The organism is Streptomyces sp. NPDC085524, assembly GCF_044541755.1.
In the GTDB taxonomy this organism is placed as follows: Bacteria; Actinomycetota; Actinomycetes; order Streptomycetales; family Streptomycetaceae; genus Streptomyces.
Window position 1 is genome coordinate 1 of sequence record NZ_JBITTH010000043.1, and the last position, 56,291, is coordinate 56,291.

Annotated in this window: 53 protein-coding genes and 1 pseudogene (1 of these 54 running past the window's edge); 33 read left to right on the top strand and 21 right to left on the bottom strand. The window is 71.4% G+C overall.

The features are described from left to right. Positions 1-225: 225 nt before the first annotated feature. From ACIGFK_RS39845 to ACIGFK_RS39855, 3 genes are all read left to right on the top strand, one after another. On the top strand, positions 226-954 hold the full coding sequence (locus tag ACIGFK_RS39845; protein WP_376662009.1) for a DUF2625 domain-containing protein: 729 nt from the start codon (positions 226-228) through the stop codon (positions 952-954). 85 nt (positions 955-1,039) lie between these two features. Beyond that, positions 1,040-1,855: a class I SAM-dependent methyltransferase gene (locus ACIGFK_RS39850; RefSeq protein ID WP_400055797.1), complete on the top strand. Its 816-nt coding sequence runs from the start codon at positions 1,040-1,042 to the stop codon at positions 1,853-1,855. 68 nt (positions 1,856-1,923) lie between these two features. Further along, positions 1,924-2,472, top strand: a complete 549-nt coding sequence (locus ACIGFK_RS39855) for a hypothetical protein (RefSeq protein ID WP_376662007.1) — start codon at positions 1,924-1,926, stop codon at positions 2,470-2,472. 1 nt (position 2,473) lies between these two features. On the opposite strand, the gene ACIGFK_RS39860 is transcribed toward ACIGFK_RS39855, so the two are convergent. Next, positions 2,474-2,977, bottom strand: coding sequence for an FBP domain-containing protein (locus ACIGFK_RS39860; RefSeq protein WP_376662010.1), 504 nt, complete (start codon positions 2,975-2,977; stop codon positions 2,474-2,476). Between the two features lie 136 nt (positions 2,978-3,113). On the opposite strand from ACIGFK_RS39860, the gene ACIGFK_RS39865 reads away from it, so the two are divergent. Further along, complete coding sequence (locus ACIGFK_RS39865; protein WP_400055799.1) at positions 3,114-4,079, top strand: endonuclease/exonuclease/phosphatase family protein; 966 nt, start codon at positions 3,114-3,116, stop codon at positions 4,077-4,079. Here the strand turns inward: ACIGFK_RS39865 and ACIGFK_RS39870 are convergent. Then, positions 4,076-4,918, bottom strand: coding sequence for a thioredoxin domain-containing protein (locus tag ACIGFK_RS39870; protein WP_400055800.1), 843 nt, complete (start codon positions 4,916-4,918; stop codon positions 4,076-4,078). The two genes, ACIGFK_RS39865 and ACIGFK_RS39870, sit on opposite strands and share 4 nt — an antisense overlap. A 240-nt stretch (positions 4,919-5,158) precedes the next feature. On the opposite strand from ACIGFK_RS39870, the gene ACIGFK_RS39875 reads away from it, so the two are divergent. Then, entirely contained in the window at positions 5,159-6,850 is a 1,692-nt protein-coding gene (locus tag ACIGFK_RS39875; RefSeq protein WP_376662004.1) for a lytic murein transglycosylase, read from the top strand. Between the two features lie 201 nt (positions 6,851-7,051). Here the strand turns inward: ACIGFK_RS39875 and ACIGFK_RS39880 are convergent, their stop codons facing one another. Beyond that, the gene (locus ACIGFK_RS39880) at positions 7,052-7,255 is read right to left on the bottom strand and encodes a cold-shock protein (RefSeq protein ID WP_030012116.1); all 204 of its coding nucleotides are present in this window, start codon (positions 7,253-7,255) and stop codon (positions 7,052-7,054) included. Between the two features lie 237 nt (positions 7,256-7,492). Between ACIGFK_RS39880 and ACIGFK_RS39885 the strand changes: the two genes are divergently transcribed. Further along, on the top strand, positions 7,493-8,380 hold the full coding sequence (locus ACIGFK_RS39885) for a menaquinone biosynthetic enzyme MqnA/MqnD family protein (protein ID WP_376661452.1): 888 nt from the start codon (positions 7,493-7,495) through the stop codon (positions 8,378-8,380). Between the two features lie 85 nt (positions 8,381-8,465). Here the strand turns inward: ACIGFK_RS39885 and ACIGFK_RS39890 are convergent, their stop codons facing one another. Beyond that, on the bottom strand, positions 8,466-8,798 hold the full coding sequence (locus tag ACIGFK_RS39890) for a DUF4190 domain-containing protein (protein ID WP_376661451.1): 333 nt from the start codon (positions 8,796-8,798) through the stop codon (positions 8,466-8,468). 91 nt (positions 8,799-8,889) lie between these two features. On the opposite strand from ACIGFK_RS39890, the gene ACIGFK_RS39895 reads away from it, so the two are divergent. From ACIGFK_RS39895 to ACIGFK_RS39905, 3 genes are all read left to right on the top strand, one after another. Next, positions 8,890-10,617, top strand: a complete 1,728-nt coding sequence (locus tag ACIGFK_RS39895) for a serine/threonine-protein kinase (protein WP_376661453.1) — start codon at positions 8,890-8,892, stop codon at positions 10,615-10,617. 72 nt (positions 10,618-10,689) lie between these two features. Continuing rightward, positions 10,690-11,889 carry a cyclic dehypoxanthinyl futalosine synthase gene (mqnC, locus tag ACIGFK_RS39900; protein ID WP_376661450.1) on the top strand — a complete coding sequence of 400 codons (1,200 nt, stop codon included), beginning with the start codon at positions 10,690-10,692 and terminating at the stop codon, positions 11,887-11,889. Between the two features lie 11 nt (positions 11,890-11,900). Further along, complete coding sequence (locus ACIGFK_RS39905) at positions 11,901-12,545, top strand: imidazolonepropionase-like domain-containing protein (protein WP_376661449.1); 645 nt, start codon at positions 11,901-11,903, stop codon at positions 12,543-12,545. Here the strand turns inward: ACIGFK_RS39905 and ACIGFK_RS39910 are convergent. Both ACIGFK_RS39910 and ACIGFK_RS39915 read right to left on the bottom strand, forming a co-directional pair. Continuing rightward, positions 12,514-12,861 (bottom strand): response regulator transcription factor, encoded by a 348-nt coding sequence (locus ACIGFK_RS39910; RefSeq protein WP_376661448.1) that lies wholly within the window; start codon positions 12,859-12,861, stop codon positions 12,514-12,516. The two genes, ACIGFK_RS39905 and ACIGFK_RS39910, sit on opposite strands and share 32 nt — an antisense overlap. Positions 12,862-12,873: 12 nt before the next feature. Next, positions 12,874-13,791 carry a DUF3152 domain-containing protein gene (locus ACIGFK_RS39915; RefSeq protein ID WP_376661447.1) on the bottom strand — a complete coding sequence of 306 codons (918 nt, stop codon included), beginning with the start codon at positions 13,789-13,791 and terminating at the stop codon, positions 12,874-12,876. Between the two features lie 242 nt (positions 13,792-14,033). On the opposite strand from ACIGFK_RS39915, the gene ACIGFK_RS39920 reads away from it, so the two are divergent. Then, positions 14,034-14,726, top strand: a complete 693-nt coding sequence (locus ACIGFK_RS39920; protein WP_400055804.1) for a demethylmenaquinone methyltransferase — start codon at positions 14,034-14,036, stop codon at positions 14,724-14,726. Between the two features lie 6 nt (positions 14,727-14,732). Beyond that, a complete protein-coding gene (locus ACIGFK_RS39925; RefSeq protein WP_376661444.1) occupies positions 14,733-15,644 on the top strand; it encodes a glutaminase in 912 nt (303 codons plus the stop codon). 904 nt (positions 15,645-16,548) lie between these two features. Here the strand turns inward: ACIGFK_RS39925 and ACIGFK_RS39930 are convergent. Further along, positions 16,549-17,892 (bottom strand): hypothetical protein, encoded by a 1,344-nt coding sequence (locus ACIGFK_RS39930; protein ID WP_400055806.1) that lies wholly within the window; start codon positions 17,890-17,892, stop codon positions 16,549-16,551. A 145-nt stretch (positions 17,893-18,037) separates the two neighbouring features. Here ACIGFK_RS39930 and ACIGFK_RS39935 point away from each other — a divergent pair, with 145 nt between their 5' ends. Continuing rightward, positions 18,038-18,211 carry a hypothetical protein gene (locus ACIGFK_RS39935; RefSeq protein ID WP_400055808.1) on the top strand — a complete coding sequence of 58 codons (174 nt, stop codon included), beginning with the start codon at positions 18,038-18,040 and terminating at the stop codon, positions 18,209-18,211. An 881-nt stretch (positions 18,212-19,092) separates the two neighbouring features. On the opposite strand, the gene ACIGFK_RS39940 is transcribed toward ACIGFK_RS39935, so the two are convergent. Then, positions 19,093-19,623: a GNAT family N-acetyltransferase gene (locus tag ACIGFK_RS39940; protein ID WP_376658081.1), complete on the bottom strand. Its 531-nt coding sequence runs from the start codon at positions 19,621-19,623 to the stop codon at positions 19,093-19,095. A 102-nt stretch (positions 19,624-19,725) separates the two neighbouring features. On the opposite strand from ACIGFK_RS39940, the gene ACIGFK_RS39945 reads away from it, so the two are divergent. Further along, positions 19,726-21,009, top strand: a complete 1,284-nt coding sequence (locus ACIGFK_RS39945) for a geranylgeranyl reductase family protein (protein WP_376658080.1) — start codon at positions 19,726-19,728, stop codon at positions 21,007-21,009. 68 nt (positions 21,010-21,077) lie between these two features. Here ACIGFK_RS39945 and ACIGFK_RS39950 read toward each other — a convergent pair whose 3' ends face one another. The 7 genes from ACIGFK_RS39950 to ACIGFK_RS39980 all read right to left on the bottom strand — a co-directional run bounded on the left by ACIGFK_RS39950 (position 21,078) and on the right by ACIGFK_RS39980 (position 27,179). After that, the gene (locus ACIGFK_RS39950) at positions 21,078-21,347 is read right to left on the bottom strand and encodes a hypothetical protein (RefSeq protein ID WP_376658079.1); all 270 of its coding nucleotides are present in this window, start codon (positions 21,345-21,347) and stop codon (positions 21,078-21,080) included. Between the two features lie 43 nt (positions 21,348-21,390). Next, the gene (locus ACIGFK_RS39955; RefSeq protein WP_400055810.1) at positions 21,391-22,620 is read right to left on the bottom strand and encodes an ABC transporter permease; all 1,230 of its coding nucleotides are present in this window, start codon (positions 22,618-22,620) and stop codon (positions 21,391-21,393) included. Beyond that, positions 22,617-23,273: an ABC transporter ATP-binding protein gene (locus ACIGFK_RS39960; RefSeq protein ID WP_400055844.1), complete on the bottom strand. Its 657-nt coding sequence runs from the start codon at positions 23,271-23,273 to the stop codon at positions 22,617-22,619. Before ACIGFK_RS39960 ends, ACIGFK_RS39955 begins: the two co-directional genes overlap by 4 nt. A 137-nt stretch (positions 23,274-23,410) precedes the next feature. Beyond that, positions 23,411-25,282, bottom strand: coding sequence for a peptidoglycan-binding protein (locus tag ACIGFK_RS39965; protein ID WP_400055812.1), 1,872 nt, complete (start codon positions 25,280-25,282; stop codon positions 23,411-23,413). Beyond that, positions 25,279-25,770, bottom strand: coding sequence for a hypothetical protein (locus ACIGFK_RS39970; RefSeq protein WP_400055814.1), 492 nt, complete (start codon positions 25,768-25,770; stop codon positions 25,279-25,281). Before ACIGFK_RS39970 ends, ACIGFK_RS39965 begins: the two co-directional genes overlap by 4 nt. Positions 25,771-26,270: 500 nt before the next feature. Continuing rightward, positions 26,271-26,543, bottom strand: coding sequence for a hypothetical protein (locus tag ACIGFK_RS39975; protein WP_400055816.1), 273 nt, complete (start codon positions 26,541-26,543; stop codon positions 26,271-26,273). 174 nt (positions 26,544-26,717) lie between these two features. Further along, a complete protein-coding gene (locus ACIGFK_RS39980) occupies positions 26,718-27,179 on the bottom strand; it encodes a hypothetical protein (RefSeq protein WP_386472483.1) in 462 nt (153 codons plus the stop codon). Between the two features lie 208 nt (positions 27,180-27,387). On the opposite strand from ACIGFK_RS39980, the gene ACIGFK_RS39985 reads away from it, so the two are divergent. Continuing rightward, positions 27,388-27,798, top strand: coding sequence for a hypothetical protein (locus tag ACIGFK_RS39985; protein WP_376658073.1), 411 nt, complete (start codon positions 27,388-27,390; stop codon positions 27,796-27,798). Further along, positions 27,798-28,784, top strand: coding sequence for a hypothetical protein (locus ACIGFK_RS39990; RefSeq protein ID WP_400055818.1), 987 nt, complete (start codon positions 27,798-27,800; stop codon positions 28,782-28,784). Before ACIGFK_RS39985 ends, ACIGFK_RS39990 begins: the two co-directional genes overlap by 1 nt. A gap of 77 nt (positions 28,785-28,861) precedes the next feature. Here ACIGFK_RS39990 and ACIGFK_RS39995 read toward each other — a convergent pair whose 3' ends face one another. Further along, positions 28,862-29,701: a C40 family peptidase gene (locus ACIGFK_RS39995; RefSeq protein ID WP_400055820.1), complete on the bottom strand. Its 840-nt coding sequence runs from the start codon at positions 29,699-29,701 to the stop codon at positions 28,862-28,864. A gap of 1,036 nt (positions 29,702-30,737) precedes the next feature. Between ACIGFK_RS39995 and ACIGFK_RS40000 the strand changes: the two genes are divergently transcribed. From ACIGFK_RS40000 to nuoN, 14 genes are all read left to right on the top strand, one after another. Continuing rightward, complete coding sequence (locus tag ACIGFK_RS40000) at positions 30,738-31,097, top strand: NADH-quinone oxidoreductase subunit A (protein WP_030028256.1); 360 nt, start codon at positions 30,738-30,740, stop codon at positions 31,095-31,097. Between the two features lie 15 nt (positions 31,098-31,112). Beyond that, on the top strand, positions 31,113-31,667 hold the full coding sequence (locus ACIGFK_RS40005; protein ID WP_376658070.1) for a NuoB/complex I 20 kDa subunit family protein: 555 nt from the start codon (positions 31,113-31,115) through the stop codon (positions 31,665-31,667). Next, positions 31,664-32,398 carry an NADH-quinone oxidoreductase subunit C gene (locus tag ACIGFK_RS40010; RefSeq protein WP_400055823.1) on the top strand — a complete coding sequence of 245 codons (735 nt, stop codon included), beginning with the start codon at positions 31,664-31,666 and terminating at the stop codon, positions 32,396-32,398. Before ACIGFK_RS40005 ends, ACIGFK_RS40010 begins: the two co-directional genes overlap by 4 nt. Then, positions 32,398-33,726 (top strand): NADH-quinone oxidoreductase subunit D, encoded by a 1,329-nt coding sequence (locus ACIGFK_RS40015; RefSeq protein ID WP_376658068.1) that lies wholly within the window; start codon positions 32,398-32,400, stop codon positions 33,724-33,726. Before ACIGFK_RS40010 ends, ACIGFK_RS40015 begins: the two co-directional genes overlap by 1 nt. Continuing rightward, positions 33,723-34,472 carry an NADH-quinone oxidoreductase subunit NuoE gene (gene nuoE, locus ACIGFK_RS40020; protein ID WP_376658067.1) on the top strand — a complete coding sequence of 250 codons (750 nt, stop codon included), beginning with the start codon at positions 33,723-33,725 and terminating at the stop codon, positions 34,470-34,472. The genes ACIGFK_RS40015 and nuoE overlap by 4 nt, the downstream gene beginning before the upstream one ends. Next, entirely contained in the window at positions 34,472-35,860 is a 1,389-nt protein-coding gene (nuoF, locus tag ACIGFK_RS40025; RefSeq protein ID WP_376658066.1) for an NADH-quinone oxidoreductase subunit NuoF, read from the top strand. Before nuoE ends, nuoF begins: the two co-directional genes overlap by 1 nt. A gap of 85 nt (positions 35,861-35,945) precedes the next feature. After that, the gene (locus ACIGFK_RS40030) at positions 35,946-38,462 is read left to right on the top strand and encodes an NADH-quinone oxidoreductase subunit G (protein ID WP_400055826.1); all 2,517 of its coding nucleotides are present in this window, start codon (positions 35,946-35,948) and stop codon (positions 38,460-38,462) included. Continuing rightward, positions 38,459-39,823 carry an NADH-quinone oxidoreductase subunit NuoH gene (gene nuoH / locus ACIGFK_RS40035; protein WP_376658064.1) on the top strand — a complete coding sequence of 455 codons (1,365 nt, stop codon included), beginning with the start codon at positions 38,459-38,461 and terminating at the stop codon, positions 39,821-39,823. The genes ACIGFK_RS40030 and nuoH overlap by 4 nt, the downstream gene beginning before the upstream one ends. Continuing rightward, positions 39,816-40,433 (top strand): NADH-quinone oxidoreductase subunit NuoI, encoded by a 618-nt coding sequence (gene nuoI, locus ACIGFK_RS40040; RefSeq protein ID WP_376658063.1) that lies wholly within the window; start codon positions 39,816-39,818, stop codon positions 40,431-40,433. Before nuoH ends, nuoI begins: the two co-directional genes overlap by 8 nt. After that, positions 40,430-41,248: an NADH-quinone oxidoreductase subunit J gene (locus ACIGFK_RS40045; RefSeq protein ID WP_400055828.1), complete on the top strand. Its 819-nt coding sequence runs from the start codon at positions 40,430-40,432 to the stop codon at positions 41,246-41,248. Before nuoI ends, ACIGFK_RS40045 begins: the two co-directional genes overlap by 4 nt. Beyond that, positions 41,245-41,544 carry an NADH-quinone oxidoreductase subunit NuoK gene (nuoK, locus tag ACIGFK_RS40050; protein WP_376658061.1) on the top strand — a complete coding sequence of 100 codons (300 nt, stop codon included), beginning with the start codon at positions 41,245-41,247 and terminating at the stop codon, positions 41,542-41,544. Before ACIGFK_RS40045 ends, nuoK begins: the two co-directional genes overlap by 4 nt. A gap of 12 nt (positions 41,545-41,556) precedes the next feature. Continuing rightward, on the top strand, positions 41,557-43,452 hold the full coding sequence (gene nuoL, locus ACIGFK_RS40055; protein ID WP_376658060.1) for an NADH-quinone oxidoreductase subunit L: 1,896 nt from the start codon (positions 41,557-41,559) through the stop codon (positions 43,450-43,452). A 1-nt stretch (position 43,453) separates the two neighbouring features. Then, entirely contained in the window at positions 43,454-45,049 is a 1,596-nt protein-coding gene (locus tag ACIGFK_RS40060; RefSeq protein ID WP_376658059.1) for an NADH-quinone oxidoreductase subunit M, read from the top strand. Positions 45,050-45,054: 5 nt separating this feature from the next. Next, a complete protein-coding gene (nuoN, locus tag ACIGFK_RS40065) occupies positions 45,055-46,701 on the top strand; it encodes an NADH-quinone oxidoreductase subunit NuoN (protein ID WP_376658082.1) in 1,647 nt (548 codons plus the stop codon). A gap of 56 nt (positions 46,702-46,757) precedes the next feature. Here nuoN and ACIGFK_RS40070 read toward each other — a convergent pair whose 3' ends face one another. The 3 genes from ACIGFK_RS40070 to fahA all read right to left on the bottom strand — a co-directional run bounded on the left by ACIGFK_RS40070 (position 46,758) and on the right by fahA (position 49,337). Further along, positions 46,758-47,357 carry a Uma2 family endonuclease gene (locus ACIGFK_RS40070; protein WP_400055832.1) on the bottom strand — a complete coding sequence of 200 codons (600 nt, stop codon included), beginning with the start codon at positions 47,355-47,357 and terminating at the stop codon, positions 46,758-46,760. Positions 47,358-47,415: 58 nt separating this feature from the next. After that, positions 47,416-47,994 carry a hypothetical protein gene (locus ACIGFK_RS40075; RefSeq protein WP_376658057.1) on the bottom strand — a complete coding sequence of 193 codons (579 nt, stop codon included), beginning with the start codon at positions 47,992-47,994 and terminating at the stop codon, positions 47,416-47,418. Between the two features lie 107 nt (positions 47,995-48,101). Beyond that, on the bottom strand, positions 48,102-49,337 hold the full coding sequence (fahA, locus tag ACIGFK_RS40080) for a fumarylacetoacetase (RefSeq protein WP_386472464.1): 1,236 nt from the start codon (positions 49,335-49,337) through the stop codon (positions 48,102-48,104). Between the two features lie 208 nt (positions 49,338-49,545). Between fahA and ACIGFK_RS40085 the strand changes: the two are divergent. Next, positions 49,546-49,863: pseudogene (locus ACIGFK_RS40085) on the top strand (helix-turn-helix domain-containing protein); the annotation flags it as partial. Positions 49,864-49,966: 103 nt separating this feature from the next. Further along, a complete protein-coding gene (locus ACIGFK_RS40090) occupies positions 49,967-50,785 on the top strand; it encodes a Cof-type HAD-IIB family hydrolase (RefSeq protein ID WP_400055834.1) in 819 nt (272 codons plus the stop codon). 179 nt (positions 50,786-50,964) lie between these two features. Here ACIGFK_RS40090 and ACIGFK_RS40095 read toward each other — a convergent pair whose 3' ends face one another. Together ACIGFK_RS40095 and ACIGFK_RS40100 are read right to left on the bottom strand one after the other, a co-directional pair. Then, a complete protein-coding gene (locus ACIGFK_RS40095) occupies positions 50,965-52,977 on the bottom strand; it encodes a CocE/NonD family hydrolase (protein ID WP_400055836.1) in 2,013 nt (670 codons plus the stop codon). Positions 52,978-52,999: 22 nt separating this feature from the next. Beyond that, positions 53,000-54,517, bottom strand: a complete 1,518-nt coding sequence (locus ACIGFK_RS40100) for a peptide MFS transporter (RefSeq protein ID WP_400055838.1) — start codon at positions 54,515-54,517, stop codon at positions 53,000-53,002. Between the two features lie 189 nt (positions 54,518-54,706). On the opposite strand from ACIGFK_RS40100, the gene ACIGFK_RS40105 reads away from it, so the two are divergent. Both ACIGFK_RS40105 and ACIGFK_RS40110 read left to right on the top strand, forming a co-directional pair. Further along, entirely contained in the window at positions 54,707-55,717 is a 1,011-nt protein-coding gene (locus ACIGFK_RS40105; RefSeq protein WP_376658052.1) for a polyprenyl synthetase family protein, read from the top strand. A 222-nt stretch (positions 55,718-55,939) separates the two neighbouring features. Next, a protein-coding gene (locus ACIGFK_RS40110; RefSeq protein WP_376658051.1) for an outer membrane lipoprotein carrier protein LolA crosses the window boundary here: on the top strand, positions 55,940-56,291 show its 5' end (the start). It continues 899 nt past the right edge of the window; the window shows 352 of its 1,251 coding nt (coding positions 1-352); it begins with the start codon at positions 55,940-55,942; its stop codon lies off the right edge, out of view.

The following is a 56,291-nucleotide window of genomic DNA, read 5'->3' on the forward strand; positions in this document are numbered from 1 at the left end:
GCCACTCCCTCTCAGCCACAAAAGGCAAGCACCCTTCAGCCACACCCAGCCCTCCCGGACCACCCAACACCTTACGGAGCGCCCTTGACAGGCCGTCCCGACGCGGAAGGACTATGGGACTGACGGGAAAGCCCCAAGCCCTCTCTGATTCCGGTCAGTTCGGACCCCGCCACTGCCGAAGCCCCCCCTCGTCGGCCGCTCGGGGGCTCCTGCGACGATGCGGGGATGCGTGCACTCCATGAGCTGATCAACGTCGAAGATCCCGCCTGGCCCGTCCTCCTGGAGGAGGTCGCCGGTTCGAAGGTGCCGGTCGAGGTGGTGGGCGGTGACGCCGGTCGCGGGCAGGCCGCCTTGCTGCAGTTGCAGGTGACCGCGCGGTCCTACCTCGGCGGGGTCGTGCTCAACTGCGGCGGGCTGCTCGTGGACGGGGGCTGGCTGCGGGTGTTCGGGAGTCCGGGGGCCGCCGACTCGGACGGGCTGCCGGGTCTCGCCGAGGTGAACGGCATGCCCGCGGCGTTCGATCCTGCGTGGGCGCCCGATGCGGGGCTGGTCGTGGCCCAGGACGTGTTGGGCGGGGTCTTCGCGCTCAACGGCGTCGACCCCGCCGCGGCCGGGCGGCCCGGCGGGCCCGGTGAGGTGGTCTACTTCGCCCCCGAGGCACTGCGCTGGGAGGCGCTCGGCGCCGGGTATTCGGCGTGGCTGTCCTGGGTGCTCGGCGGGGACCTCGAGGGGTTCTACGACGGAGTGCGGTGGCCCGGGTGGCGCGACGAGGTCGCCGGGCTGCGCGGTGCGGAAGGACTGTCGTTCTACCCGCCGCTGTGGTCGGCCGAGGGCCGCCGGGACCTGCAGGGGGCCAGCCGCCGCCCCGTGCCGATGGCGGAGCTGGTGGGCCTGGGCCGGGAGTCGTGCCTGCAGCTCGACGGGGTCGATCCGGGGTTCCTCGGCATCGTGTGAGGCGAGTGACGCGTGCGGGCGACGTGCGGCACCGGGCGAGCGTGTTCGCGGCCGGTGCCGGCCCTCGCCCGGCATCGTGGGTGCCGTGGATGAGCAGCGGTTCGGGGTGTGGGTGGTCGGGGACTCCTACGAGCGGTACATGGGGCGCTGGAGCCGGCTGGTCGCCGAGCGGTTCGTGGCGTGGCTCGGCTGCGCGGACGGGCTGCGGTGGCTGGACGTGGGCTGCGGTACGGGGGCGTTGACCGGGGCCGTCGCCGCACGGTGCAGGCCCCGCGCGGTGCTGGGCGTGGACCCGTCCTCGGGCTTCGTGGCCTCGGCCCGGGTGGGCGCCCCCGCGGTGGCGCGCTTCGTCGTCGGCGATGCGGCTTCGCTGCCGGTACCGGACGAGGGGTGTGACGTCGTGGGCAGCGGGCTCGTGCTCAACTTCCTTCCCGCGCCGGGTGCCGCGCTCGCGGAAGCGGTCCGGGTGGTGCGGCCGGGCGGGCTGGTCGCCGCGTACGTGTGGGACTACGCCGACGGCATGGAGTTCCTGAGCCGTTTCTGGCGGGCTGCGGTGGCGGTGGATCCGTCTGCGGTGGAACAGGACGAGACCCGCCGGTTCCCCGTGTGCCGGCCGGAGCCGCTGCGCGCGCTGTGGGCGGAGGCGGGACTGGTCGACGTGGCCGTCACCCCGATCGATGTGGACACCGTATTCGGTGACTTCGACGATCTCTGGGAGCCGTTCCTGGCGGGGCAGGGGCCCGCCCCGGGGTTCGTCTCCGGCCTCGACCCGGTCGTACGGGAGCGGCTGCGCGAGACGCTCCGCGCGGCCGTGCCGGCGCGGGAGGACGGGGCGATCGCGCTGACCGCCCGTGCATGGGCGGTCCGGGGCCGAAGGCCGGACCGGCTGCCGGGCCGGTGAGCCCGTCCCTCCGCAGCGTTACCAGGGCTCCGCCCTGGGTATCCGGGCAGGAGGGGAGAGGGGGCGTCGTGCGCGCTGCCGTAAGGAAGTTGGGGCGGGCGGCGGCTGCGGTGGGAGCCGTGGTCTCCCTCGGGGTCGCCGGATGGCTGGTGTGGCTGCTGCCCGGGCCGCAGCTGGGCGCCATCCTCGGCTTCGGGTCCGTCGACGGGGTCGTCACGGTCGCCGAGTGCCACGAGGCCACCGACGCGGACGGCTACTCGACCGGCACCGACTGCACCGGCTGGTACGTCCCGGCGCGGGCCGGTGAGCCGGCCCGCGAGATGGTGATCGAATCGGCCGCCGGGAAGCACCGGCACGGTGCCCGGGTGGAGGTCCGGACGGCGCGCGGGCGTGCCTACGAACTGTCCGGGACGGCCGTGTTCGACACGGGCACCACCACCGGGATGCTGCTCGTGCCGTTCCTCGCGGTGGCGGGCTGGCTGGTGTCGTGCGCGCGCGGCGCCGCGCCCGGCGACGGGGAGGGCTACTTCTTCGCCGCGCTCGGCGGGATGGTCGCCGTCATCGTGCTGTCCGTGGTGAGCGGCATCCTGGTCGCGATCGGCGTCGCGGTCTTCTGAGTCACCCGGCGGTGATGCGGGCCGCGAAGGCGTCCAGGTTGAGGGTCATCCGCTCCAGCCGCTCGTCGAGCGTCAGGGACTCCTCGTACCGGGTCGTCCGCAGCTTCGGCTGCCGCTTGCCCCGTACGTAGAGGGGGCACGCGAGGTCCGCGCACACGTACACCCCGACCGTGTTCCCCTCGCGTCCGCGGGCCCCGGCGAGGGGCGCGGCGAGCAGCGTGACGCCGGAGGAGGCGTGGGCCGTCAGGCACAGCTGGCAGAGGCTGGACTTCACGGCGCTGGTACGGCCCACCGAGGGCACGCGCAGCGAGATGCCGAGCGGGCCGTCCGGGCGGGGGAGTACGAGGTGCGCCTTGAGGGGCGCGCCCGGATCCACCCAGCCGAGGAAGTCCAGGTCCTCCCAGGGCAGCTCGGCGAAGTCGAGCGGGAGGCGCAGGCGTGAGGCCTCACCCTTGGTGCAGTTCACGAAGGACGAACGGATCTGGTTCTCGCTGAGTGGTTCCACGGGCATCGACCCTAATGTCCGCCCTGGGCCGGGCGCATCCCGATAACGGCTCCGAGCCCGGGCCCCGGCCGCAACCGGGCGGACCTGCGCGGCGTCCACCGACCGAGGGCGAGGGGACGGGTGGGGGTGCGGACGGATGACAGGGCGACGCGACGGGCTGACGCCCCGGGGGCGGCGCGCGCGGCGGCGCGCGGGGCGGGTCCTCGCCGGGCTCGCGCTCCTCACCGCGCTGCTGATGCTGCTCGCCGGCCGGATCCCGAACCGGGTCGGGAACCCGGGCAGCCTCGTGCAGACCTTCCTGCCCTGGAGCGGGGCCGCCGTGCTGGTGCTCGGCGGGCTCGCGCTGCTGCGCAGGTCCCGGCCCGGGCTGGTGGCCGTACTGGTGCCGGCGCTCGTCTGGGGCCTCTTCTACGCGGGCACGCTCAGGGACCGGGCCGCCGCCGGGGGCGCCGGCGCGCTGACCGTCGTCACGCACAACGTCGACGACGAGAACCCCGACCCCGCCGGGACCGCCCGCGCCCTCGCCGCCACCGGGGCGCAGCTCATCGCGCTGGAGGAGCTGGTCGAGCCCGCGGCCGGCCGGTACGCGGAGGCGCTCGCGGGCGCGTATCCGTACCACGAGGTGCGCGGCACGGTCGGGCTGTGGTCCACGTACCCCCTCACCGACACCCGGGCCGTGCCGATCATGGAGTGGACCCGGGCGCTGCGCACCACGGCGCAGACCCCGCAGGGGCCGCTCACGGTGTACGTCGCGCACCTCCCGTCCGTACGGGTACGCCCAGGCTCGGGGTTCGACACGGCCCGCCGCAACGCGGCCGCGGGGCGGCTCGCGGAGGCCGTCCGGGGCGGCCCGGCCGGGCGCACGCTCCTGATGGGCGACCTCAACAGCACCACCGGCGACCGCGCGGTGGCCCCGCTCATGTCGCAGTTCCGCTCCGCCCACGACGCGGCGGGGGCGGGCTTCGGCTTCAGCTGGCCCGCGGCGTTCCCGGTGGCCCGCATCGACCAGGTCCTGGTCCGCGACCTGACCCCGCTCTCGGCCTGGACCCTCCCGGCGACCCCGAGCGACCACCTCCCGGTGGCGGCCCGCCTCCGCCCCTAGCCCTTCCGGTTCTCCGCGATCAGCTTCCCGAACACCTCCGGGGTGACGGAGTCGATGCCCCGGCCCGTGTTGACGGTGATCTGCTTGCCGTCGACGAAGACCGCCGGGGTGCCCTTGACGCCCTCGTCGTGGAAGGCCTTGCCGACCTTTTCGGTCCACGGCATGTAGGTGAGGTCCTTGACGGCCCCGTCGAAGGCGGGGGTGCGCAGGCCCGGGACCTGGGCGGCGAGTTCCAGGAGGGTGGCGGTGGAGCCGTACTTGTCGTCCGTCTCCTTCTCCGGGTGGTTCCTGTAGAGCACCTGGAGGTACTCCATGAACTTCTCCGGGCCCTCGTTCGCCGCCGCGCCCAGCGCGTTCACGGCCCGCTTCGAGCCCTTGCCGCCGCCGAGGGCGCTGTCGAGGAAGGTCGCGAAGCGGTACTCGACCTTGTACTCGCCCGCGTCGGCCTGTTCCTTGATGGTCCTGCCCAGGCCGATCTCGACGCCCGCGCAGTACGGGCAGCGGGGGTCGAGCCAGACGGTCAGGGTGTGTTGCGCGTCGGCCTTGCCGTACGGGATCACGACCCCGTCCTTGCCGGTGGTGTTGGCGGGCTGGACGAATGGCTTTCCGGCCGCGTCGGGGTCGGCGGAACCGGCCGGAGCGGAGGACCCCGAGGAGGCTGCGGAGTTCGAGGCGTAGACGCCCGCGGCCGCCGCGATGCCGAGTACGGCGACCAGGGAGCCCCCGACCAGCAGCCGGCCGCGCAGCCGCGCGCGGCGGGCCTGCGCCTCGCGCTCGATGCGGAGCCGGTTGCGGGCCTCCCGCCGCTGGTCCTTCTTCTTGTTCGTGCTGCTCGCCATGACGACCAGCGTACGGAGCGGACGGGGTCGAAACCGGGGGTCATCGGTCCATATCGGGCGGGGACTCAAGTCCCTCGTCCGTTCTGTCGTGAGGGTCCGGTGAAGCCGAGACGAATGGTGTGTCATATATGACGGGGGGACGGCGAGTCGGGTCCGAAGACCTGATAAACAGAGGGATATTCGCGACCTGACCGGTCGTGTGCCGTAAGCCTGACGGCTCCTTGGGGGGATCGCCGCACCGTGAAGCCGCTTCATCGTCACCTTGTCAGCACCTCGCGGAAGGTCCTGTGCACGGCCGCACTCGCGGCCAGCCTGACCACCGCCGCGGTCGTGACCAGCCCGACGACCGCCGACGCGGGCGAGTCCGAGCCCACCCCGGACAGCCCGCAGGCCGCCGAACGCGGCGACGCCCGCCTGGACCTGCCCGACCTCGTCGCCGACCCGCCGCCCGCGGGTGCCGCCGCGGCCGGGGGCGCCAGCGGCATACCCGCCACCGCCCTGGACGCGTACAAGCGGGCCGAGCTGTCCGTGGGCGCTGCACTCCCGGGCTGCAAGCTGCCCTGGGCGCTGCTCGCCGGCATCGGCCGCGTCGAGTCGGTGCACGCCTCCGGTTACGGGCTCAAGGCGGACGGCTACACCGAGAAGCCGATCCGCGGCCCGCGCCTGGACGGCAACGGCTTCGCCGAGATCCGCGACACGGACAAGGGCGAGTTCGACGCGGACACCGAGTACGACCGGGCCGTCGGCCCGCTGCAGTTCATCCCCTCCACCTGGCGCACCTGGGGCGCCGACGGCAACGGCGACGGCAAGCGGGACCCGAACAACATCTACGACGCCGCGCTCGGCGCGGGGCTGTACCTGTGCGCGGGTGACCGGGACCTGTCGAACGCGGCCAAGCTCGACCAGGCGGTCCTCAGCTACAACAACTCCCGCGAGTACGTGAACACCGTGCTCGGCTTCATGCGGCAGTACCAGAGCGGGGGCGTCGGCGAGGTTCCTAACCCGCCCGTCGGGAACTACCCCACCGTGCCGCCCGGCAACTACCCGACCCCGCGTCCGGCGCAGCCGGTCACGCCGACCCCGACGCCCAAGCCGACGCCCACCCCGACGCCGACTCCGACCCCCAAGCCGACCCCGACGCCCACACCCACGCCCACACCCACCCCGACTCCGACCCCGGCCGCGCGGCTGGCCGAACTGGTCGTGCTCGACGGTCCCGGCCTCACGGCCGAGACCGGCGCGGAGGCCTTCGGCAAGGTGCCCCGGGTCAAGGTGGTCCTCAGCGACGGCAAGCCGGCCGTCGGCCAGGAAGTGGTCTTCGCCGTCGAGGCGGACACCACCGGGGGCACCCTCTTCGGGAAGGCGGACAACCTGGTGGTCAAGGCGGACGCGAACGGCATCGCGGCCGCGCCCGGCCTGAAGCCGGGCCCCGAGGCCGGCACCTTCGGCCTGCGGGCCTCGGCGTACGACACGCTGGGCAAGTTCACGGTGAAGTTCGACGGCACGGTCACGGCCAAGCCGGTCGCGGACCTGCTTGCCCGCCCGGAGGGCTCGAAGCCGCTGGAGGCGGTCGCCGGCGACAGCATCAAGGGCGTCGAGGTACTGGCCACCGCCAAGGGCAAGCCCGTCGCGGTGCCCGGTGCCGTCGTCGGCCTGGGGCAGCTGAAGGACGGCAAGTGGGTCCCGGTGGACCCGGCGGCCAAGACGGGCCCGTACTTCAAGGACGAGACCGGCAAGCGGGTCTACACCGGCAAGCCGACCACGGTGGAGGACAAGACGGGCACGCTCGTCCTCCCGGAGCTGTTCACGGACAAGGGCCTCGCGGCCGGTACGTACCAGCTCCGCGTGGCCACCCCGGAAGGCGTCACCCTGATCCTCGACGTCAAGATCACCGCCCCGGCCGCCACCCCGGCCCCGAAGCCCACCGCCTGACCCCGAGGCCCCGGCCCGCAGGGCCGTAGGTGTACGAAGCCGCCCCGGCACCGTCGTCGAGACGGTGCCGGGGCGGCTTCGTACACCTACGCCACCCCACCGGGGAGGGCAAAGGCAGGAGCCCTGCCGCTCCGCTTGCGCAGAGGCGACAGGGCTCCTTGGGTACTGCTTTCCAACCCGCGAGAGAGTTGGCCCAGGCGACTAGGCCGGGGTGACGTTCTCCGCCTGCGGGCCCTTCGGACCCTGCGTGACGTCGAAGTTCACCGTCTGGTTCTCCTCGAGGGAGCGGAAGCCAGAGGCGTTGATCGCGGAGTAGTGGACGAAGACATCCGGGCCGCCGCCGTCCTGGGCGATGAAGCCGAAGCCCTTTTCAGCGTTGAACCACTTCACGGTTCCGGTAGCCATGAGCCCTCCTATGGGCCAAAGGGTCGCCCTGCTCCAGAACCTGCTAAGAAGTCTGAAAACTACAAAAGCCTGCGGGTCACATTCTCCGCAGGCCTCGTACTGCAAGGGAAACCAAACTGCAACTTGCGTCGAGCCTAGCACGCACCCCGCGGCCGAGACCAGAGGGAAAGATCACGTCACCCGGACGTTTGAGACCCGCCTCAAGGCTGACGGAGACCCGGCAGCTAGTCTCGCGATGTGGACGTCTATCGCAGCCGGCCCCGCGTCGGCCACATTCAGTTCCTGAACTGCCTGCCCCTCTACTGGGGGCTCGCCCGAACCGGCACGCTGCTGGACCTGGAGCTGACCAAGGACTCCCCCGAGAAGCTCAGTGAGCGGCTCGTCGAGGGGGACCTCGACATCGCCCCGATCACCCTCGTGGAGTTCCTCCGCAACGCCGACCGGCTCGTCGCCTTCCCCGACATCGCCGTCGGCTGCGACGGCCCGGTGATGTCCTGCGTGATCGTTTCGCAGGTCCCGCTGGAGCAGCTCGACGGAGCCCGGGTCGCCCTGGGATCCACCTCTCGTACGTCCGTACGCCTCGCCCAGCTGCTGCTTTCCGAGCAGTACGGGGTGCAGCCCGACTACTACACCTGCCCGCCCGACCTCAGCCTGATGATGCAGGAGGCGGACGCGGCCGTCCTGATCGGGGACGCCGCCCTGCGCGCCTCCCTCCACGACGCACCCCGGCTCGGGCTGACCGTGTACGACCTGGGGCACATGTGGAAGGAGTGGACCGGACTGCCGTTCGTCTTCGCCGTCTGGGCCGCCCGCAAGGACTACCTCGAACGCGAGCCGGCCGTCGTGCGCGAGGTCCACGAGGCCTTCCTCTCCTCGCGAGACCTGTCCCTCGAAGAGGTCACCAAGGTCGCCGAGCAGGCAGCCCGCTGGGAGGCCTTCGACGCCGACCTGCTGGAGCGATACTTCACCACGCTCGACTTCCGCTTCGGGCCGGAACAGCTGGCCGGTGTAAGGGAATTCGCGCGCCGAACGGGACCGACGACGGGCTATCCCGCGGATGTCTCCGTGCAGCTCCTGGAAGCGGAGGTCCCGGAACCGGTCATGGCGCCGGTCATGGAGTCCTGACCGATTTACCCGCTGTTTCCGGTGGCTTCCATTCCTTTCCGCTTTCCGCGCGCCCGGCACGGGAATGCGGAAAGGAATGCAATCCCTACGCGGCGTCCACGAGCAGGGCCACGCCGGCGATCAGCCCGGCCGCCGAGGCGACGGCCAGCAGCGAGACCAGGAGCATCACCCAGCCCCCGAGGACGCCCGCCAGGGCCATGCCCTTCCCGTCCCCCGACAGCCGGCGGGCCCGGAAGCGGCCCACGTGCCCGGCCGGGATCGCGATCAGCGCGCACAGCAGGGCCATGGCGACGAAGACCGGCGGGTTGAGCCAGCCGATGGGCGTGGCCAGATTGGCCATCGCGGCGAAGCTCCCCAGCGCGCAGAACGCGCTGACCTTGGCCGCCCGGTTCCGGCCGCGCAGGACCGCCTCGCTCATGTTCCGTTCCCCCTCATCGCGGACGTACGACGGCGGCCACCGTAACGCCCTAAGGTGCTGTCAAGGATCTTCCTGGGGGATGGGGGACGCGATGCAGCCGCTCGAAGCGGGCGAACCAAGGACCATCGGCGCGTACCGGCTGCTCGGCCGGCTCGGCGCGGGTGGCATGGGCCGGGTCTACCTCGGCCGCAGCGCGGGCGGCCGCACCGTGGCCGTCAAGATCGTGCACCCGCACTTCGCCGCCGACGAGGAGTTCCGCGCCCGGTTCCGCCGCGAGGTGGAGGCGGCCCGGCGGGTGGGCGGCGAGTGGACCGCGCCCGTGCTGGACGCGGACCCGGAGGCTCCGGTGCCGTGGGTGGCCACCGGGTACGTGGCGGGGCCCTCCCTGGACCGGGCCGTGGCCTCGCACGGGCCGCTGCCGGACGCCTCGGTACGGGCCGTCGGCGCGGGGCTGGCCCGCGCCCTGGTGGCCGTGCACGGGCTGGGGCTCGTCCACCGGGACGTGAAGCCGTCGAACGTGATGCTGACCCTGGACGGGCCCCGGCTGATCGACTTCGGGATCGCACGGGCCACCGACGGCACCGCCTCGCTGACCTCCACCGGGGTGTCCGTGGGCTCGCCCGGCTACATGTCGCCCGAGCAGATCCTCGGCAAGGGGGTCACCGGGGCGGCCGACGTGTTCTCCCTCGGCGCCGTACTGGCCTTCGCCGCGACCGGCCGCCCGCCCTTCACCGGGGACAACTCGGCGACCCTCCTCTACAAGGTGGTCCACGAACCGCCCGAGCTGGACGCCGTCCCGCCCGGCCCGCTGCGCGAGCTGATCGCGGACTGCCTGGCCAAGGCCCCCGCCGACCGCCCCGCCCCGACGGCCGTCGCGGCGGCCCTCGATTCGGCCCTGGGCGCCCCGGGCTGGCTGCCCGCGCCCCTGGTCGAGGAGGCCAGCCGGGCCGCGGTGGCCCTGCTCGACCTCGACGCCGGCCCCGCCGAAGCCGGGTTCGGGCCCCCGCCCGCCGCGGAGGCGCCGTCCGGGCCGGTGCCGTTCACGAGCCCGTCGTACGGGGGCCAGGCGGGCGCAGGCCCGTACGGAGCTCCCGGCACGGGCGGCGGCCCGTACGGCAGCCCGGGCAGCCCCTACGCTCCGGCGGGCCCCTACGGGACGCCGGGCGGGACCGCCGGGGGAGTGCCGCAGCCCCGGACCGCGCCGGACGCCGGGCGGCAGGTCGGCGTCACCGCGGCCGGGCGCCGCTTCAGCTGCACCCTCGTACTGGCCGCCGCCGCGGTGCTGACCGGACTGGTGGGCGGGCTGTACGGGATGGGGCTGCTGCCCGGAACGGGGCAGCAGAAGGAGCGGGACCTGGCCGACGGCCACAGCTCCTCGTCCCCGCCCGCCGGATCCCGGCCCACGGGGACGGCCGCCGCCACGGCGCCCCCCGCCGCGACGCCGAGCGGGGGCGGGACCCGTACGGACGTCCCCAAGGAGATCACCGGCACCTGGAAGGGCACGGTCACCACCAACGCCAGGCTCTCCACCGAGTTCGAGATCACCATCAAGGCCGGCAAGGTCGGTGAGATCGTCGGCCGGGACAAGTCGATCCTGCCGCTCTTCGGCACCGACTGCAGCGGCGACTGGCGGCTGGCCTCCGCCACCGACCGCTCCCTCGTCCTCGACACGTCGGACGGCCCCAACCCGGCCCCCGGCATGTGCTCCAACGGCTCAAAGAACGAACGCTTCACCCTCAACGACAACGGAACGCTCCACTACAAATCGGGTGACGTGCCGGCCGGAAACCCCGAAGGCGACCTGACCCGTAGCCCCTGAACACCGCCGACGGGCCCTGGCGTAGGCTGGATCGGTCCGTACCTCTTGACACCGCCGAAAGGTGACGCACCGGTGACCGACCAGGCCGCTCTCCAGTCTGTCCTCGACCGTGCCGCCGCGGGGGGCCGGATCTCCAAGGAAGAGGCGCTCGACCTCTACCGCCACGCGCCGCTGCACGCGCTCGGCCAGGCCGCCGACGCGGTGCGCCGCCGCCGCTACGCGGGCACCGAGCACATCGCGACGTACATCATCGAGCGCAACATCAACTACACGAACGTGTGCGTCACGGCGTGCAAGTTCTGTGCCTTCTACGCGGCCCCCAAGGACACGAAGAAGGGCTGGACGCGCGACCTCGACGACATCCTGCGCCGCTGCGCGGAGACCGTCGAGCTCGGCGGCACGCAGATCATGTTCCAGGGCGGGCACCACCCGGACTTCGGCGTCGAGTACTACGAGCACCACTTCTCCGCCATCAAGCAGGCCTACCCGCAGCTGGTCATCCACTCCCTCGGCGCCTCCGAGGTCGAGCACATGGCCCGCATCTCCAAGGTGCCGGTGGAGGAGGCGATCCAGCGCATCCACGCCGCCGGTCTCGACTCCTTCGCGGGCGCCGGAGCCGAACTGCTGCCGGAGCGGCCGCGCAAGGCGATCGCCCCGCTCAAGGAGTCCGGCGAGCGCTGGCTCGAGATCATGGAGATCGCCCACAAGCTGGGCGTGGAGTCCACCTCCACCATGCTGATGGGCACCGGCGAGACCAACGCCGAGCGCATCGAGCACATCGCGATGATCCGGGACACGCAGGACCGCACCGGCGGCTTCCGCGCCTTCATCCCGTACACGTACCAGCCCGAGAACAACCACCTCAAGGGCCGTACGCAGGCGACGATCTTCGAGTACCTGCGCATGATCGCGATCGCGCGCCTCTTCCTCGACAACGTCGCGCACATCCAGGGCTCCTGGCTCACCGTCGGCAAGGAGGCGGGCCAGCTCTCCCTGCACTACGGCGCGGACGACCTCGGCTCGGTCATGCTGGAGGAGAACGTCGTCTCCTCGGCCGGCGCCAAGCACCGCTCCAACCGCCAGGAGATCATCGACCTGATCCGCAAGGCGGGCCGCACCCCGGCGCAGCGCGCGACGACGTACGAGCACCTCGCCGTGCACGACGACCCGGCGAACGACCCGGTCGACGACCGCGTGGCCTCGCACATCTCCTCGATCGCCATCGAGGGCGGCACGGCCCACCCCGAGCTGAAGCTCATCTCGACGAACTGACGCCGACACCGATGCGTACGCTCCATTCCGCCGAACACCTCGTCCCGGGACCGGGATCCGCGCCGGTGGCCGACGGCGCGGTCCTGGTCGAAGGCGACCGCATCGCGGCGATCGGTCCCTTCGCCGAGCTCGCCGAGCGCTTCCCGCACGCCCGCGCCCGCCGCTGGCCCGGGCTGCTCACGCCGGGCCTGCTCGTGCGCGGGGCGGACGAGCTGCTGGAGCGCACGTACTACCCGGACGACCCGTACGAGATCACGGAGCTCGGCGCCGACCCCATCAGCGGGGAGGCGGAGCTGGAGGAGCTGAAGCTGACGGAGGCGCGCTGGGGCAACAGTGCCCGGCGCGGTACCCAGAAGCTCCTCGCCCGCGGGGTCGTGGCGGTCACGGGCCGCTTCACCGTCCCGGCGGTGCGCACGGCGGTGTCCCGCTCGGGCCTCACGATCCTGCCCCCGGCCGGCCAGGAGGGCACTCCCTCCCTGGACCCGTTCGCCGGGCGGGACGAGGCCGGGCAGGCCTTCCACGGGGTCCTGGAGGCTGGCGCCCCGGCCCGCTTCGCGGTCTTCGCGGTGCCGGACGCGGCGGAGCTGCTGGCGCGCGGCGCGACGACCTGCGTGGCCACGGTCATCAGCGGCCGTCTGCTGCACCGCCGTCGCTGAGCGGCAGGACGGACACCCCGGACACCCCCGACGCCCCGGACGACCCCATCGCCCCGGACGCCCCTTCCCGCGCGAGCGCGGCGAGCAGGCAGGCCTGGAGCCGGCTTATCCCGCCGAGCTTGGCCCGTATGTTCCCGACGTGGAACTTCACCGTGCTGACCGACAGTTGCAGCCGGTCGGCGAGCTCCGCGTTCGAGGCGCCGGTGGCCAGCCAGAGGAAGACCGCCGATTCCTGCTCGGTGAGCTGGGCCCCCTGCGGCACCGGGGTGCCGTACGAGGGGAACCAGCCGGGGACGGTGAAGCTGACGACGCGCAAGGTTTCCACGGTCTATGGGACGAGCGGACCGGACAGATAAGTTCCACTCGTGTCGTACGGCCAGGCGTTGGCCGTGCAGCCGCGCAGCCCCTTGATCTGCTGCATCATCGCCGGCGCGGGCTTCCCCGGGCCCGGGCAGGTCTCGTGGTCGCGGCCGATCTCGTGCCCCACCTCGTGGTTGACGATCAGGGCCCGGTACTCCTCCACCGGCCCCTTGAACTGCGGCGAACCCTCCTGCCACCGCTTGAGGTTGACCACGACGGTGTGCCCGGCGCGGCAGTTCGTCTCCCCGATCAGCTCGGGCGTGACCACCTCGCACAGCCGGTCGGTGGTCGTCGGCGTGGCGATCTTCACGGTGAAGTCCACCGGCTCGCCGGGACCGGCGAGCTGGAATCCGTACGCGGGGTCGTTGGTCCAGCCGCGCGGGTGCCCGAGGATCGCCTCGATGGCCTTCGCGGCGCCGTCCGGTTCCACGCCGCTGCCCTCCTCGACCTCCACGCGCCAGCGGCGCACCGTCCCCTTGCCCTGCGGCCCGCCGGAGGCGGCGGAGGCGGTGAAGACCCCCGGCCGGGCGGGCGTGGCGGATGCGGCGGACGGCGAGGGAGGGCTCGCGGACGGCGCGGCGGGCGGGGCGGAGTGGTGCGTGGGGGAGGGGGAGCGCCGGCCGCCCTGCGCGGCGGGGTCCCCGTTCCCGGAGGTCTCCCCGTCCAGCTCGTCCGGCTGGGCGGCGGCCTTCTTGCGGCCGTCGGCGACCGCGGCCTCGTCGGGCGACGACGTCGCGTACACGGTCGCCCCCACCGCGACCGCGACGACCGCCGCCGAGCCGAGGAGCGTGCGCCGCAGCCGCCTGCGCCGCTCGGCGCGGCGCCGGGCACGCGGATTGTTCGGGGTGCTGCTGCGCGAGCGACCGGTGTTATGGCCTGCCGGCATCGTGAAGCCTCTGTTTTCCGGCGGCCACTGCCCGGACCGGCCGCGAATCGGATGCCGGCCCGGGGGGTGACCCTCGCACCGGGCCGCACCCCGCCAGTCAACGCGGCCGCACGGGCCCGGCGTAACTGTCCTTCGGGCCAGTTGTCCGGGTTCGTGGAGCCCCCGCCGCGGGGGGCGGCGCGGCCTGAGAGGATGGCTCCGTACCCGCCGATCCGTACCGTCACACCGAGGGGCCAACGCCAGTGATCCGCGCTTCCCTGGACAAGCAGCCGCACGAAGTCGCCTCGATGTTCGACGACGTCGCGGCGAACTACGACCTCACCAACGACGTGCTCTCCCTCGGCCAGGCCCGGCTGTGGCGCAAGGAGGTCGCCAAGGCGGTCGGCGCGCGCCCCGGGCACAAGGTCCTCGACCTGGCCGCCGGCACCGCGACCTCCTCGCTGCCCTTCGCCGCGACCGGCGCGTACGTCGTCCCCTGCGACTTCTCCCTCGGGATGCTGCGCGAGGGCAAGAAGAAGCACCCGTGGCTGCCGCTGACCGCCGGTGACGGGACGAAGCTGCCGTTCAAGGACGACGTCTTCGACACCGTGACGATCTCCTTCGGGCTGCGCAACGTCCAGGACACCGACGCCGCCCTGCGCGAGCTGTACCGGGTGACCAAGCCCGGCGGCAAGGTCGTCATCTGCGAGTTCTCGCAGCCCACGTGGGCGCCGTTCCGCACGGTCTACACGGAGTACCTGATGCGCGCGCTGCCGCCGGTGGCCCGGGCGGTGTCCTCCAACCCCGACGCGTACGTGTACCTCGCCGAGTCCATCCGGGAATGGCCCGACCAGCCCGCCCTCGCCGGGCTCCTGCAGAAGGCCGGCTGGTCCAAGGTCGCCTGGCGCAACCTCAGCGGCGGCATCGTCGCCCTGCACCGGGGCACCAAGGGCTGAGGGCCGATGGACTACGACGCCCTGCTGGAACGGATCGCGAAGGACATCGCCCCGCTGGTCGGCAGCGGCACGCCCGCCGCGTACATCCCGGCGCTCGGGGCGGTCGACACGAACCGGTTCGGGATGGCGATCGCCGACCTCGACGGCGCCGTGCACGGGGTGGGGGACTGGCAGGTCCCCTTCTCCACCCAGTCGATCACCAAGGTCTTCGCCCTCGCCCTGGCCCTCGCCGAGGGCGGCAACAGCCTGTGGGAGCGGGTCGGCCGGGAGCCCTCCGGCAACCCGTTCAACTCGCTGGTGCAGCTGGAGTACGAGAACGGCATCCCGCGCAACCCGTTCATCAACGCGGGCGCGCTCGTGGTCACCGACCGCCTCCAGACCCTCACGGGCGACGCGAGCAGTGAGCTCCTCACCTTCCTCCGGGCCGAGAGCGGGAACCCGGACGTCGGCTTCGACGCGGAAGTGGCGGCCTCGGAGCACGAACACGGCGACCGCAACGCGGCCCTCGCCCACTTCATGGCCTCGTACGGCAACATCGACAACCCGGTGCCGGCGCTCCTGGACCACTACTTCTGGCAGTGCTCCATCGAGATGACCTGCGCCGACCTCTCCCGCGCGGGCCTCTTCCTGGCCCGCCACGGCCTGCGCGCGGACGGCACCCGCCTCCTCACGCGCAGCGAGGCCAAGCAGATCAACGCGGTGATGCTGACCTGCGGGACGTACGACGCGGCGGGCGAGTTCGCCTACCGCGTCGGCCTCCCGGGCAAGAGCGGCGTCGGCGGCGGCATCATCGCGGTCGTCCCGGGCCAGTGCGTCCTGACGGTCTGGAGCCCGGGCCTGGACGCCCAGGGCAACTCGGTGGCGGGCGTGGCGGCCCTGGACCGCTTCACGACGCTGACGGGGCTGTCGGTGTTCTAGGGGGTACGGACTCCCGCACGTGCGGGACTTCTCCCCCCTCGGGCCCCGCCCGGGGCGGTGTTTGCCCACCCGCCCCCTCGGGTGCGGGCCGGTTGGGCTGGTACGTCGCCTCGCGGCGCGGCACCTGAACCCTGCGGGGCGCCGGGGCAGGAGGCCCCAGCGGGGCGGAGGAGAACAGCCGGCCGGAACCCAGGACGCCGGGCCCCGGCCGGCCGGCAGCCGGAGAGGGTTGGGGGTTTCCCGTCAGTCCCATCGTCCTTCCGCGTCGGGCCGGCCTGTCAAGAGCGCTCCTTCGTCGCGTCGCTGCGCGATCGCCTACGGCGACCCTTGACAGGCCGTCCCGCCCCGGAAAGACAAGGACTGCCGGGAAACCCCCAAAAGAACGGGCCGGGCGGAAGAACGACAAACGGCCCGGTCAGAGATGCGCGACCCGGCTTCGGCGGGCTCCGGGCCCGGCCTCGGCCCCGCAAGTCCACCGGTCAGACCGGGCAGGCGGCCACCCACCCCGAAACCTCGACCACAAGAGCCCCGGAGGAGGATGGGCGCCACAAATCGCTACGCGCTCCTGTTCGACGGCGTCCGGCAGCCGTCTTGGGCTGGTCATAGCCGCCCGAGCCCTCGGGTCGTTCTCGATCACGGCGTCTGACGGCCGTCGAAGGCGGGAAATGCGCCAGACAGCGGCCATGCCGAGCTGTACTCGGGTCAGAGCACTTGAACAGCCGAGGCAGACGAAAATACGTCCCAATTGCTCCCATTCGGGTGCGGGTTTGCGGTGGCGGTCTCGCTCTGACACGGATCCAGCTCGGTCTGGCCGAGCAACCACCTCTCTCCCCAGATCACTCCACGTCTGGGCTCACCGTTTCCAGGAAGGTGCGACCTCCGGTTCCGGAACGCGGACCGACGGTCAGCCCTTGGCCGCACTGATGAGCTGGGCCCGCTCTCGCAGGTCGCGTACTGCCCGAACGGTTCCGTGCGAGCGGAGCCGTAGGTTCATCACCTCGAAGTGTTCGTCGCCTCGTGCGGACGAGATGGCTTCGTACTCGTCGAGGAACCGGCCCCACGACTCGCAGGCCGCCTCCACGTGCCCGATGGACAACTGACGCTGCGCAAGGAGCCCGAAGGCATGCAGGCGACCCTGCCTCTCCTGCGGGGGCTGGACCCGGATCGACTCACGTAGCGTCCTGACCGAGCCGGGCACATCCTTCGTCTCTTTCAGCACGTGCGCGACGTGGAAGAGGTACGCCGTCCGGTCGTACCCGCCGACGGACTCCCTCCGGTCATCGGCGCGCCCGAGCGCCTCCTCCGCTTCCCGCAGCCGCGCGAACGCCTGTCGCTTGTCTCCCACCATCGCCGCGCCATGCGCCTGTTGCCCGCGCAGGAAGGCAACGAGCCGCGGCCCGGCCGCAGGGGCCGCCTCCGCCGCAGAGTCTGCGAGTTCCAGGGCGCGCCGTCCGTAGCCGAGGTTGGATGCCTGGAGAGACATGCCACGCAGGGTCCGGCAGTAGGTGACGTGCTCCTCCGCCTCCCCGGCGAGCTTCAGCGCAGACACGTAGTAGTCCTGGCCGAGGCGGTGCTGCCGCTCGTACATCGCCATCCACCCGGTGAGGTAGACGAGGTCGGAGGCTGCGGCCAGCATGCTCCGCCGCACCGGGGCCGTCGCCTCGGCCTTCAGCCACGGCCCTACGGTGTTCACGAGGAAGGCAGCGGCCATGGGCCGGGCGTGTCCGGCACCGAGCTCGTCGAGGATGTCCGCGATCCGGTCGGTCATCGCCTGCACGGCGACGACCTGCGCCTGACCCACCCTCGTTGTCGCCTTTCCCGGCCTTATCGGCTCGGGGCCGGCGGCCCGTGCCAGATCCGGGAAAAGCGGGATGGCGAGCGCCGCCGAGAAGACACCCGCCGCGATCACACGGCGCCGGGATGGATCCATGTCGGCCCTTCCCAGGTCTACGAGGTCCCGGACAGTGTCCCCCTCCTCCGCGCCGCCCGGCGGCGTAAGCCCCGCCTCGGCGTACGTGACCGGCCGTGCCAGCTTGCGCTCGAACGCTTCGATGATCAGCGCCCTGATCTGCGGTCGGGGCTGGTGGCCGGAGATCCACTGGGACACCGCGGGCTGACCGTACTTGAGGGCGAGCCCGGCCTCTCCGCCGATGCGATTGACGATCGAGGCGAACTGGCTTCTGGACCATTGAGCCTGCTCAAGGAGGATCGGCAGACCGGAGTTGGATGTACGTGAGTGTCGCGCCATGAGCAACTCCCGACAGGTGCATGGCTTGCATACTTCTCCGACCCTCCAACGGTACTCGTGGAGACGTCGCGTGCGGTTACCTCTTCACACCGATCAGTGACTGACCGGAAGTTGCCCGCCCGCTGACGACGGCAGGGAGTGCCCCATGTCCAAACGAATCATCCACAGCTACGCCCGTGGCGTGCACAGCATCGACATCCCGGACGATCCCGGGCAGAGCGTCGTGGCCATCCCCGAACCCAGTCAGGAGCTGTTCGACCGCGCCCTCGTCGGCTGGGAACGATTCACCAGCGTCGCCGAAAAGCCGTCCGATGGGTGATCGGTACGAGTACGTGCCGCACCCCCTACTGCGCCACCGTGTACGCGATGTCGCGTCTGGCGTCGAGGGCGAGCTGATGGCCGTGATCAACGAAAACGTCTCGACCTCCGTCGTCCGCGAGCACTGGGTGGAACTGGCATACATCCGGGGCCCATCAGGCCGTGAGTTCTGCACCGCAGTGGCCAATGTCGACTCACTCACCTGCCCTTCACCAGCCGCGGACGGGCTGCAGTCGCCGTCATCGAGAAGCGCGTAGCGATCGTTGGCGGCTTATGACCAGCCCGAGACGGCCGTCGGACGCCGTCGTGGAGGAGCGCGTAGCGATTTGGGGCGCGTGACCTCCCCTGAGGGGCTTGTGGCCGATGTTCGGCGGGGTGTCGGCCGCCTGCCCGGTGCGGAGAGCGGCCTGGGCAGGCCCGGGCTCGGGCGTGCCCCCTCGCCAGGGGGCCGGACATCGCTGATCGGCCCGTTTGTCGTTGTCTCCCCCGGCCCGTTCTTTTGGGGGTTTCCCGGCAGTCCTTGTCTTTCCGGGGCGGGACGGCCTGTCAAGGGTCGCCGTAGGCGATCGCGCAGCGACGCGACGAAGGAGCGCTCTTGACAGGGCGGCCCGACGCGGAAGGACGATGGGACTGACGGGAAATCCCCAAGCCCTCTCTGATTCCGACCGGCTCGGATCCCGTCATCGCCCCGACCCCGCCCATCAGGGAAAGGGGTTCATGACAACCGCCCCAGAGCAGCGCCCGTCAGGGCGAAGGCGCCTCCCTGAAGGCCGCCGGCCCCACGCCCACCCGCACCCAGGGGGCGGGTGGGCAAACACCGTCCCTGGGCGGGGCCCGAGGGGGGAGAAGTCCCGCACGCGCGGGGGCCCGTACCCCCGCCCCTCACCCCCGCGCGAGCGTGAGTTCGTACCGGCGGCCCAGGCGCTTGCCGCCCGGGAGGGGGAAGGTCTTCGCCAGGGTCATGCCGAGGCGTTCGGCCACTGCGGAGGAGCGGGTGTTGGCGTCGTCGACCATCGCCACGACCTGGGGGACCCCCGCCTCCCGTACGCGCTCCAGGGTGGCCAGGGCCGCCGCGTACGCGTACCCCTGCCCCCACGCGGACCGGCTCAGCCGCCAGCCGATCTCGATCTCGCCGACCGGTCCCCACTCCTTCTCCCGGGGCCACGGCTGCGCGCCCGTGAAGCCGATGACCGTGCCCTCGCCGTCCAGCAGGGTCCACAGGCAGTAGCCGAGCTGTGCGTCGTGCATGCGCTGGCGCGCGGCCAACTCCTCGTAGAAGGACACCTCCGCGGGACCGCCGAGGAATTCCATGACGTCGGGGTCGTCGAAGGCCCGGTGCCAGGCGAAGGCGTCCTCGTCGGTGGGTACGCGCAGCTGTACGACGGGGAGCGGCCGGGTCGGCGGGGTGTTCATGTGGCAGCCCTTCGGATCGCGATCTCTGTCGCTGCATAGACTGCACATGTCCGGGGCCGCCCGGCACCCCTTATCGAGATCGAGCCTTCGGGAGACCCCGCAGTGACCGAGCCCCTCTCCGAACACTCCGCGGACGTGATCGTCGTCGGGGCCGGGCCCGCCGGCTCGACGACCGCCTACTACCTCGCCAAGGCCGGACTGGACGTCCTGCTGCTGGAGAAGACCGCCTTCCCCCGGGAGAAGGTCTGCGGCGACGGGCTGACCCCGCGCGCCACCAAGCAGCTCGTGGCGATGGGCATCGACATCTCCGAGGAAGCCGGCTGGCTCCGCAACAAGGGCCTGCGCATCATCGGCGGAGGGCAGCGGCTCCAGCTGGACTGGCCGGAACTCGCCTCCTTCCCGGACTACGGTCTCGTCCGCAAGCGCGACGACTTCGACGAGATCCTGGCCCGCCAGGCGCAGAAGGCCGGCGCCCGCCTGTACGAGCGCTGCAACGTCGGCGAGCCCGTCCGCGACCCCCGCACCGGCCACATCACCGGCGTGCAGGCCAAGCTCGGGGAGGAGAAGACCCCGGTCACCTTCCACGCCCCGCTGGTCGTCGCCGCCGACGGCAACTCCTCCCGGCTGTCCCTCGCGATGGGCCTGCACCGGCGCGAGGACCGCCCGATGGGCGTGGCCGTCCGCACGTACTTCACCTCGCCCCGCCACGACGACGACTACCTGGAGTCCTGGCTGGAGCTGTGGGACCGGCGCGGCCCGCAGGACCGGCTGCTGCCCGGCTACGGCTGGATCTTCGGCATGGGCGACGGCACCTCCAACGTCGGCCTCGGCATCCTCAACTCCTCCTCCGCCTTCAAGGAGCTGGACTGGCGCGAGGTCCTCAAGGCCTGGTGCGCCTCCATGCCGGAGGACTGGGGCTACACCCCCGAGAACATGACGCAGCCGATCCGCGGCGCGGCCCTGCCGATGGCCTTCAACCGGCAGCCGCACTACACCAAGGGCCTCCTGCTGGTCGGTGACGCGGGCGGGCTCGTCAACCCGTTCAACGGCGAGGGCATCGCCTACGCGATGGAGTCGGGCCAGATCGCGGCCGACGTCATCGTCCAGGCGCACGCCCGCGCCACGACGGCGCAGCGCGAGCTGGCGCTGCACAACTACCCGAAGGTGCTCAAGGAGACCTACGGCGGCTATTACACGCTGGGCCGCGCCTTCGTGAAGCTGATCGGCAACCCGACGGTCATGAAGATCGCCGCGCAGCGCGGTCTGACCCACCCGGTGCTGATGAAGTTCACGCTGAAGATGCTGGCCAACCTCACCGACCCGACGGGCGGCGACGCGATGGACCGCATCATCAACGGCCTCTCGAAGGTGGCCCCGAAGGCCTGAGTCCAGGACCGGGCCCAGGCCCAGGACAGGGCGCAGGCCCGGGACAGCGCCCAGGCCCGGCCCCACGCCTAGCGGTCGGCGGGGACGGCCTCGCCGTCGGAGTCGGCGGCGCTGCCGTGCACGGTGCGCACGCACCGGGCCAGCAGCGCCAGCCCGCACACCAGCAGGGCCCCGGAGGCGGTCCAGCCGAGTCCGAGGGTGAGGGCGTGGCCGGGCTTCTGCCAGGGGCGGGCGGTGGTCAGCAGCCAGCCGCCGACGGCGAGCATGCCGAGGCCGAGCGCGGCCGGCAGGGCGGTGGGGTCGCCGGGGCCGTGGTTTTCGTACGGCTTCGGATTCACGGGGCCACCGCCTACAGGTCGAACGATGTGAACGCGCCAGGCCCTATCTTCGCAGGGCCTCGGCCGGTTCGATACGGGCTGCCCGCCAGGCGGGATGGAGACCGGCCAGCAGTCCCGTGACCAGCCCGGCGAGCGGGGCCGCGGCGACGGTGGCCGGGTGGATGACCGGGGTCCAGTCTCGGGCGAGGGAGACGCCGACCACGGTCAGTTCGCCGAGCGAGGTGCCCACCAGCCCGCCGAGCGCGCCCAACGCCGCCGATTCGGTGAGGAACTGGGCCGAGACGTGCCGGCCCCGCGCACCGAGCGCACGCCGCAGCCCGATCTCGCCGGTCCGCTCCAGCACGGCGACGAGGGTGGTGTTCGCGATCCCCACCGCGCCGATGACCAGGCAGATCCCGGCGAGCAGCAGGAACAGGGCGCTCAGGTCGGAGGTGACGCCGGAGCGCAGCATCCGCGGGTCGGGCGGCGGTACGGCCTTCAGGTACTCGGGGTGGTCGGGGCGCAGCGCGAGCGGGGCGAGGTCGGCGACCTGGCGGGCGGCACCGAGATCGGTGGCGATCAGCATGCTCGCGCTGCCGGGCGACGGCTGTCCCCACAGCTCCTCGGCGGTGGCCCGGGGCACCAGTACGGACAGCAGGTTCTCCGGCTTGCGTTCGACGTCGGAGATGATCCCCGCCACGGTGAACGGCTCCTGCCCGATGTAGAGCGCGGGCCGGGTCGCCAGGGTGGTGATGCCGAGGCGGCCCGCGAGCCCGCCGCCGATGACGACCACGCGCGCCCGGCTCCGCTCGGCGAACTCGTCGTAGAGGCGGCCCTCCTGGAGGGTGGGCACGAGCGCCGCGACGGCTCCGGGGGAGGCGGCGACGACGGACGCGCCGCTGCCGGTGGATCCCGTACCGCCTCCTGCGGACGGGAGGGAGCCGATGGGGGTGCGCGAGTCCAGCCGCACCGTCCACAGCACCCCGGCGTGCTCGATGCCGGCGACGGCGCGCAGCCGCTGCTCGGCATCGGCGGGGAAGCCGGGTCCGGCGAACTCGTTCTGCTGGGCGGCCACGTCCTCGACGGTCACCTCGGTGGCGGTCAGCACGTTGAACCGGCCGTCGATCTGCGAGGAGATGGTGGCGGTGAGGCCGAGCACGGCGACGAAGCTGCCGACGCCGAGGACGGTGCCGAGGGCGGTGAGCACGGCCCGGCCGGGGCGGCGCAGCATGCCGGCGACGGCCTCGGCGAGTGCGTCGCGTACGGACAGCCGGGTCGGCCTGACGGTGCTCACGTACGCAGCCGCCCGTCGCGGATGGTGACGGTCCTGGCCCCGCGCCGGGCCACCTCGGGGGCGTGGGTGATGACGAGGACGGTCATCCCGGAGGCGTGGAGCTCGTCCAGCAGCCCCAGGACGGAGGCGGCGTTGGCGGAGTCGAGGTTGCCGGTGGGCTCGTCGCACAGCAGGAGCGACGGCCGCCCGACGAGGGCGCGGGCGATGGCCACGCGCTGGCGCTCGCCGCCGGACAGCCGCCCGGGCACGGCGTCGGCGCGGTGCCCGAGCCCGACCTGGTCGAGCGCCTCGCGGGCCCGTACGAGGCGCTGCGCGCGCGGTGTTCCGGTGTAGAGCATGGCGAGGGTGACGTTCTCCAGGGCGGACCGGTGGGGCAGGAGGTGGAAGGACTGGAAGACGAAGCCGATCCGCCGGCCGCGCAGGGCGGTCCGCTCCCGGTCGGGGAGGGCGGCGGTGTCGATGCCGTCGAGGAGGTAGTTCCCGGTGGTGGGGGAGTCGAGCAGCCCGGCGACGTTGAGGAAGGTGGACTTCCCGGAGCCGGAGGGCCCCACGACGGTGATGAACTCGCCCCTCTCCACGACGAGTTCACAGGGGTGCAGGGCCTCGACGGGCGGCGGCCCGGGGTAGGTGAGACCGACCCCGCGGAACTCGATGACGGGCGCACCGCCGCCGCCCTCGGGCGCGGAGTCCCTGGCGTCGCGGGCGCCCCCGGCGGCCTGGGTGTCCTCGGCGGCACGGGTGTCCCCGGTGTCCCCCGCGTCCCCGGCGGCACGGCGCAGCCGCGGAAGCCTCACGCGGGGCCCCCTGCGGTGCCGGTCGCTGCGGCGCGGGCCGTAGTAGGGCCTGGGCCTGTGCCGAAGGCCGCACCGGCCCCCGCGCCCGGGGCGAGGCCGGTCCCGGAGGCGGAGCCGGAGGCCGGCCCGGTCGCCGTGCCCGGCATCGCCGCGTCCGTCCCCGCGCCGGAGGCGAAGCCCGTCCCCGCGCCGGAGGCGAAGCCGGTCCCGGTGCCGGCAGCGATACCGGGGCCGGATGCCGGGCGGCCCGCCGCCCTGCCCGGGGTCCTGCCCGGCTTCGGCGATTCGCCGCGGCCCTTGGCCGGCTCCCGGGGGGCGATGCCGATGACGACGCGGGCGCCGGCGGCGAGGTCGCCGTTCTTCACGGGGGTCACGGCCACATAGCCGTCGCCGCTGGTGCCGGTGCGGACGGGGATGCGCCGCTGAGTGCCGTCGGCGGAGACGGCCGTCACGAGGGTCTGGCCGTCGGGGCTCGCGGAGACCGCGGTGACCGGGACCACGAGGGCCTCGCCGTCGGTGGAGGCGGACTCGATGGTCAGCCGGACGTCCTGCCCGGCGAACGCGGCGGGCAGCGGCTGGTCGGCCCGGACCACCATGCGGTAGCCGAGGTCGGCGCCGCCGCCCTTGCCCTGCGCGGCATCGCCCTGCCCGCCCTGCCCGCCCGGCTGCCCGTTCTGCCGGCCGCCCGACGGCTGGCCGGTGGACCGCTCCGTGGCGACCAGCGCCACCTTGCCGCGGGCGTCGGTGCCGGCCACCTCGGAGGAGACCACCACGGACATGCCCGCCCGCAGCAGCTGCTTCTTGTCCTCCTTGAGGTAGGCCTCGACGACGAGTTCGCCCGCGGACAGGGTGAGCACCGCCCCGGACACGGGCCCGCCGATCCGGCCGCCGACGGCGCTGACCCGGGCGGGGAAGGAGCCGAGGAACACGGTCTCGGAGGCGGGGAGCATCGGCCCGTCGGCGGCCTCGGCCGCCGCCAGCTTGGCCCGGGCGTCGGCGAGCGCCTGGCGGGCCCGCGTCAGGGCCCGGCCGGAGTCGCCCGTACCGCCGTCGGTGGCTTTGCCGCCTTCCGCGGCGCCGGGGGCGCCCTTCGCGCCGGGGGAGGCGGAGGGGCCGGGCGCCGCCGCCTTGCCGCCGCCGGTGCCGCCACTGCCGCCGGCCTGGACGTCCTCCACGGCCCACTCCGCGGACCGTACGCCCTCCCGCGCGGCCTTGAGCACCTCCGCGCCGTCCGCCACCGCGGGCAGCGGGTCGTACCCGATGGCCTTGTAGCGCGCGGCGAGCGCGGCCTTCGTACCGGCTCCGAACACGCCCTTCGGGTCACCGCCCGTGCCGTGCCCCAGCTCGCGCAGCGCCTGCTGCAGCTGGGCCACGTCGTCGCCGGTGGCGCCCGGCTTGAGGTCCCGGTAGACGGGCAGTGTCCCCCGGAGGGTGAACACGGGCCGCCCGGACACCTCCGCCAGCAGCTGCCCGGCCGCGACCGGGTCCCCGGCCTTGAGCGGCAGCTTCGTCACCACGGGCGTGCCCGCGCCTTCGGCGGAGCGCGGCTGCGGGGCCACCTCGACGCTCTGGTCGGCGACGACGGTCCCCCGCATCACCACCTTCTGCGCGAGCACCCGCCGCTCGACCTCCGCGGTCAGCGGCCCCTGCGAGGGCGGCCCGGTCTCGGCGGCCACCTGCGCGGGCGACTTCACCAGGGTGGTGGCGAGCAACCCCCCGACGGCCATCAGCGCGGCCCCGGCCACGACCCCGAGCACGACCCGCCGCCCACGCGCGAGCCCGCTCGCCTCCGGCAGGGCCTTCCCGCCCGCGGACTCGCCGGCGGAGTCCTCGGTCACGGCCACCACGACGTCCTGCAGTTCACTCACCCGCCGAGGACCGCGTTGCCGTCGGAGCCCAGGTTCTTCCTGCACTTCTCCAGGGCGTCCACGTGCTTCGTCTTCAGTTCGGCCATCTGTTCCGGCGTCACGGCACGGTCGTCGATCTCCGCGGTCACCGGATTGGGATCCGGGTACCAGGAGACGCCGTTCTCGCGCAGGCACGCGGACTCCGCTCGGGCGGTGGCGACCCGCTCCGGGTCGGCCTGCACGGGAGAGGGCTCCGGCGGAACCTTGTCCTTGCACGCCTCCTGGGCCGCCGGGAGCTTCGCGATCGACGCCGGATCGTCCTTGTTCACGCGGGGCGCACCGTAATCGGTGTGCCTGATCTTCACCCCGTTGGCCTTGAGGCAGTCGTAGTAGGCGATCTCCTCCTTGGTGGGCGGAGGACTGTCACTGGCCTTGGGCTCGCCTCCGCCCGAACAGGCGGTGAGCGCGAGGGACGCGGCTATGAACAGGGTGGTGGCGTGCTTGCGCATGCTGGCGCTTCCCCCGGGGTGGGAATGTGGAATGAGGGCGTCCGTATAACGGGAAGAGATGTGGACGCGGTTCGTGATCCTAAGGAGAGAGCGAGCTGGGCTACAAGTGTCCTTCCATACAACTTTCTTGACGGTCCATAACCTGAGAAGCCGCTTGTGCGAATAGTTCTTCGTGTCGTTAACTCCCGGCTGTTCAAGAACATTTGTGAAATCACGCATCGCTGTCCATTCCTACAGTGGGGAATGTGCGAATGAACAAGAACCTGCGTGGACTGCGCCTCGCGGCGGCCCCCGCGGCCATCGCGGCCGCACGGGCAACACCTTCTACGGCCCTGCGAGCTGCGCCGGCCGCACCCGGAACGTGAACGACAACACCCGGTCCTGCAAGAACCTCGACATCAACGGCTGGTACGTCTACACGGACGTGAACTACAAGGGCGTCCAGGGCTCGATCCCGCCCAACTGCACGGGCAACGCCACGTCCAATTCCAAGGACAGCATCAGCCCCCTATACGGCGCACAGCCGCGCGCAGGAGGACTCCCGGGTGGCCGCCGCCCTGAAGGGCTGGTCCGACTGCATGGCCAAGGGCGGGTACGGGGGAGTCGGCACGCCGTACGAGGTGATCGAGAAGCTGGGCCTGCACAACGACGAGTCCGGCCCCAAGGCGGTCGCCGTCGCCACCAAGGACGTCGCGTGCAAGCGCGAGGTGAACCTCGTCGGGATCTGGGCGGCCGCCGAGCGCGCCTACCAGGAGCGGCTCGTCGACGAGCACGCCGAGACCCTCGCCCTGTACAAGAAGCAGCGCGGCGCCCGGTTCGCGTGCGCGGCCTCCCTCGCCCGACGGGCAGCCGGCACCTCCGGCCCCGCACCTCCGGCCCCGCACCTCCGGCCCCGCTCCTCCGGCCGCGGCGCGGCCCCGGCCCTCCAGGCCGGGGCCGAGGCTCGTTCACCGGCCGCGCAGGCACTTCTGCAGGGCGTCCGCGTGATCGCGCTTGAGGCTCGCGCGCTGCTCCGGGGTCATTCCGATGTCGGTGAACTCGCCGGTGACCGGATCCGGGTCCGGGTACCAGGTGACGCCTTCTGCCCGCATGCAGTCGGTCTTCTTCCGCCCCTCGGCGATGACCTCGGGAGGGGCCTGCCGGGGCGAGGGCGGGGGCGGGATCTTGCCCTCGCACGCCTTCTCGGCGGCGGAGACCCTTTCGGGAGGCAGGGGCTTGTCCTTGTCCACGCGGGGAGCCCCGTAGTCGGTGTGCGTGATCGGCAGGCCCTGCTCCTCGAGGCAGTCGTAGTAGGCGATCTCCGCCGCGCTGGGCGGCGGGCTGTCGCTCGCCTTCGGCTCGCCGTCACCCCCGCAGCCCGTAAGGGAAATGCAGATGAGCAGCAGCGGGGCGAAATGGCGTGCGTGCACGGGTTTTCCTCGTGGCAGTAGAAGCGGAATTCGCGGGTCCATGGAGGGTGGCGGCGAGGGGCGCGCCGGTGACAGTAGAAGGCCCCGGCGGGGATGCGCAACACGCATACAAGACACGGATGTGACGATCCGTTAGGCGTGATTGTGACTGGACACCGATTCGTCGGGGACGTTGAATCCGGGTCACCCGAAAAGAGAGGCGTGAGTGATGAATCGAGCAGTCGGAAAGCTGGTATCGGGTTGCGTCGCCGCGGTTTCGGCGGGCGCGATTCTCCTGGGATCGGCCGGACCCTCGGCCGCCTACGGCAAGAACGGAAATCTGGAGGGCGACGAGTTCGGACTTTACTACCTGACGGGCCAGTCGGGTTGTGTCTTCGACCTGTATACGACCGACACGAACTTCGCCGACGACACCTTCAAACCCACGTGCAACGGCATGTACAAGGGCGTGAACGACAACACCGAGTCCTACTGGAACCGGGACGTCTACGCCTGGAAGGTCGGCACCGACAAGGATCTCGACGGGAACGTCGGGGAGATCCCGTCGAGGTACGCGGGGAACGCCTCCGCCACGTTCAGGAACAGGATCAGCTCGGCCGCCTACACCCTCCATTCCTGATGGGAGCCGCACGCGCCGCACGCGCCGCACGCGCCGCACGCGCCCTCCGCGCCGCCCCCGCAGGTCTGCTGGCCCTGACCCTGCTGTCCGGCTGCGGCGGCGGCTCCGCCGGAGGAGATGCGGAGCCCCGGCTCGGCGCGATCGAGGCCGGTCCGGCCACGGCCGCGCTGTCGTTCCCCATGGACGCCTACACGGACACCGAGGCCGAGCGGATCCGGATGGGCCAGGTCCAGGAGGTGCTCGTCGCCCGGTGCATGGCGCGGTACGGGTTCACGTACGAGGCGGTGAAGCCGGCCGCGGCCGCCGTCGGCGCGGGGGCCGAGGACCGGCACCGGTACCTCTTCGGGCTGGCCGATCCGGAGTTCGCCGCGGCCCACGGGTACGACAAGTCCGCCGGCGGGGGAACGCCGCCCAAGCCGGCCGCCCCGCAGCTGAGCGACAGCGCGTACGTCGTCATGAACGGCGAGCAGCGCGGCGTCCAGGGCGGCAAACCCCTCGACGCACCCACAGAGGAAGAGGCCGCGCAGCTCGACAGCGGTCTGACGGCGGCCGGGCAGAAGGTCCCGGCCGGCGGCTGCGGGAGGGAGGGGTTCCGGAAGCTGTACGCGCCGACGAAGGACAGCGTGGACCTGCTCTTCGCCTTCGGGCTGTCCTCCGAGGCGCACGAGCGGTCGAAGCAGGACTCGCGGGTGGTCAAAGCGCTGGCGAAATGGTCGGCTTGCATGGACAAGTCCGGATACGGCGGAATCGATACGCCGTATGACGTCGTCGAGAAGCTGGGCCTCGAGAGCGACAAGGGCGGCCCCAAGGCCGTCACCGCGGCCAAGGCCGACGTCGCCTGCAAGCGCGAGGTGAACCTCGTCGGGATCTGGGCCGCCGTCGAGAAGGCGTACCAGGAACGGCTCGTCGACGAGCACGCCGAAACGCTCGCGCTGTACGAGAAGCAGCGCGAGGCGCGGTTCAGGCTGGCGGCGTCACTGGTGTGAGCGCACCGAAGGGCCGGCACTCCGCCCCCGAGCGGGGGAGTGCCGGCCCTTCGTGTCGTTCAGGTGCCTCGGGCCGCTCAGAGGATGCGGACGGCGCCCGTCGGCTTGTCGTAGCTCAGGCTGCGCTCGACGATGCCGGTGCTGGGGTTCTGCGCGCCGACGAACTTGCCGCCGCCGACGTAGATGGCGACGTGGTACGCGGAGCCGCGGGAGCCCCAGTACAGGACGTCGCCGGGCTGCAGGGCGCTCAGGGAGACCGAGGTGCCCCTCGAGGACTGGTCCTGCGACATGCGCGGCAGGGTGATGCCGGCCTGGCGGTAGGCGGCCTGCACGAGGCCGGAGCAGTCGAACGAGGACGGGCCGGTGCCGCCGCTCACGTACGCCTTGCCGACCTGCGCGCGGGCGAAGTTGACGATCGCCGCGGCCGAGCCGGTGGCCGGGGCCGTCACGGTGCCGACGCCCTGCGAGGAGCCCGACCCGGAGGCCGAGGTGCTCTGGAGGGAGGTACGGGAGGAGCTGCGGGTGGCGCGCTCGGCCTCGGCCTTGCGTGCGGCCTCGTCCGCTGCCTTCTTCTCCTCGTCGGCCTTCTTCTGGGCCTCTTCCTTCGCCTGCTTCGCCTCGGCGGCGGCGCCGGTGCGGGCCGTCTCCTCCTGGGCGTTCAGTTCGCCCTCGACGGCGGCCGACTGGGTGTTCTCGGCGGCCGTGGTGACGGCGCCGGCGACCTCGGCGGCCAGGTCCAGGTTCAGGACCGGCATTTCGAGCGTCGTCTCGGCCACGGGCTCGGAGGGGGACGCGCTCGCGGTGCCGGCCATGGCGAGGGTGCTGAGGACGCCACCGGCAACTCCGGCGCGGACCGCGAGCTTCGAGGCGCTGCGGCGGGGCTTCCGGTGGCTGGGTATGTGAGCGGTGTGGGACATGAGGACAACCGCTATCAGGGGCCCAGGGTCCGCTTCAAGAAACGTGGTCTGCGCCACAGTTGCGCGCGAAGCGCGCTAACCGGGCGCGTCGCGAACCTTATTGACGCCGTAACGGGCGAAACGGACATGCCCTCACAAGGCTGTGATCATGGGGTTTCCGCAATAAGTCCGAATTGATCTCCCGCCTACCATCCCTCCGCACTGATGGCCAAGCCCCCTTTCGGAACGGTCGATTCAGAGTGGCGCAGGTCACAGGAGAGTCTCACTGTGAGGGTGTTGTGCCCCGTCCGTGATCCGACTGTGAACCGGCCGGGGGTCCGGGGGTGTACGGCGGCGGCGCGGACGGTCGGGTGGGCGGTCGGCCGGGCGGGCGGCCGGGCGGGCGGGTGTGGGCGGAGGGTGACCGCGCGGTGACGGGGCGGTGTCCGGGCGGCGCGCGGGCGGGCGGCCGGGCCGCAAGCGGACGGTGACCGGGCCGTGACCGGGTGGGCGTCCGGGTGACGGACGGGCGGTGACCGGGGGGTGACCGGGCGGTGACCGAACGGTTCGGGTGCTGGGCGGACGGGTGGGCGGAGGGAGGGCGGCCGGGCGGGGCGGCCCGCTCGTGAACGGATGCGCTTTGGCCCCGGCCCCGGGGCCCCGGCCGGCCCGCGTCCACCTCCGTACGCGGGGCCTAACCCGCCCGGGGGAGGCCGATCTCTTTATCACCCCGGTGATTGCCTGGCCAATTTGCCTGCACGGGCCATCGTTTGATAGTGCGAGACGCTTTCTACCTGCGGTAACAGGCCTGGATGTCACCTTTGGTGATCATGTGGATGCTTCGCGTACGAAGATCACCACTCATCGGGCTTCATGATCGTTCGTCAGGTGGTGGAGATCACAAACTCGTTGTTGTAACCCGTGTCGCAGATCACAGATGCACGGGCATAAGATGCGCACCAGTCCGGCTTGTGAACTGCCTCACATGCACGCGAGGCGGGGCACGCGGCGCCGGCAGCGGTCCAACGGTCAAGGACGACTGGAAGGAGCGAGGAGCGTGAATGCGTACGCGCCCATCCTCGTGCTCGGCGCCCTCGGCGCAGGGTTTGCGATCTTCTCCGTGGTCATGGCCACGCTGATCGGCCCAAAACGGTACAACCGGGCGAAGCTAGAGGCGTACGAGTGCGGCATCGAGCCCACTCCCACGCCCGCCGGCGGCGGTCGCTTCCCCATCAAGTACTACCTCACGGCGATGCTCTTCATCGTCTTCGACATCGAGGTTGTCTTCCTCTACCCCTGGGCCGTCACCTTCGACTCCCTGGGGATCTTCGGGCTCGTCGAGATGCTGCTCTTCGTGCTCACCGTCTTCGTCGCCTACGCCTACGTGTGGCGCCGCGGCGGCCTGGAATGGGACTGAGGGGCTGAATTTTCCATGGGACTGGAAGAGAAGCTGCCGAGCGGCTTTCTGCTGACCACCGTCGAACAGGCCGCGGGCTGGGTGCGCAAGGCATCCGTCTTCCCCGCGACCTTCGGCCTGGCCTGCTGCGCGATCGAGATGATGACCACCGGAGCGGGCCGGTACGACCTGGCCCGCTTCGGCATGGAGGTCTTCCGCGGCTCCCCGCGCCAGGCCGATCTGATGATCGTGGCCGGCCGGGTCAGCCAGAAGATGGCGCCGGTGCTGCGGCAGGTGTACGACCAGATGCCCGCTCCCAAATGGGTCATCTCCATGGGGGTTTGTGCATCTTCGGGCGGAATGTTCAACAACTACGCGATCGTCCAGGGCGTCGACCACATCGTCCCCGTGGACATCTACCTCCCCGGCTGTCCGCCCCGCCCCGAGATGCTGATGGACGCGATCCTCAAGCTCCACCAGAAGATCCAGGGCGGAAAGCTCGGCGTGAACCGGGAAGAGGCGGCCCGCGAGGCGGAGGAAGCGGCCCTCAAGGCGCTCCCCATGATCGAGATGAAGGGGCTGCTCCGGTGAGCGAGACCCGAGAGCCGGAGAACGGCAACCCCGAGAACGGCAACAACGTCCCCGCCCCCCGCGGCGGCGGCCCCGAGGTCATCGGCGTCCGCAAGGGCATGTTCGGTGCCCGTAACGGCGGCGACACCAGCGGCTACGGCGGCCTGGTCCGCACCGTGGCCCTGCCCGGCGCGAGCCACCGCCCGTACGGCTCCTGGTTCGACGAGGTGGCCGACGAACTCGAAGGCGCCCTGGAGGAGCAGGACCTCGTCCCCGAGAACGCCATCGAGAAGACGGTGGTCGACCGGGGCGAGCTGACCTTCCACATCGCCCGCGAGCACCTCGTCCGCGTCGCCCGCACCCTGCGCGACGACCCGGCCCTGCGCTTCGAGCTCTGCACCGGCGTCTCCGGAGTGCACTTCCCGAGCGACAAGGGCCGCGAGCTGCACGCCGTCTACCACCTGCGCTCGCTCACCCACGGCCGGATCCTGCGGCTGGAGGTGTCCGTCCCGGACGGCGACCCGCACATCCCGTCGCTCGTCTCCGTCTACCCGACCAACGACTGGCACGAGCGCGAGACGTACGACTTCTTCGGCCTGATCTTCGACGGGCACCCGGCCCTCACCCGGATCATGATGCCGGACGACTGGCAGGGCTTCCCGCAGCGCAAGGACTACCCGCTCGGCGGCATCGCCGTCGAGTACAAGGGCGCCCAGATCCCGGCTCCCGACCAGCGGAGGTCGTACAGCTGATGTCCAACACCTCGAACCACGCGTCCTCCCGCGAGACGACCGAAGGCCTCGTCTACACCGTCACCGGCGGCGACTGGGACGAGATCGTCCAGTCCGCGGCCAGGGCCGACGACGAGCGGATCGTCGTCAACATGGGCCCGCAGCACCCCTCCACCCACGGAGTGCTCCGCCTGATCCTGGAGATCGACGGCGAGACGGTCACCGAAGCCCGCTGCGGCATCGGCTACCTGCACACCGGCATCGAGAAGAACCTCGAATTCCGGAACTGGACGCAGGGCACCACCTTCGTGACGCGCATGGACTACCTGACGCCGTTCTTCAACGAGACGGCGTACTGCCTCGGCGTCGAGAAGCTGCTCGGCATCACCGACCAGATCCCGGACCGCGCCACGGTCATCCGCGTCCTGCTGATGGAGCTCAACCGGCTCTCCTCCCACCTGGTGTGCATCGCCACCGGCGGCATGGAGCTGGGCGCGACCACGATCATGATCTACGGCTTCCGCGACCGCGAGCTGATCCTCGACATCTTCGAGCTGATCACCGGCCTGCGCATGAACCACGCGTTCGTCCGCCCCGGCGGCCTCGCCCAGGACCTGCCCCCGGGCGCCGTCGACCAGCTGCGCGAGTTCGTCAAGACCATGAAGAAGAACCTGCCGGAGTACGACAAGCTCGCCACCGGCAACCCCATCTTCAAGGCCCGCATGCAGGACGTCGGCTACCTCGACCTCTCCGGCTGCATGGCGCTCGGCGCCACCGGCCCGATCCTGCGCTCCGCCGGCCTGCCGCACGACCTGCGCAAGTCGGACCCGTACTGCGGCTACGAGACCTACGAGTTCGACGTGCCGACCACCGACACCTGCGACTCCTACGGACGCTTCCTGATCCGCCTGGAGGAGATGCGCCAGTCGCTGCGGATCGTCGAGCAGTGCCTGGAGCGCCTGGAGCCGGGCCCGGTGATGGTCGCCGACAAGAAGATCGCCTGGCCCGCGCAGCTCGCGATGGGCCCCGACGGCCTCGGCAACTCGCTCGACCACATCAGGAACATCATGGGCACCTCCATGGAGGCCCTCATCCACCACTTCAAGCTGGTGACCGAGGGCTTCCGGGTACCGGCCGGGCAGGCCTACGCGGCGGTCGAGTCGCCCAAGGGCGAACTCGGCGTCCACCTCGTCTCCGACGGCGGCACCCGCCCCTACCGGGTCCACTTCCGCGACCCGTCCTTCACCAACCTGCAGGCCATGGCCGCGATGTGCGAGGGCGGCCAGGTCGCCGACGTCATCGTCGCCGTCGCCTCCATCGACCCCGTGATGGGAGGCGTCGACCGATGACCGACATCTCATTGGGCATGCCGCAGCTTCCCGCCCCCGACTTCCCGGCCGACGTGCGCGAGCGGCTCGAAGCGGACGCGAAGCAGGTCATCGCCCGCTACCCCGACAGCCGCTCGGCACTGCTGCCGCTGCTGCACCTGTGCCAGTCGGAGGAGGGCCACGTCTCCCGCACCGGCATCCGCTTCTGCGCGGACGTGCTGGGCCTGACGACCGCCGAGGTCACGGCGGTGGCGACCTTCTACACGATGTACCGCCGCAAGCCCTCCGGGGACTACCAGGTCGGCGTCTGCACCAACACCCTGTGCGCGGTCATGGGCGGCGACGCCATCTTCGAAGAGCTCAAGGAGCACCTCGGCGTCGGCAACAACGAGACCACCCCCGACGGCAAGGTCACCCTCGAACACATCGAGTGCAACGCGGCCTGCGACTTCGCCCCCGTGGTGATGGTCAACTGGGAGTTCTTCGACAACCAGACCCCCGAGTCCGCCAAGGCCATGGTGGACGACCTGCTGGCCGGCCGCCCCGTGCAGCCGACCCGGGGCGCGCCCCTGTGCACGTACAAGGAGACCGCCCGGATCCTGGCGGGCTTCCCCGACGAGCGCGAGGGCGCGGTCGAGGCGACCGGCGGCGCCGGCCCCGCCTCCCTGATCGGTCTGCGCATCGCCCGCGGCGAGTCCCCGCGCACCCCGATCGTCCACCCGCGCGGCGAGTCCCGCGGCGAGACCGGCACCGAGGGAGGGGAGTGATGTCCGTGTCGACTCCAAATGAAAGTCTCGGGGGCACCTCCCAGCCGGAGGCCGGGGGAGGTACGAGCCCGGAGAAGCTCCTCGCACCCGTGCTCTCGGCGTTCTGGGACGAGCCCGAGTCGTGGACGCTGGAGACCTACCGGCGCCACGAGGGCTACGAAGGCCTGCGCAAGGCCCTCGCGATGACCCCGGACGACCTCATCGCCTACGTGAAGGACTCGGGTCTGCGCGGCCGCGGCGGCGCCGGCTTCCCCACCGGGATGAAGTGGCAGTTCATTCCGCAGGGCGACGGCAAGCCGCACTACCTCGTCGTGAACGCGGACGAGTCGGAGCCGGGAACCTGCAAGGACATCCCCCTCCTCTTCGCCAACCCGCACTCCCTCATCGAGGGAATGATCATCGCCTGCTACGCGATCCGTTCGGAGCACGCCTTCATCTACCTGCGCGGCGAGGTCGTGCCGGTGCTGCGGCGCCTGCACGAGGCGGTGCGCGAGGCGTACGAGGCCGGCTACCTCGGCAAGGACATCCTGGGCAGCGGCCTGAACCTCGACATCACGGTGCACGCGGGCGCGGGCGCGTACATCTGCGGCGAGGAGACGGCGCTGCTCGACTCCCTCGAAGGCCGGCGCGGTCAGCCCCGGCTGCGTCCCCCCTTCCCTGCCGTCGAGGGTCTCTACGCCTGCCCCACTGTGGTGAACAACGTGGAATCCATCGCCTCCGTTCCCGCGATCCTGAACAAGGGCAAGGACTGGTTCAAGTCGATGGGGACCGAGAAGTCCCCCGGCTTCACGCTGTACTCGCTCTCCGGGCACGTCGCGGGCCCCGGCCAGTACGAGGCCCCGCTCGGCATCACCCTGCGCCAGCTCCTCGACATGAGCGGCGGGATGCGGCCCGGGCACCGGCTGAAGTTCTGGACCCCGGGCGGCTCCTCCACCCCGATGTTCACGGACGAGCACCTCGACGTCCCGCTCGACTACGAGGGCGTGGGCGCGGCCGGCTCGATGCTCGGCACCAAGGCGCTCCAGTGCTTCGACGAGACGACCTGCGTGGTGCGGGCCGTCACCCGGTGGACCGAGTTCTACGCCCACGAGTCCTGCGGCAAGTGCACCCCCTGCCGCGAAGGCACGTACTGGCTGGTCCAGCTGCTCCGCGACATCGAGGCGGGCAAGGGCGTCATGGCCGACCTCGACAAGCTGAACGACATCGCCGACAACATCAACGGCAAGTCCTTCTGCGCCCTCGGCGACGGCGCCGCCAGCCCGATCTTCTCCTCGCTCAAGTACTTCCGCGAGGAGTACGAACAGCACATCACGGGCAAGGGCTGCCCCTTCGACCCCAGGAAGTCGACCCTCTGGGCCGACGAACGCTCCCGCGAGGTGACCGGATGAGGGCACTCACGTCCGGCGGCAGCGCGGCAGGCGGCTGCGGCCGCACCGCCCCCGAACCTTCTTCCACCCACCAGGAGGTGGACGCATGACCGTCACCACGTCCGCCGGCCCCTCCGGGGGAGACGCGGCCGGGCGGCCGAAGGCCGCCGAAGACACCGTTTCGCTGACCATCGACGGCGTCGAGCTGTCGGTGCCCAAGGGCACCCTCGTCATCCGGGCCGCCGAGCAGATCGGCGTCGAGATCCCCCGCTTCTGCGACCACCCCCTCCTCTCCCCGGCCGGCGCCTGCCGCCAGTGCATCGTCGAGGTCGAGGGCCAGCGCAAGCCGATGGCCTCCTGCACCATCACCTGCACCGACGGCATGGTCGTCAAGACGCAGCTGACCTCCGAGGTCGCCGACAAGGCCCAGCGCGGGGTGATGGAGCTGCTGCTCATCAACCACCCGCTGGACTGCCCGGTCTGCGACAAGGGCGGCGAGTGCCCCCTGCAGAACCAGGCGATGTCGCACGGCAACGCCGAATCGCGTTTCGAGGGCCGCAAGCGCACCTACGAGAAGCCGGTCCCGATCTCCACGCAGGTGCTGCTGGACCGCGAGCGGTGCGTGCTGTGCGCGCGCTGCACCCGCTTCTCCAACGAGATCGCCGGCGACCCGATGATCGAACTGGTCGAGCGCGGCGCACTCCAGCAGGTCGGCACCGGCGAGGGCGACCCGTTCGAGTCGTACTTCTCCGGCAACACCATCCAGATCTGCCCCGTCGGCGCGCTGACCTCGGCCGCCTACCGGTTCCGCTCCCGCCCCTTCGACCTCGTCTCCTCCCCGAGCGTGTGCGAGCACTGCGCGGGCGGCTGCGCGACCCGGACCGACCACCGGCGCGGGAAGGTGCTGCGCCGCCTCGCCGCCGAGGACCCCGAGGTCAACGAGGAATGGGTGTGCGACAAGGGCCGCTTCGGGTTCCGCTACGCGCAGCGCCCGGACCGGCTCACCACCCCGATGGTGCGCGGCACCGACGGGGTGCTCGCCCCGGCGAGCTGGCCCGAGGCCCTGGAAGCCGCGGCGAACGGGCTCGCGGCCGCGCGCGGCCGGGCCGGCGTCCTGACCGGCGGCCGGCTGACCGTCGAGGACGCGTACGCGTACGCCAAGTTCGCCCGCGTGGTGCTCGACACCAACGACATCGACTTCCGGGCCCGCGTGCACAGCGCGGAGGAGGCCGAGTTCCTGGCCGCCACCGTGGCCGGCACCGGCAAGGACCTCGACGGCGACGGGGTCACCTACGGCTCGCTGGAAGCGGCCCCGGCCGTGCTGCTCGTCGGCATCGAGGCCGAGGAGGAGGCCCCCGGGGTCTTCCTGCGGCTGCGCAAGGCCCACCGCAAGCGGAAGCAGCGGACCTTCGCCCTGGCCCCCTTCACCACCCGCGGCCTGGAGAAGGCGGGCGGCACCCTGCTGGCCGCCGCGCCCGGCACCGAGCCCGAATGGCTGGACGCCCTCGCCTCCGGCACGGGCCTGGCGGGCCGCGGCGCCGAAGCCGCGACGGGGCTGCGCACGTCCGGCGCGGTCATCGTCGTCGGGGAGCGCCTCGCCGGCGTGCCCGGCGCGCTGACCGCCGCCGTACGGGCCGCCGCCGCGACCGGCGCGAAGCTGGTGTGGATCCCGCGCCGGGCCGGGGAGCGGGCCGCCGTCGAGGCGGGCGCGCTGCCGTCCCTGCTGCCGGGCGGCCGTCCGGCAACCGACCCGCGGGCCCGCGACGAGGTCGCCTCGGCCTGGCGGCTGGACGAGCTCCCGCACCGCTACGGCCGCGACACCGGCCAGATCGTCGAGGCCGCGGCCACGCGCGAGCTGTCCGCCCTGCTCGTGGCGGGCGTCGAGGTCACGGACCTGCCCGACCCGGCCCGCGCCCGCACCGCGCTCCAGGAGGCCTTCGTGGTCTCCCTGGAGCTGCGGCCGAGCGAGGTCACCTACCACGCGGACGTGGTGTTCCCGGTGGCCGCGGTCGCCGAGAAGGACGGCACGTTCATCAACTGGGAGGGCAGGGTCCGGCCGTTCGAGGCCGCGCTCAAGCCCGACCAGATGACCCGCCGGCTCGCCCCGGCCGACTCCCGCGTCCTGCACATGCTGGCCGACGCGGCCGACCGGCCGCTCGCGCTGCCCGACGTGCACGCCGTACGCCGGGAGCTGGAGCGGCTCGGCCCGTGGGAGGGGCCGCTGGCCACCGAGCAGTCCACCGACGCGCTGCCGATGCCCCGCCCGGGCGTCGGCGAGGCGGTCCTCGCGGGCCACCGGCTGCTGCTCGACCAGGGCAGGCTCCAGGAGGGCGACGACGCCCTGGCCGGGACCCGGCACGAGGCGAGCGCCCGGCTGTCGGCCGCCACGGCCGCCGAGACGGGCGTCAAGAACGGCGACGTCCTCGCGGTCACCGGCCCGGCCGGCTCCGTGGAACTGCCGCTGCGGATCACCGAGATGCCCGACCGGGTGGTCTGGCTCCCGCTGAACTCCGCCGGCTCCGGCGTCCTCGCCGACATGGGCGCCGCCCCCGGCGCCCTCGTACGCATCGGTCCGGCGACCCCGGCCGACGCCGATGGCACCCCTGCGGAGGTGGGCGCGTGAACGCGGTAGAGCTGGCCGCCGAGGACCTCAGCCTGTTCGGCCACGACGTGTGGTGGCTGGTCCTGCTGAAGGCGGTCTTCTGCTTCGCCTTCCTGATGGTGACCGTGCTGTTCTCCATCGTGTGGGAGCGCAAGGTCGTCGCCTGGATGCAGCTGCGCATCGGCCCGAACCGGCACGGCCCCTGGGGCATGCTCCAGTCGCTCGCCGACGGCGTGAAGCTGATGCTCAAGGAAGACGTCATCGTCAAGCGGGCCGACAAGGTCGTCTACGTCCTGGCCCCGATCATCGCGGCGATCCCGGCCTTCATGGCCATCGCGGTGATCCCCTTCGGGCCCGCCGGCAACGAGGTCTCCATCTTCGGCCAGCGCACCTCGATGCAGCTGACCGACCTGCCGATCGCGATGCTGTACGTCCTCGCGGTGGCCTCGGTCGGCATCTACGGCATCGTGCTGGCCGGCTGGTCCTCCGGCTCGACGTACCCGCTCCTCGGCGGCCTGCGCTCCTGCGCGCAGATGATCTCGTACGAGATCGCGATGGGCGCGGCCTTCGCCTCGGTCTTCCTCTACTCCGGGTCGATGTCGACCTCGGCGATCGTCGAGGCCCAGGCCGACCGCTGGTTCATCATCCTGCTGCCGGTCTCCTTCATCATCTACGTCGTCACGATGGTCGGCGAGACGAACCGCGCCCCCTTCGACATGCCGGAGTCCGAGGGCGACCTGGTCGGCGGCTTCAACACCGAGTACTCGTCGATCAAGTTCGCGCTCTTCATGCTGGCCGAGTACGTCAACATGGTCACCGTCTCCGCGGTCTCGGTCACCCTCTTCCTGGGCGGCTGGCGGGCCCCGGCGCCGATCTCCACGTACTGGGAGGGCGCGAACCACGGCTGGTGGCCGATGCTCTGGTTCGTCCTCAAGGTGCAGCTGCTGCTCTTCTTCTTCATCTGGCTGCGCGGCACGCTGCCGCGCGTGCGCTACGACCAGCTGATGAAGCTCGGCTGGAAGGTCCTGATCCCGGTCTCCGTGGTCTGGCTGATGCTGGTCGCCACCGTCCGGGCGCTGCGCAACGAGAGTTACGACTTCAGCCAGATCGTCCTCTACGTCGGCGGCGCCGTCGTCGCGATCCTGCTGCTCTCCTTCGTCGCGGACCTCTTCCGCGACAAGCGCGAGAAGCGCGAGAAGGCCGCGGCCGTGCAGGACACCGCGCCCTTCGACCCGCTGGCGGGCGGATTCCCCGTGCCGCCCAAGCCCGGCCAGCACCTGGCACCCGTGCCGCGCAGGCGGCCCCGCGGCGAGCGGGAGCTGATCGTCAGTGGCGGGACGAATTCCGAGAGTGACCGAGAGGAGGGTGCTGAGAATGTCTGACGCTGACCAGAGCGAGAAGTGGCAGAACCCGGTTGCGGGCTTCGGCGTGACCTTCAAGGCCATGTTCAAGAAGCGCCTCACCGAGCAGTACCCGGAGCAGCAGAAGACGACCGCCCCGCGTTTCCACGGACGCCACCAGCTGAACCGGCACCCCGACGGTCTGGAGAAGTGCATCGGGTGCGAGCTGTGCGCCTGGGCCTGTCCCGCCGACGCGATCTACGTGGAGGGCGCGGACAACACGGAGGAGGAGCGGTACTCCCCGGGTGAGCGCTACGGCCGCGTCTACCAGATCAACTACGCCCGCTGCATCCTGTGCGGGCTGTGCGTCGAGGCGTGCCCGACGCGGGCGCTGACGATGACGAACGAGTTCGAACTGGCCGACGCCAGCCGCGAGTCGCTCATCTACACCAAGGAGCAGCTGCTGGCGGGCCTGACCGAGGGCATGGTCGAGGCGCCGCACTCGATCTTCCCGGGCGCCGACGAGCAGGACTACTACCGCGGACTGGTGACGGGGGCCGCCCCCGGCACCGTCCGGCAGGTGGCCGTCTCGAAGGGTGAGGCCGCGGACGACGCGGAGAGCAACGGGCACGCCGAGGAGGTGGGGGCATGAGCGCCCTCGCAGCCGCCACCACGACCTCCACGGGCGAGGCGGTCCAGTTCTGGGTCCTCGGCACGGTCGCCGTCATCGGCGCGCTGTCCACGATCCTGATGAAGAAGGCCGTGCACAGCGCACTCAGCCTCGCCGGGACGATGATCATCCTGGCGGTCTTCTACCTCGCCAACGGGGCGTACTTCCTGGGCGTCGTCCAGGTCATCGTCTACACCGGCGCGATCATGATGCTCTTCCTCTTCGTGGTCATGCTCGTCGGCGTCACCGCCGCCGACTCCCTGAAGGAGACCATCAAGGGCCAGCGCTGGATGGCCCTCCTGTGCGGACTCGGCTTCGGCATCCTGCTGTTCGCCGGCATCGGCAACGCCGGGCTCACCCACTTCAACGGGCTCGGCCGGATCAACTCCGCCGGACACGTCGAGGGCCTGGCGCGACTGATCTTCACCAAGTACGTCTTCGCCTTCGAGATCACCGGCGCCCTGCTGATCACCGCGGCCGTCGGCGCGATGGTGCTCACCCACCGCGAGCGCACCGAGCGGGCCGCCACCCAGCGCGAGCTCGCGGAGAAGCGCGTACGCGAGGGAGTGCAGCTCCCGCCGCTGCCCGCACCCGGCGTCTACGCCCGGCACAACGCGGTGGACGTCGCCGGCCTGCTGCCGGACGGCACCCCGTCCGAGCTGACGGTCAGCAAGACGCTGCGTGCCCGCGGCCAGATCCGCGACGTCTCCAGCCAGGCCCTGGACGACCTCAAGGCGCTGGAGCAGAGCTCCGCGGAGCGCCTCGGCCGTGACTCGCGTGAGGAGGCCTCGAAGTGAACCCGGTCAACTACCTGTACCTGGCGGCCCTGCTGTTCACCATCGGTGCGACCGGTGTGCTGATCCGCAAGAACGCGATCGTGCTGTTCATGTGCATCGAGCTGATGCTCAACGCCTGCAACCTCGCCTTCGTCGCGTTCTCCCGGATGCACGGCAACCTCGACGGCCAGATCATCGCGTTCTTCACGATGGTCGTCGCCGCCGCGGAGGTCGTCGTGGGCCTCGCGATCATCGTGTCGCTGTTCCGTAGCCGCCACTCGGCCTCGGTCGACGACGCCAGCCTGATGAAGCTGTAAGGGGCGTTCACAGTGGAGAATCTGATTGCGCTGCTGGTGGCAGTGCCCCTGCTCGGAGCGGCGGTGCTGCTGTGCGGCGGCCGGCGCCTCGACAAGTCGGGCCACTGGATCGGCACCGTCCTCGCGGCCGTCTCGTTCGGGATCGGCGCCGTCCTCTTCGCGGACATGCTGGGGCGCGCGGCCGACGACCGGACCCTGACCCAGAAGCTGTGGACCTGGATCCCGGTGGAGGGCTTCCAGGCGGACATCGCCTTCCAGCTCGACCAGTTGTCGATGACGTTCGTCCTTCTGATCACCGGGGTGGGCACGCTCATCCACGTGTACTCGATCGGGTACATGGAGCACGACGAGCGCCGCCGCCGCTTCTTCGGCTACCTCAACCTCTTCGTCGCGGCGATGCTGCTGCTCGTCATCGCCGACAACTACCTGCTGCTGTACTTCGGCTGGGAGGGCGTCGGCCTCGCCTCGTACCTCCTGATCGGCTTCTGGCAGCACAAGCCCAGCGCGGCCACCGCCGCGAAGAAGGCCTTCCTGGTCAACCGCGTCGGCGACATGGGCCTGTCGATCGCGATCATGCTGATGTTCACCACCTTCGGGACCTTCACCTTCGGGCCGGTGTTCGGCGCGGTCGGCGAGACCTCGGAGGGCAAGCTCACGGCGATCGGCCTGATGCTGCTGCTGGCCGCCTGCGGCAAGTCCGCCCAGGTGCCGCTGCAGTCCTGGCTCGGCGACGCGATGGAGGGCCCGACCCCGGTCTCGGCCCTGATCCACGCGGCGACGATGGTGACGGCCGGCGTCTACCTGATCGTCCGGTCGGCCGCCGTCTTCAACGGGGCGCCGGACGCGCAGCTCGTGGTCACCGTCGTGGGCGCGGTCACGCTCCTCTTCGGTGCGATCGTCGGTTGCGCGAAGGACGACATCAAGAAGGCCCTGGCCGGTTCGACGATGTCGCAGATCGGCTACATGATCCTCGCGGCGGGCCTCGGCCCGATCGGATACGTCTTCGCGATCATGCACCTGGTCACGCACGGCTTCTTCAAGGCGGGCCTCTTCCTCGGCGCCGGTTCCGTGATGCACGGGATGAACGACGAGGTCGACATGCGCAAGTACGGCGCACTGCGCACGTACATGCCGGTCACCTTCGTCACCTTCGGCCTCGGCTACCTCGCGATCATCGGCTTCCCCGGCCTGTCCGGCTTCTTCTCCAAGGACATGATCATCGAGGCGGCGTTCGCCAAGGGCGGCACCCAGGGCTGGATCCTCGGCGGGGTCACCCTGCTGGGCGCCGGCATCACCGCCTTCTACATGACCCGCGTCATGCTCCTCACCTTCTTCGGCGAGAAGCGCTGGCAGCCCGACGCCGAAGGCCACCAGCCCCACCCGCACGAGTCCCCGAAGTCCATGACCATCCCCATGGTCATCCTGGCGTTCGGATCGGTCTTCGCCGGCGCCTACTTCGAGATCGGCGAGCACTTCCTGAAGTGGCTGGAGCCCGTCACCGGTTACTCGCACGGCGACTCCCCGGTCAGCGCCATGACGGTGACCGCGTCCACCATGGTGGTCCTCGTCGTCGGCGTCGCCCTCGCCTGGTCGATGTACGGACGCAAGTCCGTCCCCGTGGTCGCCCCGCGCGGCTCGCTCCTCACCCGGGCGGCCCGCAGGGACCTCTACCAGGACGACTTCAACCACGTCGTGCTCGTGCGCGGCGGGGAGCACCTGACCCGCTCGCTGGTGTACGTGGACCACAGCCTCGTCGACGGGGTGGTCAACGGGACGGCCGCCTCGGTCGGCGGGCTGTCGGGCCGGCTGCGGAGGCTCCAGAACGGCTACGTCCGCAGCTACGCGGTCTCGATGTTCGGGGGCACGGCGATCCTGATCGCCGCGACCCTGCTGATGAGGGCGGTGTGAGATGTCCTTTCCCCTGCTGACGGTGACGGCCGCGGTGCCCGCGGTCGGCGCGGTCCTGACGGCGGCCGTCCCGGCTGCCCGCAGGACCGCCGCCAAGTGGCTCGCGCTGCTCTTCTCGCTGGCGACCCTGGCCCTGGCCGTGCTCGTCGCGGTCCGCTTCGAGCCCGGTGGCGACCGCTACCAGCTCACCGAGTCCCACGCCTGGATCCCCGACTTCGGGGTCAGCTACGAACTGGGCGTGGACGGCATCGGGGTGGCGCTCATCGCGCTCACCGCGCTGCTGATCCCCTTCGTGATCGCGGCCGGCTGGCACGACGCCGATCCGCTGGAGACCGAAGCAGCCAACAGCAGCTTCGCTGCGGGCTCCCGCTGGCGGCCGACCCAGGGCTTCTTCGCCCTGATCCTGCTGGTCGAGGCGATGGTGATCATCTCCTTCGAGGCCACCGACGTCTTCCTCTTCTACATCTTCTTCGAAGCCATGCTCATCCCGATGTACTTCCTCATCGGCGGCTTCGGGGACCGGGCCCATGCGGGCACGGACGAGAACGCGGCCGCGCAGCGCTCGTACGCGGCGGTCAAGTTCCTCCTCTACAACCTGGTCGGCGGCCTGATCATGCTGGCCGCGGTCATCGGGCTGTACGTGGTCGCCGGCAACTTCTCGCTCCAGGAGATCACCGCCGCGCGCGCCGCGGGCACGCTCGACATGGCGACCAACACCGAGCGGCTGCTGTTCCTCGGCTTCTTCTTCGCCTTCGCGGTGAAGGCGCCGCTGTGGCCGCTGCACACCTGGCTGCCGAACGCGATGGGCGAGTCCACCGCACCGGTCGCCGTCCTGATCACCGCGGTCGTCGACAAGGTCGGCACCTTCGCGATGCTCCGCTTCTGCCTCGGGCTCTTCCCCGACGCCAGCAAGTGGGCCACGCCCGTGATCCTCGTACTGGCCCTGATCAGCATCGTCTACGGCGCGCTGGTCGCGGTCGGGCAGCGGGACATCAAGCGGCTGGTCGCCTACGCCTCGATCTCGCACTTCGGCTTCATCATCCTGGGCATCTTCGCGATGACCTCCCAGGGGCAGTCCGGCGCCACGCTCTACATGGTCAACCACGGGATCTCGACGGCGGCGCTGATGCTGGTCGCCGGCTTCCTGATCTCCCGGCGCGGCTCGCGGCTCATCGCCGACTACGGCGGCGTCCAGAAGGTGGCGCCGGTCCTCGCCGGCACCTTCCTGATCGGCGGCCTCGCCACCCTCTCGCTGCCGGGCCTCGCGCCCTTCGTCAGCGAATTCCTGGTCCTGGTCGGCACGTTCGCCCGGTACCCGGTCGTCGGCATCATCGCGACCATCGGCATCGTGCTGGCCGCGCTCTACACGCTGGTGCTCTACCAGCGCACGATGACCGGCCCCGTGAAGGAGGAGGTCCGCACCATGCCGGACCTGCGCCTGCGGGAGGTGCTGGTGGTGGCCCCGCTGATCGTGCTGCTGATCGGGCTGGGCGTCTACCCGAAGGTGCTCACCGACATCGTCAACCCGGCGGTGCAGTACACCATGTCCGACGTGAAGCAGACGGACCCTGCTCCTGAAGTGGAGGCGGCGAAGTGAGCGCGATGACTGCTGCCCACAGCCTGTGGACACTGGCGGCCGCGGCGCCGGTCGACAAGATCCCGGCACCGAAGATCGAGTACGCACAGCTCGCACCCACGCTGATCGTGGTGGGCGCGGCGGTCCTCGGAGTCCTCGTCGAGGCCTTCGTGCCGCGCAAGTCCCGCTACTACGTCCAGGTGTTCATCGCCGTCGCCGCTCTGGCCTCGGCCTTCGCGGCGGTCGTCGGCCTCGCGGCCGGCGGGTACGGGTCCACCAAGGCCCACATCGCCGCGATGGGTGCGATCGCCGTGGACGGCCCGGCCCTGTTCCTGCAGGGCACGATCCTGCTGGCGTCGATCGTCGCGGTCTTCACCTTCGCCGAGCGGCGCCTGGACCCGGCCGCGCACGGCAACCGGGTGGATTCCTTCGCCGCGCAGGCGGCGTCCGTACCGGGCAGCGACAGCGAGAAGGCCGCGGTCAAGGCGGGCTTCACCACCACCGAGGTGTTCCCGCTCGCCCTGTTCGCCGTCTCCGGGATGCTGATCTTCCCGTCGGCCAACGACCTGCTGACGCTGTTCATCGCGCTGGAGGTCTTCTCCCTCCCGCTGTACCTGCTCTGCGCCGTCGCCCGCCGCCAGCGGCTGATGTCGCAGGAGGCCGCGGTGAAGTACTTCCTGCTGGGCGCCTTCTCCTCCGCCTTCTTCCTCTTCGGCATCGCCCTGGTCTACGGGTACGCGGGCTCGGTCTCGTACGCGGCGATCGCCGACGTGGTCGACGGCACCGTCTCCCGCGTGGACCCGGCGCTCGCCACGACCATGGGCAACGACGCGCTCCTGCTGATCGGCGGGGCGCTGCTGCTGATGGGCCTGCTCTTCAAGGTCGGCGCGGTCCCCTTCCACATGTGGACCCCGGACGTCTACCAGGGCGCCCCGACCCCGGTCACCGGCTTCATGGCCGCGGCGACGAAGGTGGCCGCGTTCGGCGCGCTGCTGCGCCTGCTCTACGTCGTCCTCCCCGGCCTGCGCTGGGACTGGCGGCCGGTGATGTGGGCGGTGGCCATCGTCACGATGCTGGCGGGTGCGGTGATCGCCGTGACCCAGACCGACGTCAAGCGCCTCCTCGCCTACTCCTCGATCGCGCACGCGGGCTTCATCCTGGCGGGTGTGATCGCGACCTCGGCGGAGGGCGTCCAGTCCGTCCTCTTCTACCTGGGCGCGTACTCCTTCGTGACGATCGGCGCCTTCGCCGTGGTCACGCTGGTGCGCGACGCGGGCGGCGAGGCGACGCACCTGTCGAAGTGGGCGGGCCTGGGCCGTCGTTCGCCGCTCACGGCGGCGGTGTTCGCGGTCTTCCTGCTGGCCTTCGCCGGCATCCCGCTGACCTCGGGCTTCTCCGGAAAGTTCGCCGTGTTCAAGGCGGCGGCGGAGGGCGGCGCGGGAGTGCTGGTCGTGGTCGGTGTCATCTCGTCCGCGATCGCCGCGTTCTTCTACATCCGGGTGATCGTCCTGATGTTCTTCAGCGAGCCGAAGGCGGACGGCCCGACCGTGGCCGTGCCCTCGCCGCTGACGATGACCACCATCGCGGTGGGCGTCGCCGTCACCCTGGTGCTGGGCCTGGCGCCGCAGTACTTCCTGGAGCTGGCCGGGCAGGCGAGCACGTTCGTCCGCTGACCCGGTCCACGCGTGTGTGAGGGCCCGGCTCCCGTGGGGGAGCCGGGCCCTCCGGGTTACTCGGGGTGCCTGCGCTGTGGCGTGATGGCGGTGAGGTCCAGGTCGACGGGGAAGGGGACGGAGACCTTGAGACGGTCGTGGAAGATCCCGGAGGCGACGTAGCCACCGCTGACCGGCTCGCGCTCGAAGACGTAGACGACCGCTCGACCGTCCTTGTTCTCGACCCGCCAGTAGTGGGGAATGCCCGCCCGCGCGTACTTGACCGGCTTGGTCTCTCGATCCCGGTCGATCGACTCCGGAGACACGACCTCGACGGCCAGCAGAACGGTTCCGGCGGGCAGGCGGGTCTGTTCGAGGCCGTGGATGGCGTCGTCACGGAACACGATGACGTCGGGCTCGGGACGATTGCGCCGGTCGATGTCGATGGTGAACTCCCGCAGGACCTCAAGGCCTTCCGGAACCAGCGACTGCAGCTGCCAGTTGAAGAAGTCGACCGCTCGTGTATGGAAGAGGGTCTGCGGACTCACGAAGATCAGGCTCCCGTCGATCAGCTCCGTGTGCGGAGGCAGATTCGGAAGCGTGTCCAGGTCATCGGCAGTCCAGCCGCCGGGGGGCGGGATCGGCCAGCTGTGTTCCGGTTTCATCAGTGCTCCCATGAGCCGGAGTTTCGCGCGTGCATCCAGCGTATCGCCGGGCTTCCCGCGAAAGCCGTCCTTACGAGTGAGTCATATGCCCGGAGCACGTGAGGGCGGGGTTCCAGTTGTGGAAGCGGCCGGCCGGGTTGTTCTCGTACGCCCACAGGTGGAGGTCGAAGTGCTTGGGCATGCCCGCCCAGTGGCCGGGCATCGGCCCGTCGAAGGGCAGCCCGAACATGCTCGGGCGGTCGTCGGCGGTCGTCAGGTCCTGGTCCCGGTCGCTCGACATCCACTCCACGGCCTGCAGCTTGCGCCGGCCGTTGCGGTCCTTCTCGGTGCTGTAGAGGAGCGCCGTCGGCTTGCTCGGGTCCTTCGAACCCCAGTAGGCCTCCTTGACGTAGTGGTAGCCCATGGCGCCGACCCCGAACGGATTCGTCATGCACGGCATGCCGTGCGGCACGTACCCGTCGGCCAGCGCCTGCCGCTCGTCCACGTACTTGGCCGTCACCCGGATCGCCGTGGCCATGTCGCGCATGGCCTGGACGTTGCGGGGGTCGGGGGCGGGCCCGTCGACCGCGTGGGCCGCGGGGACCACGGCCAGCGCGAGGGACGCCGCGGCGACGCAGGTGAGGACGGTCTTCAAACGCAGTGCGGGCATGGCGGCTCCTCGCGGTGGGGACGGGCGGAACGGGCCGCCCGGCCCGTCCCGTCCGTCCACCATCCGATTCCGTCGCGCCCCGCGCACGCGGACTGCGCCCGGCTGGCCTACTGGGTGTACTGACGGGCCGCCACGATGCGGCCGGTGACCTCGCCGAGGCCGACGCGCGTGCCGTCGGTGCCGGGGGCCCAGGCGGTCAGGGTGACGGTGTCGCCGTCCTCCAGGAAGGTGCGCTTGCCGTCCGTGAGCTCGATGGCGTCGCGGCCGTTCCAGGTCAGCTCCAGCAGCGAACCGCGCTGGCCCACCTCGGGGCCGCTGACGGTGCCGGAGCCGTACACGTCGCCCGTGCGCAGGGAGGCGCCGTTGACCGTCATGTGCGCGAGCTGCTGCGCGGCCGTCCAGTACATGGAGGCGAACGGCGGCTGCGCCACCTCCTGCCCGTTGATGGAGACGGTGATGTGCAGGTCGAAGCCGCCGGGGCGCTCGGTGTCCGCGTCGTCCAGGTAGGGCAGGAGCGGGAAGTCCCGGGCGGGCGGGGCGACACGGGCCGCGTCCAGGGCCTCCAGCGGGGTCACCCAGGCGGAGACGGAGGTTGCGAAGGACTTGCCCAGGAAGGGGCCGAGCGGCACGTACTCCCAGGCCTGGATGTCGCGCGCCGACCAGTCGTTGAGCAGGAACAGCCCGAAGACGTGGTCCTCGAACGCGCCCAGCGGTACCGGGGAGCCCAGCTCGGACGGGGTGCCGACGACGAAGCCGACCTCGGCCTCGATGTCGAGCTTGACCGACGGACCGAAGACGGGCGCCGGGTCGGTGGGCGCCTTGCGCTGCCCGGAGGGGCGTACGACGTCCGTCCCCGACACCACGATCGTTCCCGAGCGGCCGTGGTAACCGATGGGCAGGTGCTTCCAGTTGGGGGTCAGCGCGTCCCCGTCCGGGCGGAACATCATGCCCACGTTGGTGGCGTGGTGCTCGCTCGCGTAGAAGTCGACGTAGTCGGCGACCTCGTACGGCAGGTGCAGCGTGACCTCGTCGAGCGGCAGCAGGTGCGGTTCCACGGTGGGCCGGTGGCCGGGGTCGGTGACCCAGGCGGTCAGCGCGCGCCGCACATCGCGCCAGGCGGTGCGGCCGGCGGCCAGCAGCGGGTTGAGGGAGGACTGCCCGAGCAGCCCGGCGTACGGGGAACCGAGCGCGGCGGCGGCCGCCCCCGCGTCGAGCACGTACCCGCCGATCCGCACGCCGATCCGGCGGCGGTCCTCACCGGCGGTCGAGAAGACGCCGTAGGGGAGGTTGTGCGGCCCGAACGGGTCGCCCTCGGCGAGATCGAGGGGGCTCTGCTGGGGCATGGGGTGCTGCCTCGCTTTCGACGCGGTCCGGGGGTGGCCCGGTATACACAGTGCGAGACACGCTACCCATGATCCTGCACGAAAGCTCGGGTCCTCAATCGGAGATGAAACACATGGGAGGGGGCGCGAAGCACCCGGAGAGGATCAGTTCCGTAAAAGTCTGATCTTTTCGCATGTGCTGCCGAATCGAGGTCGCATGGTCGGGTGCATGCAGTTGCGCTACAACTACCGGGTGTATCCGAGTGCCGCTCGGCGCCAGGCGCTGGCACGTGCGTTCGGATGTGCCCGGGTTGTGTGGAATGACTGCCTGAACGCTCGCAGGGAAGCGCGTGCGGCGGGCTTGCCGTTCGTTTCGTCGGCAGTCTTGTCGAAGGTGCACATCACGCAGGCGAAGCGGACCGAGGAACGTGGGTGGTTGGCGGATGTGTCCGCCGTAGTGCTGCAGCAGTCCCTCCGTGATCTGGATGCCGCGTTCAAGGCCTTCTTTGCCGCGATGGAAGGAAAGCGGAACGGGGCTGGCCTGGGTTGCCAGACCCAGGAGCGCGTCAAGTGGCTAGTGGGGCGTGCGGGAGGCCGGATTCGGGCGCTATTCGTAGTACTTGTCCGCCGGGGTCCGTATCCTTGGCGGGGTGACTTCCGCCCTTCCTCAGGCCCTTCGCCATGCCTTGATCGCCACTGACCTGGACGGGACTCTGCTGCGTGCCGGGGACACCGTCTCGGCCCGCTCGTACCAGGCGCTCGCCACGGCCCGCGCGGCCGGCGCCCAGCACATCATCGTCACCGGCCGGCCCGTCCCGCAGGTCCGCCACGTCCTGGATGACCTTGGCTACACGGGGCTCGCGGTGTGCGGGCAGGGCGCGCAGGTGTACGACGCGGCGCGCGGGAGCCTGCTGCACTCCGTCTCCATGGACCGGGAGCTGGCCGAGGTGGCCCTCGGCAAGATCGAGGCGGAGATCGGCGAGGTGTACGTGGCGGTCAACCAGGAGGGCGTGGACGCCGAGATGCTGATAGGGCCGGGCTACCGCATGTGGCACCCGCACCTGCCGACGGTGCGGGTGGCGCGGCGCGGCGACCTGTGGGCCTCGCCGATCAACAAGGTGCTGCTCCAGCACCCGGAGCTGGACGACGACGAACTGACGCGGGTGGCGCGGGCGGTGGTCGGGGACCTGGTGAACGTCACGATGGCGGGGGAGCACACGGTGGAACTCCAGCCCCCCGGCATCGACAAGGCGAGCGGGCTGGCGCGGGCGGCGGCCGTGCTGGGGGTGGGCGGCGAGTCGGCGATCGCCTTCGGCGACATGCCGAACGACGTCCCGATGTTCGCGTGGGCCGCGTGGGGGGTGGCGATGGCCAACGCCCACCGCGAGCTGATCTCCGTCGCGGACGAGGTGACGCTGTCGAACGAGGCGGACGGCATCGCGGTGGTCCTGGAACGGCTGTTCGGCTGACCGCTGGCTGCCGGGGCGGAGCCCCGGACCCCGCGCCTCAAACGCCGGCGAGGCTGAAAGATCGCCCTCCGGACGGGCTGGAGTCTCCTGCACTCGGCGTGCACCTGCGAGCCGTGCAACGGCAAGATCCAGCCCCTCCGGCGTTTGAGGAGCAGGGCCCGGGGCGGAGCCGCACGCCGTCAGCCCGCCGCGCGCGGCAGCCGGCGTTCCCAGGTGCGGTGGAAGACCACCTCGTCTCCCTCCCGGCACACCACCTCGTTCGACGTCACGAAGCCCCCCTCATCGCACGTGATCTCCGACCGGGTCTCCACGCGCACGTCCCAGCCCAGCTCCGGCCGGTGCAGCCGGATCCGCCACTCCGAGCGGGTGCGCGCGGAGAGCGGATCCCCGTCGGCGATCTCGTACTCCTCCACCGCGTCCTCGCCGTACTCCAGCCCGTCCGGATACACCCGCGTGCCCCCGTACCGGGGATCCACCTCCAGCCGCCACACCCCGCGCGCCACGTCCCGTACGACCAGCCGCTCCGGGCGCGGTTCGTCCAGCGTCGCCGGGTAGGCCACGCCGAGCGGCTCCGACTGTTCCGGCGCCTCGAAGACGATCCCCTCGTCGGCGGGGGACGCCGTCCGGACCGGGAGGGTCAGGACGCTGCCCGCCGGGTCCAGGGTCCAGCCGGCCTCCGAACCCGCCCGCGGCCAGATCCACGGCCAGTACGCGGACGAGAGGGCGAGGCGGATGCGGTGCCCCGGCGGGAAGGAGTGCCCGATGCCGTTCAGCTCGAAGGTGACGTCCTCGTACGTGCCGACGGGCCACGGCACCGCCCGGTCCCGGCCATGGCGCGCCGAGAGGTTCAGCGCGCCCCGCGTGACCAGCGTCGAGGAGCCGTCGGGCGCGACGTCGCACAGCCGGGCCACGACCTGCCCGTACGGCACGTCCAGGCGCAGCCGCAGCGTCACCGACGGCCGTCCGAGGACCTCGACCGCCTCCGCGTCGGGCCCGCTCTCCACCGGGAACTCGAAGCACGCCGACTTCGCGTCCTCCTCCCGCTGGTCCGGCGGCAGGTCCGCGTCGTTGCCGAACGGGAAGAACCGGCCCGCGTCCAGCCCGGTGTGCTGCGGGGACGCGACCACCACCGGCGCGCCCTGGAGCCCGTACGGCACGGGGACGACGGAGGCCGGGGGCCAGCTCCGGTCGCCGACCCAGCGGCCCGGGAGCTCCTCGTACACCGTGGCCGGCGGGTGCGAGTCGCTGATCCAGGAACGCAGCAGCGGCTCGCCCATCACGCCGTTGTCCGCGCCCTTGAGCCAGTGGTCCCACCAGCGCAGGGTCTCCTGGAGGAAGCCGATCGCCGGGCCCGGCGGAAGCCCCCGGTCCGGGTACTGGTGCGACCAGGGCCCGATCAGGCCGCGGACGCGCGAGGACGGCAGGTGGGAGACCAGCCGCAGCACGGCGTCCCGGTAGGGGTCGTGCCAGCCGCCCACCGCGAGGACCGCCGCGCGGATCGCCGAGTAGTCCTCGCAGACGCTGCCGTGGCGCCAGTAGGCGTCGCGGGTCTGGTGCGAGAGCCAGGTGTGGACCAGCGGTTCGACCGATTCGAGCCGGTCCAGCCACTGCCGGCGCCAGCCGTCGCCGACGTACGCCGGGTCCGGCGGCCGGGAGGCGAAGGCCAGCATGGTGGCCGCCCAGGCGTGCATGTCGACGGCGAGCACCGAGCCGCCCATGTAGTGCACGTCGTTGTCGTAGCGGTCGTCGGTCGAGCACACCGTGACGATCGCCTTCAGCGGTGCGGGGGCCAGGGCCGCGATCTGGAGGGAGTTGAAACCGCCCCAGGAGATCCCGAACATGCCCACCGACCCCGTGCACCAGGGCTGCGCCGCCAGCCACTCCACCACCGCGACCCCGTCGGCCAGTTCGCGGGCGTCGTACTCGTCACCCGGGAGGCCCCCGCTGCACCCGTGGCCGCGCACGTCCACCCGTACGGAGGCGTAGCCGTGGCCCGCGTACCAGGGGTGGCGCTGCCAGTCGCGGGGGGCGGTCCAGTCGGTGAGCCGGTACGGGAGGTACTCCAGCAGCGCCGGGACCGGCTCGTCCGTGACCGGGCGCCAGATGCGCGCGTACAGCTCGACGCCGTCCGGGAGCGGGATCCGGACATCCTCGTGGGTGGCCTCGTACGGGAACTCGGTGCGGACGATCATGCGGCAACCACCTCTGCGGAGCTCAGTGGACGGGGTGCATCGTGCGCCGCAGCCACGGCGCGAGCGCGATGACGGCCAGGCCCGCGGCGACCGCGACGGCGCCGTTGACGCCGAAGTACACGGGGTCGGAGACCGTGCCGTAGACCTTGACGACCTGCGCCTGGATGCCGTTGGCCAGCGCCAGCGAGAGGAACCACAGGGCCATGGTCTGGTTGCCGTAGGCCTTCGGCGCGAGCTTCGTGGTGGCCGACATGCCGGAGGTCTCCAGCAGGACGTCGCCGAGGCCGAGCAGCAGGTACGAGCCGACGATCCACCAGGCGGCCATCTCGTAGGCCTCCCCGCCGTGCCCCGAGGTCGGGACCACCATCAGCAGGAAGGACAGGCCGCCCAGGATCACCCCGATGGCGATCTTGTTCGAGGCGTGCGGCTGGCGGCTGCCCATCCGGGCCCACAGCGCGGCGACGACCGGGGCGAGCAGCACCTCGAAGGCGCCGAGCGCGGAGGCGTACCAGCTCGCCGGGAAGTCGAAGCCCAGGATCGTGGTCCGGGCGCTGGTCGATGCCAGCAGCATCATCGTCGAGTAGGCCTGGAAGAGGATGAAGTTGAAGGCGACCGAGGCCAGGAAGAGGACCACGTACGGGCGCAGCCGCCGGCGCTCCCCGGCCGTCACCCGGGCGCTGCGGAACATGACCGCGAAGGAGACGGCCGGGGCGATCACCGAGACGAGGGTGAGCAGGTCGACGAAGCGGTCCATGGTGAGCCATCCGGCGAGCGCCAGGAGGGTGGCGAGCGCGGCGAAGCCGAGGCAGCCGGCGATGATCTTCGTCACGGCGGAGCGCATCGCGTCGGGGGCCAGGGCGAACTCCGCCGAGTGCTTGCGTCCGGCCAGGTGGCGGCGGCCCAGCACGTACTGGACGAGGCCCGCGGTCATGCCGACGGCGGCGGCGGAGAAGCCCCAGTGCCAGCCCTTGTGCTCGCCGAGCCAGCCCGTGATCAGGGGTCCGGCGAAGGCGCCGATGTTGATGCCCATGTAGTAGAGGGCGAAGCCGGCGTCGCGCCGCTCGTCGGCCGTCCGGTACAGCTTGCCGACCATGCCGGCCACGTTCGGCTTGAGCAGGCCGGTGCCCGCGCTGATCAGGCCGAGGCCCGCCCAGGTCATGGCGGCGGTCGGCACGGCCATTGCGTAGTGGCCGCAGGCGATCAGGACGCCGCCCCACAGCACGGCCCGGTAGGAACCGAGGATCCGGTCGGCGAGCCAACCGCCGGCGACGGAGACGAGGTAGACCATGGTTCCGTAGGCCGCCGAGACGGATGCCGCGGTGCCCGGGTCCATCCCCAGGCCGCCGTCGGCCACGGTGTCCGCGAAATAGAGGACGAGGATGGCCTGCATGCCCAGGAACGAGAAGCGCTCCCAGACCTCCAGTCCGGAGAGCGTGGCGAGCCCCCGGGGGTGGCCGAGGAAGGCGCGGTCGTCACCGGGCGGCGGCTGGTCGGCCGCCGGATCCGCAGGCTCGTCTCTATCGATCGCAGTTCTGGACAAAACGCATTCTCCGGTTGTTTTGGCTCCTCCCGAACATACCGGTGCGGTTCGGGCGGTGCGCGGGAGACGCCGGACGGGCCCTCTCTGTGATCGAAAACAGACCCGATACGCTGGGTTGAGTGATGGCAGCGACACGTCGACAATCCAGGTGATCGTCAACGTGATCGTCAGCAGACAGGAGTACCCCTCGTGACCGTCGTCGGGCCGTTCGGACTGAGCGTGCGGGACCAGGCTCTTGAGACCGATGTCCAGGCCGGACTGGCCGCCGTCGAGGCGGGTCTGCTGGAGGCCACCAAGAGCGAAGTCCCCTTCATCACCGAAGCCGCGCAGCACCTCGTGCGCGCCGGAGGCAAGCGCTTCCGGCCGCTGCTCGTGATGCTCGCCTCCCGCTTCGGCGATCCGTACGCGCCCGGGATCGTGCCCTCCGCCGTCGTCGTGGAGCTCACGCACCTCGCCACGCTGTACCACGACGACGTCATGGACGAGGCGGACGTGCGCCGCGGGGTGGCCAGCGCGAACACCCGCTGGGGCAACTCGGTGGCCGTCCTCACGGGTGACTTCCTGTTCGCCCGCGCCTCGCACATCCTGGCCGACCTCGGACCCGAGGCCGTACGCATCCAGGCGGAGGCCTTCGAGCGGCTGGTGACGGGCCAGATCCTGGAGACGGCCGGCCCGCGCGACGGCCGCGACCCCGTCGCGCACTACCTCGACGTCATCGCCGGCAAGACCGGCTCGCTCATCGCCGTCTCCGGCCGCTTCGGCGCGCTGATGTCCGGCGCCGACGAGTCCGTCGTCGACATCCTCACCCAGTACGGCGAGCGGCTCGGCACCGCCTTCCAGCTCGCCGACGACGTCCTCGACATCGCCTCCGACGCGCACGAGTCGGGCAAGACCCCGGGCACCGACCTGCGCGAGGGCATCCCCACCCTGCCCGTGCTGCGGCTGCGGGAGATGGCGGCCAAGGGCGGCAACCCGGACGACGTGGAACTCGTGACCCTCCTGGACGGCGACCTCACGGACGACGCCCGCCACGCCGAGGTGCTGACCAGGCTGCGGGCGCACCCCGCCCTGGAGCAGGCCCGCCGCGACACCATCCGGTACGCGGAGGACGCCCGGGCCATGCTCGCGCCGCTGCCCGAGAACTTCGCGAAGTCGGCTCTGGAGGAGCTCTGCGACGCGGTGGTGCACCGCGCCGGCTAGCCCCGGCACGTACTGGAACGGGCCCTTCCGCCCCATCGACCCCTACGGGTCGGGGTGGAGGGGCCCTTCCCGTGTCATCCCACGGTCGTACGCGCAGTTGCGTCCGGGGGGTGACGCCCCGGAGCCGCCGTTTTGGTCAGATGGAGTCATCAACCCCACCAGATCGGGTGAGCGCGGCGACACGGGGGTCGCCGCCTTGGACACAGAGGGCAGGGCACTGACATGGCAGCGAACACGAACACTTCTCGCAAGGTCAGCCGGTACGCCGTACCGGTGGCGGTGGCGGGTGTGGCCGCGGCGACCGTGGCGTTGGTCCCGGCCCTCGCCAACGCCGCGGGACCCGACCTGCCGAAGGTGACGGCGCAGCAGCTGATCGAGAAGATCGCCGCTTCGGACGTGGAGCAGCTGTCCGGCACCGCCAAGATCAGCACCGACCTCGGCCTGCCGAAGATCGCGACGGGCCTGCTCGGCGGCGGCGGTGTCGCGGGCGGCTCCGCCAACCCGGAGGACAAGGTCGCGCAGCTGGCGAACGGCACGCACACCTTCCGGGTCGCGGCCGACGGTCCGGACCGCC

What these genes read in the sequence shown, in the direction of transcription:
- ACIGFK_RS39845 (WP_376662009.1), top strand. Translation starts at nt 226, where the DNA reads ATGCGTGCACTCCATGAGCTGATCAACGTCGAAGATCCCGCCTGGCCC.
- ACIGFK_RS40095 (WP_400055836.1), bottom strand. Translation starts at nt 52,977, where the DNA reads ATGATCGTCCGCACCGAGTTCCCGTACGAGGCCACCCACGAGGATGTC.
- ACIGFK_RS39985 (WP_376658073.1), top strand. Translation starts at nt 27,388, where the DNA reads ATGAATCGAGCAGTCGGAAAGCTGGTATCGGGTTGCGTCGCCGCGGTT.
- nuoN (WP_376658082.1), top strand. Translation starts at nt 45,055, where the DNA reads ATGACTGCTGCCCACAGCCTGTGGACACTGGCGGCCGCGGCGCCGGTC.
- ACIGFK_RS39915 (WP_376661447.1), bottom strand. Translation starts at nt 13,791, where the DNA reads ATGCCGGCAGGCCATAACACCGGTCGCTCGCGCAGCAGCACCCCGAAC.
- fahA (WP_386472464.1), bottom strand. Translation starts at nt 49,337, where the DNA reads ATGCCCCAGCAGAGCCCCCTCGATCTCGCCGAGGGCGACCCGTTCGGG.
- ACIGFK_RS39880 (WP_030012116.1), bottom strand. Translation starts at nt 7,255, where the DNA reads ATGGCTACCGGAACCGTGAAGTGGTTCAACGCTGAAAAGGGCTTCGGC.
- nuoE (WP_376658067.1), top strand. Translation starts at nt 33,723, where the DNA reads ATGACCGACATCTCATTGGGCATGCCGCAGCTTCCCGCCCCCGACTTC.
- ACIGFK_RS40030 (WP_400055826.1), top strand. Translation starts at nt 35,946, where the DNA reads ATGACCGTCACCACGTCCGCCGGCCCCTCCGGGGGAGACGCGGCCGGG.
- ACIGFK_RS39930 (WP_400055806.1), bottom strand. Translation starts at nt 17,892, where the DNA reads ATGGCGCGACACTCACGTACATCCAACTCCGGTCTGCCGATCCTCCTT.
- nuoI (WP_376658063.1), top strand. Translation starts at nt 39,816, where the DNA reads ATGTCTGACGCTGACCAGAGCGAGAAGTGGCAGAACCCGGTTGCGGGC.
- ACIGFK_RS40060 (WP_376658059.1), top strand. Translation starts at nt 43,454, where the DNA reads ATGTCCTTTCCCCTGCTGACGGTGACGGCCGCGGTGCCCGCGGTCGGC.
- ACIGFK_RS39890 (WP_376661451.1), bottom strand. Translation starts at nt 8,798, where the DNA reads ATGAGCGAGGCGGTCCTGCGCGGCCGGAACCGGGCGGCCAAGGTCAGC.
- ACIGFK_RS39895 (WP_376661453.1), top strand. Translation starts at nt 8,890, where the DNA reads ATGCAGCCGCTCGAAGCGGGCGAACCAAGGACCATCGGCGCGTACCGG.
- ACIGFK_RS39870 (WP_400055800.1), bottom strand. Translation starts at nt 4,918, where the DNA reads ATGGCGAGCAGCACGAACAAGAAGAAGGACCAGCGGCGGGAGGCCCGC.
- ACIGFK_RS39935 (WP_400055808.1), top strand. Translation starts at nt 18,038, where the DNA reads ATGTCCAAACGAATCATCCACAGCTACGCCCGTGGCGTGCACAGCATC.
- ACIGFK_RS39990 (WP_400055818.1), top strand. Translation starts at nt 27,798, where the DNA reads ATGGGAGCCGCACGCGCCGCACGCGCCGCACGCGCCGCACGCGCCCTC.
- ACIGFK_RS39865 (WP_400055799.1), top strand. Translation starts at nt 3,114, where the DNA reads ATGACAGGGCGACGCGACGGGCTGACGCCCCGGGGGCGGCGCGCGCGG.
- ACIGFK_RS40005 (WP_376658070.1), top strand. Translation starts at nt 31,113, where the DNA reads ATGGGACTGGAAGAGAAGCTGCCGAGCGGCTTTCTGCTGACCACCGTC.
- ACIGFK_RS40070 (WP_400055832.1), bottom strand. Translation starts at nt 47,357, where the DNA reads ATGGGAGCACTGATGAAACCGGAACACAGCTGGCCGATCCCGCCCCCC.
- nuoF (WP_376658066.1), top strand. Translation starts at nt 34,472, where the DNA reads ATGTCCGTGTCGACTCCAAATGAAAGTCTCGGGGGCACCTCCCAGCCG.
- ACIGFK_RS40045 (WP_400055828.1), top strand. Translation starts at nt 40,430, where the DNA reads ATGAGCGCCCTCGCAGCCGCCACCACGACCTCCACGGGCGAGGCGGTC.
- ACIGFK_RS39905 (WP_376661449.1), top strand. Translation starts at nt 11,901, where the DNA reads ATGCGTACGCTCCATTCCGCCGAACACCTCGTCCCGGGACCGGGATCC.
- ACIGFK_RS39995 (WP_400055820.1), bottom strand. Translation starts at nt 29,701, where the DNA reads ATGTCCCACACCGCTCACATACCCAGCCACCGGAAGCCCCGCCGCAGC.
- ACIGFK_RS40015 (WP_376658068.1), top strand. Translation starts at nt 32,398, where the DNA reads ATGTCCAACACCTCGAACCACGCGTCCTCCCGCGAGACGACCGAAGGC.
- ACIGFK_RS39970 (WP_400055814.1), bottom strand. Translation starts at nt 25,770, where the DNA reads ATGCGCAAGCACGCCACCACCCTGTTCATAGCCGCGTCCCTCGCGCTC.
- ACIGFK_RS40075 (WP_376658057.1), bottom strand. Translation starts at nt 47,994, where the DNA reads ATGCCCGCACTGCGTTTGAAGACCGTCCTCACCTGCGTCGCCGCGGCG.
- ACIGFK_RS39940 (WP_376658081.1), bottom strand. Translation starts at nt 19,623, where the DNA reads ATGAACACCCCGCCGACCCGGCCGCTCCCCGTCGTACAGCTGCGCGTA.
- ACIGFK_RS39925 (WP_376661444.1), top strand. Translation starts at nt 14,733, where the DNA reads ATGGACTACGACGCCCTGCTGGAACGGATCGCGAAGGACATCGCCCCG.